This window comes from Myxococcus hansupus, assembly GCF_000280925.3.
Taxonomy (GTDB): Bacteria; Myxococcota; Myxococcia; order Myxococcales; family Myxococcaceae; genus Myxococcus; species Myxococcus hansupus.
Genome location: NZ_CP012109.1, coordinates 7,238,537 through 7,294,431 on the forward strand (window position 1 = coordinate 7,238,537; position 55,895 = coordinate 7,294,431).

52 protein-coding genes (2 of these 52 running past the window's edge) are annotated in these 55,895 nt (G+C 70.5%); 33 read left to right on the plus strand and 19 right to left on the minus strand.

Features of this window, described 5'->3' with window-relative positions:
* Positions 1-456 carry the 3' portion of an Mpo1 family 2-hydroxy fatty acid dioxygenase gene (locus A176_RS28255; protein WP_002635191.1) on the plus strand. The gene continues 39 nt to the left of window position 1, outside the view, so 456 of the gene's 495 nt are visible here — the last part of the coding sequence; its start codon lies off the left edge, out of view; its stop codon occupies positions 454-456.
* An 8-nt stretch (positions 457-464) separates the two neighbouring features.
* The gene (locus tag A176_RS28260; RefSeq protein WP_002635189.1) at positions 465-980 is read left to right on the plus strand and encodes an Mpo1-like protein; all 516 of its coding nucleotides are present in this window, start codon (positions 465-467) and stop codon (positions 978-980) included.
* 31 nt (positions 981-1,011) lie between these two features.
* Here A176_RS28260 and A176_RS28265 read toward each other — a convergent pair whose 3' ends face one another.
* Positions 1,012-2,304 (minus strand): adenylate/guanylate cyclase domain-containing protein, encoded by a 1,293-nt coding sequence (locus A176_RS28265; protein WP_002635188.1) that lies wholly within the window; start codon positions 2,302-2,304, stop codon positions 1,012-1,014.
* A gap of 325 nt (positions 2,305-2,629) precedes the next feature.
* Between A176_RS28265 and A176_RS28270 the strand changes: the two genes are divergently transcribed.
* From A176_RS28270 to A176_RS28280, 3 genes are all read left to right on the plus strand, one after another.
* Complete coding sequence (locus tag A176_RS28270; protein WP_044889322.1) at positions 2,630-2,896, plus strand: hypothetical protein; 267 nt, start codon at positions 2,630-2,632, stop codon at positions 2,894-2,896.
* A gap of 76 nt (positions 2,897-2,972) precedes the next feature.
* Entirely contained in the window at positions 2,973-3,707 is a 735-nt protein-coding gene (locus tag A176_RS28275; RefSeq protein WP_002635185.1) for a 16S rRNA (uracil(1498)-N(3))-methyltransferase, read from the plus strand.
* A 110-nt stretch (positions 3,708-3,817) separates the two neighbouring features.
* Entirely contained in the window at positions 3,818-4,084 is a 267-nt protein-coding gene (locus A176_RS28280; RefSeq protein ID WP_002635184.1) for a GlsB/YeaQ/YmgE family stress response membrane protein, read from the plus strand.
* A gap of 240 nt (positions 4,085-4,324) precedes the next feature.
* On the opposite strand, the gene A176_RS38895 is transcribed toward A176_RS28280, so the two are convergent.
* Positions 4,325-4,846 (minus strand): hypothetical protein, encoded by a 522-nt coding sequence (locus tag A176_RS38895; RefSeq protein ID WP_144429632.1) that lies wholly within the window; start codon positions 4,844-4,846, stop codon positions 4,325-4,327.
* Between the two features lie 94 nt (positions 4,847-4,940).
* Between A176_RS38895 and A176_RS38900 the strand changes: the two genes are divergently transcribed.
* Genes A176_RS38900 through A176_RS28305 form a run of 5 tightly spaced genes read left to right on the plus strand, consistent with a single transcriptional unit; the run spans position 4,941 to position 11,953 of the window.
* Entirely contained in the window at positions 4,941-5,291 is a 351-nt protein-coding gene (locus A176_RS38900) for a hypothetical protein (protein ID WP_144429633.1), read from the plus strand.
* The gene (locus A176_RS28290) at positions 5,288-6,103 is read left to right on the plus strand and encodes an RDD family protein (protein WP_144429634.1); all 816 of its coding nucleotides are present in this window, start codon (positions 5,288-5,290) and stop codon (positions 6,101-6,103) included. The genes A176_RS38900 and A176_RS28290 overlap by 4 nt, the downstream gene beginning before the upstream one ends.
* Positions 6,104-6,155: 52 nt before the next feature.
* Positions 6,156-9,017: a GspE/PulE/PilB domain-containing protein gene (locus A176_RS28295; protein WP_002635181.1), complete on the plus strand. Its 2,862-nt coding sequence runs from the start codon at positions 6,156-6,158 to the stop codon at positions 9,015-9,017.
* 21 nt (positions 9,018-9,038) lie between these two features.
* Positions 9,039-10,571 carry a sensor histidine kinase gene (locus A176_RS28300; protein WP_002635180.1) on the plus strand — a complete coding sequence of 511 codons (1,533 nt, stop codon included), beginning with the start codon at positions 9,039-9,041 and terminating at the stop codon, positions 10,569-10,571.
* Positions 10,568-11,953: a sigma-54-dependent transcriptional regulator gene (locus tag A176_RS28305; protein ID WP_002635179.1), complete on the plus strand. Its 1,386-nt coding sequence runs from the start codon at positions 10,568-10,570 to the stop codon at positions 11,951-11,953. The genes A176_RS28300 and A176_RS28305 overlap by 4 nt, the downstream gene beginning before the upstream one ends.
* A 10-nt stretch (positions 11,954-11,963) precedes the next feature.
* Here A176_RS28305 and A176_RS28310 read toward each other — a convergent pair whose 3' ends face one another.
* A complete protein-coding gene (locus A176_RS28310) occupies positions 11,964-12,851 on the minus strand; it encodes a LysR family transcriptional regulator (protein WP_002635178.1) in 888 nt (295 codons plus the stop codon).
* Between the two features lie 83 nt (positions 12,852-12,934).
* Between A176_RS28310 and A176_RS28315 the strand changes: the two genes are divergently transcribed.
* Complete coding sequence (locus A176_RS28315; protein ID WP_002635177.1) at positions 12,935-13,804, plus strand: SDR family NAD(P)-dependent oxidoreductase; 870 nt, start codon at positions 12,935-12,937, stop codon at positions 13,802-13,804.
* A 17-nt stretch (positions 13,805-13,821) separates the two neighbouring features.
* Here the strand turns inward: A176_RS28315 and A176_RS28320 are convergent, their stop codons facing one another.
* The 5 genes from A176_RS28320 to A176_RS28340 form a co-directional block, all read right to left on the minus strand.
* Positions 13,822-15,195 (minus strand): WS/DGAT/MGAT family O-acyltransferase, encoded by a 1,374-nt coding sequence (locus A176_RS28320; protein ID WP_002635176.1) that lies wholly within the window; start codon positions 15,193-15,195, stop codon positions 13,822-13,824.
* 28 nt (positions 15,196-15,223) lie between these two features.
* Positions 15,224-16,033: a hypothetical protein gene (locus tag A176_RS28325; RefSeq protein ID WP_044889320.1), complete on the minus strand. Its 810-nt coding sequence runs from the start codon at positions 16,031-16,033 to the stop codon at positions 15,224-15,226.
* 95 nt (positions 16,034-16,128) lie between these two features.
* On the minus strand, positions 16,129-17,124 hold the full coding sequence (locus A176_RS28330; protein WP_002635174.1) for a class I SAM-dependent methyltransferase: 996 nt from the start codon (positions 17,122-17,124) through the stop codon (positions 16,129-16,131).
* Between the two features lie 148 nt (positions 17,125-17,272).
* Positions 17,273-18,067 carry an ABC transporter ATP-binding protein gene (locus tag A176_RS28335; protein WP_002635173.1) on the minus strand — a complete coding sequence of 265 codons (795 nt, stop codon included), beginning with the start codon at positions 18,065-18,067 and terminating at the stop codon, positions 17,273-17,275.
* A 147-nt stretch (positions 18,068-18,214) separates the two neighbouring features.
* Positions 18,215-21,307 carry an aminotransferase class I/II-fold pyridoxal phosphate-dependent enzyme gene (locus A176_RS28340; RefSeq protein WP_002635172.1) on the minus strand — a complete coding sequence of 1,031 codons (3,093 nt, stop codon included), beginning with the start codon at positions 21,305-21,307 and terminating at the stop codon, positions 18,215-18,217.
* Between the two features lie 242 nt (positions 21,308-21,549).
* Here A176_RS28340 and A176_RS28345 point away from each other — a divergent pair, with 242 nt between their 5' ends.
* From A176_RS28345 to A176_RS28355, 3 genes are all read left to right on the plus strand, one after another.
* Positions 21,550-21,963, plus strand: coding sequence for a hypothetical protein (locus A176_RS28345; RefSeq protein ID WP_002635171.1), 414 nt, complete (start codon positions 21,550-21,552; stop codon positions 21,961-21,963).
* Positions 21,964-22,074: 111 nt separating this feature from the next.
* Complete coding sequence (locus A176_RS28350) at positions 22,075-23,460, plus strand: hypothetical protein (RefSeq protein ID WP_021781006.1); 1,386 nt, start codon at positions 22,075-22,077, stop codon at positions 23,458-23,460.
* A gap of 99 nt (positions 23,461-23,559) precedes the next feature.
* Positions 23,560-25,530, plus strand: coding sequence for a rhomboid family intramembrane serine protease (locus A176_RS28355; protein WP_002635169.1), 1,971 nt, complete (start codon positions 23,560-23,562; stop codon positions 25,528-25,530).
* Between the two features lie 62 nt (positions 25,531-25,592).
* On the opposite strand, the gene A176_RS28360 is transcribed toward A176_RS28355, so the two are convergent.
* The 3 genes from A176_RS28360 to A176_RS28370 form a co-directional block, all read right to left on the minus strand.
* Positions 25,593-25,961 (minus strand): DUSAM domain-containing protein, encoded by a 369-nt coding sequence (locus A176_RS28360; RefSeq protein WP_002635168.1) that lies wholly within the window; start codon positions 25,959-25,961, stop codon positions 25,593-25,595.
* Positions 25,962-25,965: 4 nt separating this feature from the next.
* Positions 25,966-26,352, minus strand: a complete 387-nt coding sequence (locus A176_RS28365) for a hypothetical protein (RefSeq protein ID WP_226994011.1) — start codon at positions 26,350-26,352, stop codon at positions 25,966-25,968.
* A gap of 289 nt (positions 26,353-26,641) precedes the next feature.
* The gene (locus A176_RS28370) at positions 26,642-27,799 is read right to left on the minus strand and encodes a site-2 protease family protein (protein ID WP_002635166.1); all 1,158 of its coding nucleotides are present in this window, start codon (positions 27,797-27,799) and stop codon (positions 26,642-26,644) included.
* A 220-nt stretch (positions 27,800-28,019) separates the two neighbouring features.
* On the opposite strand from A176_RS28370, the gene A176_RS28375 reads away from it, so the two are divergent.
* The 6 genes from A176_RS28375 to A176_RS28400 all read left to right on the plus strand — a co-directional run bounded on the left by A176_RS28375 (position 28,020) and on the right by A176_RS28400 (position 33,653).
* Positions 28,020-28,745 carry a Coq4 family protein gene (locus A176_RS28375; RefSeq protein ID WP_002635165.1) on the plus strand — a complete coding sequence of 242 codons (726 nt, stop codon included), beginning with the start codon at positions 28,020-28,022 and terminating at the stop codon, positions 28,743-28,745.
* 10 nt (positions 28,746-28,755) lie between these two features.
* Positions 28,756-30,318, plus strand: coding sequence for an acyl-CoA carboxylase subunit beta (locus A176_RS28380; protein ID WP_002635164.1), 1,563 nt, complete (start codon positions 28,756-28,758; stop codon positions 30,316-30,318).
* Between the two features lie 118 nt (positions 30,319-30,436).
* On the plus strand, positions 30,437-31,051 hold the full coding sequence (locus A176_RS28385; RefSeq protein ID WP_002635163.1) for a hypothetical protein: 615 nt from the start codon (positions 30,437-30,439) through the stop codon (positions 31,049-31,051).
* Between the two features lie 38 nt (positions 31,052-31,089).
* Entirely contained in the window at positions 31,090-32,601 is a 1,512-nt protein-coding gene (locus A176_RS28390) for an acetyl-CoA carboxylase biotin carboxylase subunit (protein WP_044889318.1), read from the plus strand.
* Between the two features lie 22 nt (positions 32,602-32,623).
* Entirely contained in the window at positions 32,624-33,133 is a 510-nt protein-coding gene (locus tag A176_RS28395) for a biotin/lipoyl-containing protein (protein ID WP_002635161.1), read from the plus strand.
* A 4-nt stretch (positions 33,134-33,137) separates the two neighbouring features.
* Positions 33,138-33,653 carry a YfbM family protein gene (locus tag A176_RS28400; protein WP_002635160.1) on the plus strand — a complete coding sequence of 172 codons (516 nt, stop codon included), beginning with the start codon at positions 33,138-33,140 and terminating at the stop codon, positions 33,651-33,653.
* Positions 33,654-33,678: 25 nt separating this feature from the next.
* Here the strand turns inward: A176_RS28400 and A176_RS28405 are convergent, their stop codons facing one another.
* On the minus strand, positions 33,679-34,455 hold the full coding sequence (locus tag A176_RS28405) for a TSUP family transporter (RefSeq protein ID WP_002635159.1): 777 nt from the start codon (positions 34,453-34,455) through the stop codon (positions 33,679-33,681).
* 135 nt (positions 34,456-34,590) lie between these two features.
* Here A176_RS28405 and A176_RS28410 point away from each other — a divergent pair, with 135 nt between their 5' ends.
* From A176_RS28410 to yhbY, 3 genes are all read left to right on the plus strand, one after another.
* Complete coding sequence (locus A176_RS28410; RefSeq protein WP_002635158.1) at positions 34,591-35,403, plus strand: hypothetical protein; 813 nt, start codon at positions 34,591-34,593, stop codon at positions 35,401-35,403.
* A 99-nt stretch (positions 35,404-35,502) separates the two neighbouring features.
* Positions 35,503-38,559: a DnaJ domain-containing protein gene (locus A176_RS39430; protein WP_044889317.1), complete on the plus strand. Its 3,057-nt coding sequence runs from the start codon at positions 35,503-35,505 to the stop codon at positions 38,557-38,559.
* Positions 38,560-38,604: 45 nt separating this feature from the next.
* A complete protein-coding gene (yhbY, locus tag A176_RS28420; protein ID WP_226994012.1) occupies positions 38,605-38,913 on the plus strand; it encodes a ribosome assembly RNA-binding protein YhbY in 309 nt (102 codons plus the stop codon).
* Positions 38,914-38,969: 56 nt separating this feature from the next.
* Here yhbY and A176_RS28425 read toward each other — a convergent pair whose 3' ends face one another.
* Positions 38,970-40,280 carry a neutral/alkaline non-lysosomal ceramidase N-terminal domain-containing protein gene (locus tag A176_RS28425; RefSeq protein ID WP_002635155.1) on the minus strand — a complete coding sequence of 437 codons (1,311 nt, stop codon included), beginning with the start codon at positions 40,278-40,280 and terminating at the stop codon, positions 38,970-38,972.
* 144 nt (positions 40,281-40,424) lie between these two features.
* Between A176_RS28425 and purF the strand changes: the two genes are divergently transcribed.
* The gene (purF, locus tag A176_RS28430; protein WP_002635153.1) at positions 40,425-41,816 is read left to right on the plus strand and encodes an amidophosphoribosyltransferase; all 1,392 of its coding nucleotides are present in this window, start codon (positions 40,425-40,427) and stop codon (positions 41,814-41,816) included.
* 71 nt (positions 41,817-41,887) lie between these two features.
* Here the strand turns inward: purF and A176_RS28435 are convergent, their stop codons facing one another.
* Both A176_RS28435 and wecB read right to left on the minus strand, forming a co-directional pair.
* On the minus strand, positions 41,888-42,856 hold the full coding sequence (locus A176_RS28435) for an RluA family pseudouridine synthase (RefSeq protein ID WP_002635152.1): 969 nt from the start codon (positions 42,854-42,856) through the stop codon (positions 41,888-41,890).
* A gap of 80 nt (positions 42,857-42,936) precedes the next feature.
* Positions 42,937-44,067, minus strand: a complete 1,131-nt coding sequence (gene wecB, locus A176_RS28440; RefSeq protein WP_002635151.1) for a non-hydrolyzing UDP-N-acetylglucosamine 2-epimerase — start codon at positions 44,065-44,067, stop codon at positions 42,937-42,939.
* Between the two features lie 107 nt (positions 44,068-44,174).
* Here wecB and kdsB point away from each other — a divergent pair, with 107 nt between their 5' ends.
* Together kdsB and A176_RS28450 are read left to right on the plus strand one after the other, a co-directional pair.
* Positions 44,175-44,915 (plus strand): 3-deoxy-manno-octulosonate cytidylyltransferase, encoded by a 741-nt coding sequence (gene kdsB / locus A176_RS28445; RefSeq protein WP_044889316.1) that lies wholly within the window; start codon positions 44,175-44,177, stop codon positions 44,913-44,915.
* 2 nt (positions 44,916-44,917) lie between these two features.
* A complete protein-coding gene (locus A176_RS28450; protein WP_002635149.1) occupies positions 44,918-45,883 on the plus strand; it encodes a hypothetical protein in 966 nt (321 codons plus the stop codon).
* On the opposite strand, the gene A176_RS28455 is transcribed toward A176_RS28450, so the two are convergent.
* On the minus strand, positions 45,876-46,724 hold the full coding sequence (locus A176_RS28455; protein WP_002635148.1) for an aldo/keto reductase: 849 nt from the start codon (positions 46,722-46,724) through the stop codon (positions 45,876-45,878). The genes A176_RS28450 and A176_RS28455 overlap by 8 nt on opposite strands.
* 110 nt (positions 46,725-46,834) lie before the next feature.
* Here A176_RS28455 and A176_RS28460 point away from each other — a divergent pair, with 110 nt between their 5' ends.
* The 6 genes from A176_RS28460 (at position 46,835) to A176_RS28485 (ending at position 52,966) form a co-directional block, all read left to right on the plus strand.
* Complete coding sequence (locus A176_RS28460; RefSeq protein WP_044889315.1) at positions 46,835-48,601, plus strand: ABC transporter ATP-binding protein; 1,767 nt, start codon at positions 46,835-46,837, stop codon at positions 48,599-48,601.
* Positions 48,602-48,906: 305 nt separating this feature from the next.
* Positions 48,907-49,140: a hypothetical protein gene (locus A176_RS28465; RefSeq protein ID WP_002635146.1), complete on the plus strand. Its 234-nt coding sequence runs from the start codon at positions 48,907-48,909 to the stop codon at positions 49,138-49,140.
* Between the two features lie 84 nt (positions 49,141-49,224).
* A complete protein-coding gene (locus A176_RS28470; RefSeq protein WP_002635145.1) occupies positions 49,225-50,865 on the plus strand; it encodes a CTP synthase in 1,641 nt (546 codons plus the stop codon).
* Positions 50,862-51,698, plus strand: coding sequence for a 3-deoxy-8-phosphooctulonate synthase (gene kdsA / locus A176_RS28475; protein ID WP_002635144.1), 837 nt, complete (start codon positions 50,862-50,864; stop codon positions 51,696-51,698). Before A176_RS28470 ends, kdsA begins: the two co-directional genes overlap by 4 nt.
* 31 nt (positions 51,699-51,729) lie before the next feature.
* Positions 51,730-52,305, plus strand: coding sequence for a KdsC family phosphatase (locus A176_RS28480; RefSeq protein WP_002635143.1), 576 nt, complete (start codon positions 51,730-51,732; stop codon positions 52,303-52,305).
* A gap of 40 nt (positions 52,306-52,345) precedes the next feature.
* Entirely contained in the window at positions 52,346-52,966 is a 621-nt protein-coding gene (locus A176_RS28485; protein ID WP_002635142.1) for a response regulator, read from the plus strand.
* Between the two features lie 99 nt (positions 52,967-53,065).
* Here A176_RS28485 and A176_RS28490 read toward each other — a convergent pair whose 3' ends face one another.
* Both A176_RS28490 and A176_RS28495 read right to left on the minus strand, forming a co-directional pair.
* On the minus strand, positions 53,066-53,509 hold the full coding sequence (locus tag A176_RS28490; protein WP_002635141.1) for an Hsp20/alpha crystallin family protein: 444 nt from the start codon (positions 53,507-53,509) through the stop codon (positions 53,066-53,068).
* A gap of 211 nt (positions 53,510-53,720) precedes the next feature.
* A complete protein-coding gene (locus tag A176_RS28495) occupies positions 53,721-53,915 on the minus strand; it encodes a CPXCG motif-containing cysteine-rich protein (RefSeq protein ID WP_002635140.1) in 195 nt (64 codons plus the stop codon).
* Positions 53,916-53,974: 59 nt separating this feature from the next.
* On the opposite strand from A176_RS28495, the gene A176_RS28500 reads away from it, so the two are divergent.
* Positions 53,975-54,823, plus strand: a complete 849-nt coding sequence (locus A176_RS28500; protein WP_002635139.1) for a GspE/PulE/PilB domain-containing protein — start codon at positions 53,975-53,977, stop codon at positions 54,821-54,823.
* A gap of 9 nt (positions 54,824-54,832) precedes the next feature.
* Here A176_RS28500 and serB read toward each other — a convergent pair whose 3' ends face one another.
* Positions 54,833-55,895, minus strand: the 3' portion of a protein-coding gene (gene serB, locus A176_RS28505) for a phosphoserine phosphatase SerB (RefSeq protein ID WP_002635138.1). The gene runs 131 nt beyond the window's last position; only the last 1,063 of its 1,194 coding nucleotides appear in the window; its start codon lies off the right edge, out of view; the stop codon is at positions 54,833-54,835.

Sequence of the window (55,895 nt, forward strand, 5' to 3'; positions counted from 1 at the left end):
TACTCTTCGCATCAGCACCCGACGAATCGGCTGACGCACAAGGTCGCCATCCCGCTCATCGTGCTCCACATCGTCGCCATGCTGGACTGGGTGCATCTGCTGGCGGTGCCGGCGATTCCCGGCGGCTCGCTGACGTTGGGCATGGTGGTGTTGGCGCTGGCCGCCGTCTGGTACCTCCGCGCCGACGTGAAGCTGGGCCTCATCGTGGTGTTGTTCATGGCCGCGTGCTTCCCGGTGGGCCGGATGATGCCCACGTGGAGCGTGGTGGCGGTGGCGGCGTTCGCGTGGCTGGTGCAGCTCGCCGGACACAGCGTCTGGGAGAAGAAGTCGCCCTCCTTCCTCACCAACATGGTTCACGCGCTGGTGGGCCCGCTCTTCTTCGTGGGTGTGCTCCTGGGGGACTACGTCCTCAAGCCGCAGCAGCAGGCCACGTCGTCCACGCCGGTCCGCGCTTAATCCCCGTCATGACGAGCTTCGCCGACAAGCTGCGCGTCTGGCTCCCCCTGCACGAGAACGGCGTCAGCCGCGCCGTGCACTTCGTGGGGGCCTACCTCTTCATCTTCGCGCTGCTCGTGCCGCTCAGCCTGCTCCGGCTGCCCGTGGGTGACGTGACGCTCACCGGGGCCCACGCGCTGCTCCTGGCCGTGGTGCTCTACGCCGTCACCTTGGAGTGGACGGCGGGGCTGCTCATGGCGGTGCCGCTGGCCCCCACCCTGCTCGCCGCGGAGGCGGTCGTCGCCCGCTTCCCCGCGGGCACCGCCGTCGCGGTGGCGCTGGGCGTCATGGCCGTGCGCTTCGCGCTCGTCGTCGGCGCGCACGTCGTCTTCGAGAAGAAGACCCACGGCCTGTCCCTGGGCGGGCCGCTGCTCTTCTTCATCGAGCCGGTGTACCTGCTCACCGTCGCCCTCTTCTCGCTGGGCATGAAGCAGTCGCTCCACGCCGAGGTGAAGGCGGGGCACGGGGCCTCTCTCCCCGCGTGAGTCCGCGGGTTCAACGGGCCGTGACGGCGCCTCAGGTGCCCGTCGCGGCCCGGAACACGGGCTCCTCTGGTGCCTGGGCGGTGCGCGGCCCCAGCAGCGAATAGACGACCACCGACTCCCGTCGGCCCTTCACGTGCGCCTCACCCAGGCGCTCGCCCTGGAAGTGGCCGCCGCCCATCATCCACGTCCGCTCGCTCACCAGGATGTCCACGCCGTGGGACTTCGTGAGCCCCTCCACGCGGGAGGCCAGGTTCACCGCGTCGCCAATGACGGTGTACTCGTGCTGCTCGGCGCCTCCGAGCATGCCCGCCGCCACCACGCCGGTGTGCAGGCCAATGCCGATGCGCAACGGCGACAGCCCGCGCTGGATGCGCTGCGCGTTGATGTCCTCCAGCTTGGCCCGCATGTCGAGCGCCGCGCGCAGGGCGAGCTCGGCGTGGTCCTCGCGCGCGTCCGGCACGCCCCAACACGCGAGCATCCCGTCCCCCAGGAACTTGTTCACGATGCCGTCGTGCGCCATCACGATGTGGGCCATGTGCCCGAAGTAGTCGTCGAGGAACGCCAGCACCTCGCCCGGGTCCAACGTCTCGCTCAGCGCGGTGAAGTCGCGGATGTCGCTGAAGAGGATGGTGACGTCACGCTGCACCGGCTGGAGCGAGGCGTCCCCCAACTGCATCACCCGCTCCACCACCTGCTTCGGCAGGAAGCGGGAGAGCCCGTCACGGCGCCGCAGGTTGAGGAACATGCCCCCCACGTCTGAGTTCGTCAGCGCGATGAGCGCGCCCAGCGCCGCGTAGCAGATGAGCACGAAGCTGACGCGCGCCACCGAACCATGCCCCGTCATCCAGGCGAGCAGCGCATACGCGGCGCTGGACAGCACGGTGGACAGCAGCACGTGCCACCACGAATAGCGCACCACGGAGAACGCCAGCACCATGCCCAGGCTGGCGCACAGCATGCCCGCGTCGAACTCGCCGGACAGGCGCCACGTGTGCCACGCCATGAAGGAGAAGAAGAAGGTATCCGCCAGCGCCGTGGGCACCGGCAGCCACCGCGCCCGGTGGGGCTCAGGCCGTTGGAACATCAGCACGACGATGGCGACGACGGAGAAGAAGACGTAGGCGCCAATGGCTTGCAGACGCAGGCCGTCCAGCGGAGGTGAGTACGTCTCGCCGCCGCCCCACGCGATGAAGACCTGGCTGACCGACATCATCAACACCACGATGAGGCGGACAATCGCCACGCGGCGCTCCCCCTGAAGCGAGCTGGTCGCCAGCACCAACGCTTCATTGGAGTGAGGAGAGACCTTGTCGCGTCGACGCATGGTGACGTGCACTTCCAGCCCCGTGCAGGATGGGCGTTCGTGGAGCCGCCGCGCGCTCGTGGCGCGCGCTACGTTCCGGGTGTCACTCCGCGGGGGACTCACAGCACCGGGGCTCCATCGTGCCTCAAGTTCCCGAGTAGCCGTGAGCCGCGTTCCGTCCCCGACCCGCGCAACTTTTGCGTGTGCCGGCACATCACCTCTCCCAAGCCACCTCGAAAACGACTCGGCAGGTGGAGCACCCGGTGCCCAACCTGGACAACGGGCCGCCTCCGGCGCAGTCTTGAATTACACGTTATTCTAGCACTTCAAGGAGGTTGCCGTGCGGATGATTTGGAGCGGTGTGCTGGCCTTCGGACTCATGGCCTGCGGCGGTGTCGAGCCCGTCCAGGGTGAAGCGCCCGAGGCCACGGAGAGCGCCGCGCAGCTTCAGTCGGAGTCATCGGAGCTGAATGGCGCCTGTGAGTCCCTCATCGGCACGTTCTGCAATCCGAGGCACCCGGATCGCTTCTGCTACTGGAGCGACGGCGCCGAGGGGAACTGTTACTGCCAGTCTCCTCCGTTCAACAAGTGGGTCTGCGACTACAACGGTTGAGCGCGCGCCTTCCGCCGCTTGAAGTGGGCGGCCCCCGGGTCCAGAGTCCACGCGCCCCGCGCCGTTGGAGACTGCCTTGGTCCGCCTCTTCGCCCCTTTGCCCGAGCCCGCGCCCACGGAAGTGGAGCTGACGGGCGAGCGTCGTCACTACCTCCTGCACGTCCTCCGCTTGGAGGAAGGTGACGCGTTGGAGCTCTTCGACGGGCAGGGCCGGAGCTTCGAGGCCCGCGTCGCTCAGGTCACGCCGGAGTCGGTGCGCGTGACGCTGGGGACGGCGCGCGTGGCGCCGCCGCGCCGCGAAGTGAGCGTGCTTCAGGGACTCCCCAAGGGCGACAAGCTGGAGCTGGTGCTCCAGAAGGGCACCGAGCTGGGCGCCACCGCGTTCCATCCCGTGGCCACCGCGCGGAGTGTCGTGAAGCTCGAGCCCAAGCGCGCGGAGGAGCGCACCGCGCGGTGGTCGAAGATCGTCGAGGAAGCGGCCCGCCAATGCCGCAGGAACGACGTGCCACGCGTGGCCACGCCCGCTCCGCTGCTGGAGGCGGCACGCTCGCTCGCCGCGGGCACGGTGCTGCTGGTGCTCGATGAAGAAGAGTCCGCGGTACCGCTGGGCGAGGCGTTCCGGGCGGCGGGCGCTGGTACGGCCGTGGCGTTGGTGATTGGTCCCGAAGGGGGTCTTGCGCGCGAAGAAGTGGAGGGCTTGATGGCCCTGGGCGCGAGGCCTGTCACCCTGGGCAAGCGCATCCTTCGCACGGAGACGGCGGCGCTCGCGGCGCTGGCGGTGATGATGCACCTCGACGGTGAACTCGGATAGCAGGGGGCCAGCCAACCGCATGGAGAGCGCGGTTCACACTGTCCAAAGATGATTCCTACTTTTCTGCCGACGGGGACCTCGCGTGGTCCCTCAACACAGGAGAGACACTCATGGGGATCATCGCATTCATCGTCATCGGCCTCATCGCGGGTCTCATCGCCCGCGCCATCCTCCCCGGAAAGCAGAGCATGGGGCTCGTCGCCACCACGTTGCTCGGCATGGTCGGCTCGCTCGTCGGCGGCCTCGTCGGCTCGCTGTTCCAGCGCGATGGGCGGCTCTTCGAAATCCGGCCTTCGGGCATCATCATGTCGGTGATCGGCGCAATCGTCGTGCTCCTGCTGGTGGGCGCAGCGGGACGGCGACGGGTACATGCCTGAGAGTGAACGGCTCTCCACGCCACGTCCCTCATGGGACGAGCGCATGACACATGACGAGCCCCTGACGGTTCCTCGGGCGAGGGACCTCGGGGGCTCGCACTTTTCTTGCCCCCGGCTCATGCCTGTTTTTTCATGTAGCAGTCGTCCAGCCGGAGGAGTCCGTTGTCCAAGTGCCTCAAGTGCGGTGCCGTGCTTCCACCCGTGGGTGACTGCCCTACCTGCGACACCGTCACGGTCCGCTCACCGGGCGTGCCCAGCTTTCTCGATCGCGACATCCGCATCGACCGCCGCACCGAGCCGCGCCCGGAGGAAGTGTCCACGCTCCCCGGCATGCCGGCCTTCGCGGACCTGGCGCAGCACGCCCCGCCTCCGCCGCCGTCCGTCGCGCCGCTCTCCACGCCCCTGCCGGGCCCCGCGACGCCTCGCGCCGCCCAGCCCCGGCCGCTTCAGCAGCCCGGTGCCGCCGCCCTTCGCGCCGCACAGCCCGGTGCCGCCGCGCAGCAGCCTGGCGCGGTGCAGGGACCTCCGGGCGCCAGTGCGCCGCAGTCCGCGCAGCCGCACGCTGGGCATCCGGGTGTCGCCGCGCAGCCTCGGGCCGCGGCTCCCGCGCAGCCTCGCGCCTCCGCGCAGGATGGCGGTGCGCCGCAGTCCGCGCAGCCTCGGGCAGCCGCTGCTGATGCCGGTGCGCAGGCCCGCGTCGCCGCTGCTGATGCCGGTGCGCAGCAGCCTCGCGCAGCCCATCCCGGAGCCGGTTTGCCGCAAGCTCGCGCCGCCGCGCCTGGAGCCAGTGTGTCTCCGTCCGCGCAGCAGCACGCGGCCGGCTTGCCGCAACCTCGCGCCGCCGCGCCTGGAGCCAGTGCGTCTCCGTCCGCGCAGCAGCACGCGGCCGGTTTGCCGCAACCTCGCGCCGCCGCTCCTGGAGCCGGTGCGTCTCCGTCCGCACAGCAGCACGCGGCCGGTGCGCCTCATGCCGCGCAACCGCACGCAGCCAGTGCGCAGCCCCGCGCGGCCCATCCTGGAGCCGGTGCGCCACAGCCCCGCGCAGCCGCTCACGCCCAGCAGCCTGGCGCGGCACAGCCGCACGCCGAGCATCCGGGTGTCGCCGCGCAGCCTCGCGCAGCCCAACCCGTCGCCGGTTTGCCGCAGCCTCGCGCCGCGGCCCCCGCGCAGCCGCGCGCGGCGGCTCCCTCGACCGGCTCGCCCATGACGCCCGCCTACGGGACGCCGCCGGTGTCTCCGGCGCCGCGCCCCCAGGCTCCCGCGCAGATGGCGGCCCCGTCCATTGCCCCCGTCGCCCCGGCGCACGTCGCGCAGGCAACACCTCCGGCGGCCTCGTCCGGCCTGCCTCGCATGGAGCAGCCAGCCGCACCGGCCGTGGCCCCCCTGGAAGCCTCCACGGGCCTGCACCGGATGGAGCAGCCCGCGGCGCCCGCCCCCTCGGGTCTGCCCCAGATGGAACCCCTCCTCCCAGGTGTGTCCCTGGGCGTCGCCCGCTCCGAGGCGATCCGGGTGGCCCCCGCCCAGACGAAGCCCGCCGCGGGAGGTTCGGAGGTCCGCGCCCGTCCGGCGGCGCTGTGGCGGCGCCTGCTCTCCTTCTCCGTCGACACGGCAGCCATCGCGGGTGTGGCGGCGCTCTACATCACCCTCGCCTCGTCCGTGACGGGGATGAAGGCGCCTGCCGCGGGGCTCAACGGCTTTGACGCGTTCGTGGCGTGGCTGCGGGCCCTCCACACCATCCTCATCCCCGGGTTTTTCCTCGTCCTGGTCCTCGCGCTCGTATACTGCGCGGTCGCAGCCTTCCTCTGGAACGGCAGGACGCTTGGCCGCCTGCTCCTGGGACTTCGGCTGGTCGACACACAGGGCATGGCTCCGGCGCCGGGGAGGGCCATCGTGCGCGCCCTGCTGTCCAGTGTGTCCTTCGTCTTCTTCCTCGGTGGCTTCTGGATGGCGCTTTTCGACCGGCGCGGGCAGACGCTTCATGACAAGCTGACGTCCACCTTCGTCGTCCAACCGAGCTGAACCCCCGACTCATTGTGCCTTGCGGCCGCGGCCGTAAGATGCCGCGCCCTACATGCCCGCCCGTCTCGCCCAGTTCCTCGTCTCGCGCATGCTTCTCACCCAGGAGAAGGCGGGGGAGGTGCTGCGCCAGCACCAGTCCCTGGGCGGGCAAGTCGACTCCGTGCTGTTGGAGCAGGGAGTCGCCTCCGAGCAGGACGTGCTCGCGATGCTCGGAGAGGTCTCCGGCTTCATGCCGGTGAACCTGATGGACTTCGAGCCCAATCCCGAAGTCGCCTCCTTCATCCCGCCCAAAATCGCCGAGCGCCTGTGCGTGGTGCCGTTGTCGCTCGACGGCAACACGCTGCACGTCGCCAGCGGTTACCCGGTGCCGAAGAAGGAGCTCGATGAGGTCGGCTTCCTGCTGGGGAAGCCGCTCGAGCTGTGGGTGGCCACCGAGGTCCGCGTCCGCGAGTGGGTCTCCACCATCTACCGCCAGCCGCTGGCCCCGCGCTTCGCCAGGCTCGCCGCGTCGTTGGATCCGGAGACCCAGGCCGCCCAGCCGCCGCCCCCGCCGCCCTCCTCCGAGGAAGAATCCCTCAGCGTGGACATGGTGGAGCGGCTGGCCCGCTCCGTCGCGGAGGAGCCGCTTCCCGCGGAGGTGAGCCCCCCGCCGAGCGCGCCGCCCCCCACCGCCAGGCCGCCAGCCAGCGCTTCAACGAGCGCGGTGCGTCCGCCGCCCCCGCCGCCCGAGGCCCTCACCGCCACGCCCGAGCCGCCTCCGGGTCCTCCCGCTTTCGTCCGGGCACCGCTGCGCCTGAACATGCCGCAGGCCGAGGCCCCCGCCCGCCCCGCGCAGCGCGCCAACCCGCAGACCGCGCAGATTCCGGTGCTGCCGTTCGCGGGCTCGGCCCCGAATGGCGCCCCTTCGCGTCCCGCGCAGCCGCCCTCGCCCCCCGCGACGGCCAGTGGACCGCCCGTGCTCACGCCGTCCGGCCCCCGCGCTCCGGCACCGTCCGCGAGCCCCAGCCCCAGCCCCTCCGCGCCGAGCGGAACCGCGGCCTCCTCGCCGCAGGGCGCACGGGGCCCCGCTTCGGTGGCGCCTCCCGCGGGCCCGCCGCAAGTCTGGCCCCCCGCGCAGTCCGGCGGTTCAGCGCCGCCGCAGGTGTGGCCGCCCGCCGCCGCCCAGTCGGCCGCGCCGCCCACGTTGCAGTTCTCGACGCCGGTGGTGCCCCCGAAGCCCGCGGCGCCTCCGCGCAGCGAGCCCGCGTTCCTCGTCTTCCCCAACCCCGGCGCCACACAGGCTCCGCCCCCGGCGCGTCCCAAGCCGGCCGCGTCCGCCCCACCGCCGGAGAGCCGCCCTTCCGTCCCCCCCGCCGGGCAGGACGCCACGCCGGACTGGACGCTGGCCCAGGCGCGCGCCGCGCTGAAGGAGGCCACCAAGGACCGCGACCGCCTCATCGACGTCGCGCTGCGCTTCGGGCGGCGGACCTTCGACTACGTCGCCGCGTTCGCCGTGCTGCGAGGCGGCGCCACGGGCCTGGAGGCTCGCGGCGAGGGCATGCTGGGTGAAGCGCTCACGCAGGTGTCCATTCCGCTCGACGCCAGCAGCGTGTTCCGCACGGTGGCCGTCACCCGTGGCAGCTACGCGGGCCCGCTGCCGCCGGACGCGCTCACGCGGCACTACCTGGAGCTGTTCGGCCGCCAGACGCCGCGCACCGTCTTCCTGTACCCGGTGGAGGTGAAGGGCCGGCTCGTGGCCATCCTCTACGGTGACTGCGGCCAGCGGCCCATCAGCCAGCGCCGCCTGTCCGACTACATCCTGTTCTGCCAGGACCTGCCGGCGGCCTTCCAGGAGCTCATCCTCTTCCGCAAGCAGCGCGCGGAGCTGCGCTCGCCGGACGAGGAGGAGCTCACCATCGACGTGGACCTGCCCGTGGCCACCACGCCCGCTCCCGCGCCCGCGGTGGTCGCCGGCCTGGGCTGGAGCCCCTTCTTCGGCCGAGGCGCCACCGGCAACATGGGCCGCGCCGCCGCGCTGCCGCCCCGCGCCCAGTCGCAGGAGGAGCGCCCGCCCCCGGACTTCGCGCCGCTGCTGCGCCGCCTCACCGGCCCGGACGCCGCGCAGCGCGCCAACGCCATGGCGGAGCTGGCGCGCTCGCCCGAGGCCAGCGCCCGCGTGCTCGCGCAGCACTTCCCCGGCCCCACGGCCTGGAGCCGGCTGCCCGTGGTGGAGCTGCCCGAAGCGGACGAGCTGGGGCCCATCCCCGGCGCGCTGTCCCGCCTGGGCCGGCCCGCCGCCCAGGCCGTGTCACCGCTGCTGGACGCCCAGGACGCGGACACGCGCTACTTCGCGCTGCTCACCGCCGGCAACCTGCCCTACGTGGAGCTGGTGGACGGTGTGCTGCGCGGCCTGTTCGACCTGGAGCCGGACATCTCCAGCGCCGCGCGCGTCGCCGCCGCCGCGCTCAAGCAACTGCCCCGGCTGGACGCCGCCCTGCGCGACCTCCGCCACGAACTCAACAGCCGAGACCCGCTGCGCCGCTCGCTGGCCGCGCGCGCCCTGGGCACGCTGCACGACCGCGACGCGATTGAGGGCCTCATCCGCCTCACGGGGGGCGACGACGAGATGTGCGCCCAGGCCGCCTCGGAGGCGCTGCGCGAGGTGACGCGCGCCACGCTGGGGCTCGACCCGCGCCTGTGGTCGACGTGGTGGATGGAGAACCGCAGCCGCCGCCGCGCGGACTGGCTCATCTCCGCGCTGCGCCACCGGGAGCTCGACGTGCGGCTGGCGGCCATCGAGGAGCTCAGCCGCGCGCTGCACGACACGCTGGGCTACTACGCGGACGCCCCGGAGACCGAGCGCGAGCACGCGGTGCGCCGCTGGGAAGCCGCGGCCGTGGAGCCGTCCAACGCGCGCCGGCTCGGCATGCTGTAGTCGCCTCCTCGGGAGCGCCCCATGACGGGTGGGATGTGGATCAGCCTGGTGGCCTGCGCGGGCCAGCTCGCCTTGGCGGGCCTGTCGCTGGCGCGCGTGGGCAAGAACCCGCTGGCCTTGCCGCTGTCCGTGCTGTGCATCGCCCTGTCGACGTGGAACTTCTGCGGCTTCGCGGGGGTCCGCGCGGACGAGGGCGGCTGGCGACTGGTGGGCTTCACAGCGGGCCTGATGACGGTGCCCTTCACGCTGCACTTCATCCTGACCTTCGTGGGGCGGCGGCGCGGGCTCGCCTGGGCCATGTACGGCACCTACGCCGTCTTCGGCGTGCTGGCCCTGGCCATGCTGGTCGCGCTGTTCGCCCCGTCCCTGGAAGCGCACCTGCTCACGCTGCGCTTCGGGCTGACCGTCACCGTGCTGACCGTCCTCGTGATGGGCTGGGCCTTCGCGCTGCTGGGATTGCACGTGCTGCGCTCGCGCCATCCGGATGAGCGGGCGCGCGCGGGCCTGGTGCTGCTGGGGCTGACGTTGGTGGTGGCGCTGCTGATGACGGAGCTGGCGGCGGAGCTCGGCCTGGAGATGGTGCGGCTGGGCCACGTGGGCACGCTGCTGGGCCTGCCGGTGATGGCGACCGCGGCGCTGCGCTTCGGACTCTTCGGCGACGACCTGGGCGCGCCCCGGCTCGCGCTGCACGCGGCGGGCATCGCGGGGCTGGGCGTGATGGCCTATCTGGCCGTCGTGCGGCTCTTCGTCGCGCAGGCGGGCACGCTCATCGTCTGCACCACGGCGGTGACGTTCGCCCTGGTCGCCGCGACGCGCCGGGGTGTCACCGCCTACGTCAGCCGGAACGAACGGCTGGAGCGGCTGGCCACGCTGGGCCGCTTCTCCGCGCAGATGGCGCATGACCTGAAGAACCCCATCGCCGCGATGAAGGGCGCCGCGCAGTACCTCAAGGTCGAGCACGCGCAGGGGCGGCCCTGGGACGGGCACGGCGAGTTCTTGGACCTGCTGCTGGAGCAGGTGGAGCGGCTGGACCGGGTGGTGGACACGTATCAACGGCTGGCGCGCGTGGAGCCCCTGCCGCGGCCCGTGAATCTGCACCGCCTGGTGGAGGGCGTGCTGTCGCTCCAGGCCTTCGCCAGTCCTGGCAAGGTCACCATCCTGCGCGAGCTGGCCCCCAACCTGCCGCCCTGCGCGGGGGACCTGGACCTGCTGGCCAACGCGCTGGAGAACCTGGTGCGCAACGCCTGCGAGGCCATGCCGGAGGGCGGCACCCTCACCGTGCGCGCGCTGCGTGACGGCGCGGACGTGGCGCTGGAAGTGGAGGACACCGGAGAGGGCATGGACGCCCGCACCCGCGAGCGCGCCTTCGACGACTTCTTCACCACCAAGGCCACTGGCAGCGGACTGGGGCTCGCCTTCGTCCGGCGCGTGGTGGAGGCGCACGGCGGCGAGGTGCTCCTGACAAGCCGGGAGGGGCGCGGTACGGTGGTTCGCATGCGCCTGCCGGCCATTGACGGAAGCAGGGCCTGCGCAGAGGCGGGGGAAGCCGCGTGAACGAGTCATTGAAGGGCACCGTGCTGCTGGTCGACGACGACCCGGCCGTGGCCAAGGTGCTGGGCGCCCTGCTGACGCAGGCGGGCCTGACGACGTACTCCGCGCGGGATGGACGGGAAGCCCTGTCCCTGCTGGCGAACAAGCCGGTGGACGTGGTGGTGAGCGACGTGCGCATGCCCGGCATGGATGGGCTCCAGGTGCTCGCGGAGGTGTCGCGCGGCTGGCCGGACGTCCCTGTCATCCTGCTCACCGCGCATGGCACGGTGCCGCTCGCGGTGGAGGCGATGAAGGCGGGCGCCGCGGACTTCGTGCTCAAGCCCTTCGACCGGGAGGAGATTCTCTTCACCGTGAGCAAGGCCCTGCTGCGCGCGCACCGCGACGACGGACGCCAGCAGACGCGGGCCACGGGCGGGTTCATCGGCTCGAGCCGGGCCATGTCGGACGTGCAGGCCGTCCTCGCGAAGGCCGCCGCCGGCACCGCCACGGTGCTGCTGCGGGGCGAGTCCGGCACGGGCAAGGAGCTGGCCGCCAAGGCCGTGCATGACGCCAGCCCCCGGCGCGACGGCCCCTTCGTGAAGCTGCACTGCGCGGCCCTGCCGGACACGCTGCTGGAGAGCGAGCTGTTCGGCTACGAGAAGGGCGCCTTCACCGGCGCGGCCACGCGCAAGCCCGGACGCGTGGAGCTGGCCCACGGCGGCACGCTGTTCCTCGACGAGGTGGGGGACATCTCCCCCGCCGTCCAGGTGAAGCTCCTGCGCGTCATCCAGGAGCGCGAGCTGGAGCGGCTGGGCGGCACGCAGACGGTGAAGGTGGACGTCCGCTTCGTCGCGGCCACGCACCAGCCGCTGGAGGAGCGCGTGAAGGAAGGTCGCTTCCGCGAGGACCTCTTCTACCGGCTCAACGTGGTGCCGGTGTGGCTGCCTCCACTGCGCGAGCGCCCGGACGACATCGAGCCCCTGGCCCTGCACTTCCTCGAGGCCCACGCGAAGACGAACGGGCGGCCGCCCTTCACCCTCACCGCGGACGGGCTCGCGGCGCTGCGGGCCCAGCCGTGGCCGGGGAACGTGCGCCAGCTCCAGAACTTCCTGGAGCGGCTGGTGGTGCTCTCGGACACGCAGGTGCTGGGGGGACAGGAGGTCCTCCAGGAGCTGGCGCGGCAGCCGGGGCTGTCCCCCGCCCCCAGCGCGGTGAGCGTCGCCGAGGTGCCCGTGCCCGCGGCGGACTCCGCCCGGACGTTGGAGACCCAGCGCAAGGAGATGGAGCGGCAGGCCATGGCGGACGCGCTCAAGCGCGCGGGTGACAACCGGACGTTGGCGGCGCGGCTGCTCGGCATCAGCCGGCGCACGCTCTACAACAAGCTGGAGGAGTACGGCCTGCTGTAAGGCGCCGCGCTCAACGCACGCGCAGGAAGTCGACCAACGCCCGCAGCTTGGGGGCGAGGTTCTTCCGGTTGGGATAGTAGAGGTAGAGCCCGGGGAAGCTCGGGCAGTAGCGCGTGAGCACCCGGACGAGCCGCTTCGCCGCGAGGTGCTCGGTCACGGTGTGCTCCATGACGTAGGAGAGCCCCAGCCCGTCGAGCGCCGCGAGCACCATCACCTCGTTGTCGTTGGTGACGACGCGGCCATCGACCGCGACGGTGAGTTCGCGGCCCTCCACCTCGAACTCCCAGCGGGCGATGTCGCGACCCGTGACGTGCCGATAGTTGATGCAGTCGTGTGCGGAGAGCTCGCGCGGGTGCCTCGGCTTCGGATGCACGTCGAAGTAGGCGGGCGCGCCGACCACCGCCATGCGAAAGCCGCCCGTGATGGGCACCGCGACCATGTCCCGTTCGAGCCGCTCGCCCAGGCGGATGCCGGCGTCGCAGCCCTCCGCGACGATGTCGCTCAAGCCATCATCGAGCGTGACGTCGATGCGCACCTCGGGATGCGCGGTGAGGAAACGCCCGAGCATGGGTTTGAGGACGGGTCCAACCGCCAGCCGGGGAACGTTGAGGCGCAGCGTCCCCGAAGGCCGGCCCCGTGCGTCTTCGAGCACCGCGAAGGCCCCCTGGAGGCTCGCCATGGCCGGGCGGAGTTCGGCGACGAAGCGCGCCCCCGCCTCGGTCAGGCTGACGCTGCGCGTGGTTCGCTGAACCAGCCGGATGCGCAAGCGCTCCTCCAACGCGCCAATGGCCTGACTCACCGCCGACGGAGTGACTCGCAACGCCGCGGCCGCGGCCGTGAAGCTGCGCTTCTCCGCGACCAGGAGGAGCTCTCGTAACCCGGCGAAGTCCTCGCTCATGGCGGGATTTGTTAGCACGTCTAACAACTGCATGTCGGGGGCGGGCGCTAATCCGCGCGGCACCCGGCGGTTACGTTGCAGACATGAACACGAACACGAACGCCCCTTCCCTCCCTGCTTCCGCCAAGGTCTGGTTCATCACGGGCGCCGCGTCTGGCTTCGGCCGCGCGCTCGTCCGCGAAGCCGTGGACCGTGGCGATGCCGTCGTGGCGACGGCACGCAAGCCCGAGTCACTCGCGGACCTGGTCGCCCTGGCCCCCAGCCGCGTGCTCGCGCTTCGCCTCGACGTCACCCAGCCCGCGCAGTCTCACGCCGCCGTGACGGAGGCGCTCTCGCACTTCGGCCGCATCGACGTGCTCGTCAACAACGCGGGCTTCAGCATCATTGGCGCCGTCGAGGAGACGAGCGACGAGGCCCTGCGCGACACCCTGGAGCTGATGTTCTTCGGCGCCGCGCGGCTCACGCGGGACGTGGTGCCCCACCTGCGCGAACGTGGCGCGGGCACCATCGTGCAGATGTCGAGCATGGCGGGGCTCAACACCTCGCCCGGCTTCAGCGCCTACTGCGCGGCGAAGCACGCGCTCGAAGGATTCTCCGAGTGCCTTGCCCATGAGCTTCGTCCCCATGGCGTGCGCGTCCTGATTGTCGAGCCCGGTACCTTCCGCACCTCGCTGTTTGGCGATGCGTTCCGGCGCATGCCCGAGCACCCCGCCTATGCCTCGACGTCTGGCACCCTCCGGGCCTGGGTGTCCCAGGCCGATGGTCAGCAACCGGGCGACCCCGCCAAGGCCGCGCGTGTCATCGTCGACGAAGTCGCGCGGCCCCTGAGGCCCGACGCGCCCTTGCGCCTGCCACTCGGCGGGGACGCCGTGGATGGGATTCGCCAGAAGCTGGCGTTCATCGCGGCGGACATCGACCACGGCGAGCGCGCCGCACGCGCCACGGCGTTCTAGACGCGAAGCGCCGTGAATCAATCCGGGTCGGTCGCGAGCGCGTCCAACTCCTCATGGAAGGCCTGGATGAGCGCATGCGGGTCATGCACCCGGCCCGCGTCCGCCGCGATGCCCACCGTCACCTGCCCCGCGTAGCTGAAGAGGCTGATGCCCAGGCTCAGGTGCCCCGTCTGCGGCACCCAGAACGTCAGGCCCTCCAGTCGGGTCCCCGCCAGGGACACCGGCTCGCGCGGGCCGGGCACGTTGGTGGCGATCAACGACGCCTTGGAGCCGAAGGTGTCCACCACCCACCGCTCCATCGCCGCGGGCGTGTGGCCCAGCAGTTCCAGCGCGCCGAAGGTCAGCACGGCCTCGGGTGAGCGCTTCAGCTTCTCCATTCGCCGGGTGAGTTCCTGCAACCGGCGAAGCGGCGTGCCCAGGCTCACGGGCAGGCGCAGGAACACCACGCCGAAGTGATTGCCCAGCTCGCGCGGCACGGGGGCATCCAGGGGCCGCAGGTTGACGGGCACCAGCGCGTGCAGGTCCGCCGGTGGCTCGCCCAGCGCGTGCAGGTAGCGCCGCAGCGCGCCCGCCACCGCCGTCAGCAACACGTCGTTCACGGTGCCGCCCAGCGCGCGGCCCACCGCCTTCACGCGCTCCAGCGGCACCGGGTCCGACCAGGCGGCGCGCTTCTGCGTCCCCAGCGGACCGCGCAGCGACGTGCGCGGGTCCGGCGGAATCACCAACAACTTCCCCATCGCCGCCGCGCCCCGAGCGCCCTGCACCAGCAAGTCGCCCGCGAGAATCGGCTCGGCGGCCAGCTCCGCGCCCTTGCGCCACACCGCCCGCGCCGTCCCCACCACCGCCCGCGCGCCCCGAACCCAGCTTTCGAGCCCGCCACGCTCCGGCCTCGGCTCCGGTTCGGGCGCGTCGAAGTCCGAGGACGCCTCCGACCCATCCGTGAGCGTCAGCAGCACCCGCGCCAGGGCCATCCCATCCGCGAGGCAGTGGTGCAGCCGCGCCAGCAGCACGTCGCCGCCCTCCGCGCCCGTCACCACGTGGAACTGCCACAGCGGCCGGGAGCGCTCCAGGGGCGTGCTCATCCACTGCCCCACCAGCGCCTCCAACGCCGCGCGGTCTCCGGGGGGCGGTACCTCCAGCCAGGACAGGTGCGCGTCCAAATCGAGCGCCGGCACCTCCTCCCACTGCGGCAGGCCCAGCAGGCCCGGCACCACGCGCTGCCGGAAGCGGGGGTAGCGCTCCACCAGCCGCTCCCGCACCACCGTCTTCAGCCGCTCGAAGTCCAGCCGGCCCTCGAACCAGAGCACGGCGGTAATCATCATCAGGTTGGCGGGTTCCTCCATGTGGAACCACAGCGCATCCACGCTCGACATCCGCTCCTGCGCCGCCATGACTCACGACCTCCCGGTGTGGGCCGTTCTACTTCTTTCCGCCCTCCGGGTTGACCCGTTCGAACTGAAAGGTCTGCTTCGTCGTGTCCTCCACCATCAGGGTGAGGACCTCTTCCTCCAAATCCCAGTCGTAGGCGCCGCCCCGGAACTTCAGCTTCGGCCCCGACAGCGGGATGACGCGCTTGTCACCACACACCGGGCCCACCGCCTGGCCATCCCGGGTGCGCAGCCGGATGCGGCCCTTGCCGGCCACCTCCACCGTGCCCCAGGCGCGCACCACCAGCGAGTTGCCCTCCCCCAGCGTCGCGGCCTCCAGGGACGTGCGCAGCACGAAGCAGCCCGTGGGCGACACCTGCAACGAGCGCGCATAGTCCGAGCGGGGCTGGGCCTCGATGCGCTCCTCCCGCGCCGTCACCTCGTCGGGAAGGCTGGCGGCCACCAGCGACCACGTCCCCACCAGGTTTTTCGGTGGCGGAGCTCCCGGCGCACGCACTCCCTCACAGGGCGCCTGGACATCCTTCTCCGGGCTGGGCGGAGCGGGCTCGAAGGAGCGCTGGCAGATGGGCTGACAGGCACGGGCCGAGCACTGCGCGTCGGACGGGGAGCACCCCGCGTTCCGGGTACACGCCTTGAGCCGCGCCAGGGCCTGCTCACAATCCTTGCGCATGCACGTGTCGATGCACTCCGCGTCGATGCACTCGGCCACGCAGGCCCAGTTGGTGGCGCCGCACACGCCGGCCACGGTGCGCGGGCGCTGCGAGGACGTCTGGGCGGCGGCGAGCGGCACACCGCCCAGCACCAGGAACAGCAGAACGGGGACGAGTCGGGAAGAGGACATGCCTCGGCGCAAGCTAGGCACGCCCTCCAGGTCCGTGGACCCTCCCCGCCGTCAACGCTGTCCACCCGCCAGCACTGCGGGCGGGGACACTGCTCTCAGGTGAACTGCCATCGCCAGGTGCGCACGTCCGCCGGCTCCACCATCTCGAGCTCGAAGGACAGCGTGTCGAAGCGCTCGAACTCCCGCGAGTCCACGCGCAAGAGCATCATCCCCGCGTGGTTCTGCCCCCGCAGCGGCGAGACGTTGAAGGACAGCTCCGCGTCGAAGGCCACCTTGTAGAAGAGGCAGAAGCCATCCACGCGGCCCTCCTCCACCACCGGCCTGGCGTAACGCACGCGGTGCGGCAGGCCGTCCGCGACCATCGTCTCCAGGTCGAAGGCGAAGGCGGGCTCCGGATCGCACAGGAGGTGGTCCACCTCATACGAGCGGATGACGCGCGTGAAGTAGGACGGGTTCATCGCCTCGCGCAGCGTCTGCAGGCAACTGTAGTCCACGCTGGGGAAGCGCTGGCTCCAGATGAAGGGGATGCACGCCTCGTCCCGGAGCTGCACCGGCTCCACGAAGACCTCGAAGCGGTTGGGGAGGATGCGCCCCCCGGGCTTCAACGCGCGGTTGCGCAAGTCCAGGATGCGGGGCACCAGGCCCGCGTCGAAGAGCGCGTCGCCCAGCAGCTCGTGCAGCAGCACGTCCACCTTCTCCGGCACCTGGAACTGCCAGGGATGCGAGCGCACGAAGTCGATGTGCTCCAGCCCGTTGCGCCGCGCCACCCACTGCGCCGTGTCGAGCAGCCGCGAGCCATCCACCGCGTACAGCTTCTTCGGACGCCGGCTGGCGGCCAGGAAGGTGCGCAGGCCCGTGCCGGTACACGCATCCATGACGACCTGCCCGGGCCGCACATAGCGCTCACAGGCCCTGCGCCAGGCCTCCACCCGCTCGGGGTCCGCGAGCGCGAAGTCCTGGGGCGCGGGGCTGGAGAGCGAAAGACTGTCCGGCACGACGTTGCGCGGCAACTGGGACACCAACGACGAGTGGCTCAGCCGCGAACGCAGGTCCATCAATGCCTGGCGAGGCATGTCGAGCAGATTGGGCATGTGGCATCCCCCCGGATGCGTGGGTCCTTCGTTCGGCCTTCCCCATGCGACCACAGCACAGGGATTTCTGATGATGCTGGACTTACTGGTTCACGCCCATCCAGCGACAGGACAGGGTGAATGTTCCTGGATGAACAGCCTTCGCCGCTCAGGTGTGGAGCGGTGTGGGGTGTCCGGAGGCGCGGGCGCGGCGTGACAGCCAGTCATGGAGAAAGGCCTGCACCGCGGGGTGCTGGGACTGCCGGAAGGCCTCGGGCGGGGCATGCTCGACGATGCGGCCTTCGTGCAGCAGCGCGAGGCTGTCCCCCACCTGGAAGGCGGAGGCCACGTCCGGCGTGATGACGAGCCCCGACGCCTGGAGCCGGTGCTTTCCGGTGAGGATGACGTCCACCACGGACTGCGTCCGCAGCGGATCCAACCCCGCGGTGGGGTCGTCATAGAGGAGGATTTTCGGCTCCAGCACCACCGCGCGAGCGAAGGCGGCGCGCTTGAGCATGCCGCCGGACAGCTCGCCCGGGCGCAGCTTCGCCGCGTCCTCCAGGCCCACCATGGACAACACGCGCTGCACGCGCTCGCGGACCTCGCTCTCCACCAGGTGGAGCCGCTCGCGCAGCGGGAAGGAGACGTTGTCCTCCACGGTGAGCGAGTCGAACAGCGCGCCCCCTTGAAAGAGGATGCCCAGCTTGCGGCGCACGCGCTCCAGGCCCGCGGCGTCCAGCCAGGCCAGCTCCTCGCCGTCCACGCGCACCGTGCCGCGGTCCGGGCGCAGCAGCCCGTCGATGTGCTTCATCAGCACCGTCTTGCCCGAGCCCGACACGCCCAGCAGCACGCAGGTGGTCCCCGTGGGCACCACCAGATTGACTCCCCGCAGCACCTGCTGCGCGCCGAACGACTTGAAGACGTTCACCAACTCGATGGCATTGCGCTGCGCCGGCTCGACCATCCCACGCCCCCAGGTGCTGGCACCGCGCCGCAGTGACGGTGACAGGGGGTGGGATTGTGACGGGCCTCGCCCGCCGCTCGCGACCCGCCTTCCGGTCCGGTGTGAGCGCACGGGCCTGGACACTGCCCGTGCGGGGCACCGCTTGCGTCAGGCCTCTCCCGACCCTCCGCGCAGCTTCACGCCGAAGCGCAGGAGCTGCTCGCGAGCCCGGAGCAAGGCCTCGCGGGGGATGGAGAACACGGCGCGCACCCGCTCGGTGTCGCCACACCATGCGCCACCATTCAGCACCACGTGCGTGTGCTCGTACACCACGCGCGGCAGGTTCTCCGGCGTCAGCCGCACGCCGTCGACCTCACGCCCCAGCCACGCTGTCACACGCGGTGACAGGAAGAGGCCCCCTGCGTCTCCCGTGTCCGAGCGGCCATCTCCCGGCAACGCCGCCGCCAACAGCTCGCGCTTGTCCGCCAGTTCGCGCCGCATCTTCACCAGGAACGCGCGCAGCGCCTTGTGCCGTGCGGGGTACAGCAACTGCCCATCCGGGCTGCGCGCATAGGCCGCATAGAGGTACGCCGCCGCCCGAGCCGTCATCAGATGCAGCACGCCCGGTCCGCTGTCACGCACCGCCGCGGCCAGCGCCCGGTCCTTCGCCGCCAGCCACCCGACGCGGAGCCCACCGGCCGCGAACTCCTTGGACAAGCCCCCGAGCAGCACCGTGCGGGCGCCGATGCCCGGCACCGCGCCCTCCAGCGCCACCGGGCTGGGCACCGTCTCCGCCGTGGGGCTGGTGAGGTTCACCAGACCGAAGATTTCATCCGACACCAACAGGCAGCGCTGCTCCACCACATAGGTGGCCAGCGCCACCAACTCCTCACGCGACAGATAGACGCCAGAGGGATTCGACGGCTGCGAGACGACGATGGCGTCCGGCACGCCCCCACCCTGCCCTCGACGTGCGAGCAGCCCCGACAGCGGCCCCATCTCCACGTCACAGCCCGCGGAGACGAAGGTGGGCGGCAACACGCCGTAACACGGCGTCGCCATGTAGACGCGCGGCGCCCGTCCCAGCCGCTGACGCAGCGCCACACCCAGGTGGTGGATGAGCGGCCAGACGCCGGGCGCCACCGCCAGCTCATCCGTGGCGTAACGCGCCGCGCGCGACTCCAACAGGAAGGCGGCCACCGCCTCCGTCAGGCCCGTCTGCGGTGCGGGCTCGCGAGGAGCAACCCCCGCGGCGATGAGTCCCTCCACGAGCGGCTGCGGCAGCGGCCCCTCGTTCTCTCCGTAATCGAGCCGCACCAGCTCCGGGTCCCCCTCGTGGAACACCTTGGGCGCGAAGGCGGGGAAGGTCATCAACCGCGCCATCCGCTTCGACCGGGGCAGCGGCACCACCGGCGCGCGGCGTGGCGCGGGGGACTCCGGCTCCGTGAAGGAGATGCGGAACGACAGCAGGTCCGCGAAGGTGCGCTCATAGAACCACTGCGCCAGGGTGCTGATGCGCGAGTAGGTGACCTCCGCCGCGGCCTCCAGGTCGCCCCGCAGGGGCGCTGGCACCGGCATGAGCAGCGTCAGCTCCAGGTCCGGCCACACCGCGTTCTTGATGAGGCCGTAGAGCACCACCAGGTTGGGGGTGTAGGGCTCGCGCGCCAGGAACTCGAAGAGCGTGTGCGGCTCCACGCCGCCGGTGATGTTGAAGAACGCGCTTTCGTCCAACACCACCCAGATGCCCCGCCGCGCCGCCTCCGCGAGGATGTCGCGCAGCACGGACAGGTTGGTGCGCTCGCCCTTCTCCACCGTCAGCAGCACCATCTTCACGTCGAACGCCGACAGGAGCCGGCGAATCTCCGCCAGGGAGGTGTGCGTCACCGTGGCGCGCACGCCCGCCTTCTCCAACGCCCGTGCGTACAGCGGGTGGAGGTTGCGCGACACCAGCACCTCGTCACCCACGTCACACGTGGCCATCAGCAGCGAGTACACCGCCTGCTCACGCTCGGGCGCGACGAAGACCTCCTCCTCCGCCAGCCGCAGCCCGAAGTACCGGTCCAGGTAACGCACCAACTGCCGGCGGAAGGACCCATCTCCCGCTTCGTGCGCGTAGGGCATCAGCGGCCCCCGCGCCAGCCGCGCCGCCAACTCCGCGACGAAGCCCAACTGCTCGGCCGACGCCGCGCCCAGGTCCAGCTCCTCTTGCAGCGAGGAGGCGCCCAGCTCGCGCAACGCGGCCCGCAGCGCCAGCGTCTCGCGCGGCAGCGCCAGGTGCGCCTCCCACACCGCCACCTCGTGCCACACCGGGTGGCCAGCCTGGAGCCAGCCCAGCGCGGTGGAGGCCCTCAGCGGCTCGGGGCTGCGCGCCTCCATGAAGAACTCGAACTCGCGGCCGGTGCGCTGCTCCAGCGCCACCAGCGGGCGGATGTCCGTGTCCGCCGCCTGCATCACCCGCCGCGCCACCCGCACCCGCGTGTTGAAACCCCGACGGGTGAACATGCGCTCGATGATGACGCGGCCCGGTCGGCCCGCGAGGTTCAGCAGCAGCCGTCCGGTGAGCGACAGCCGCTCGGGCGCTTCGTCCAACAGCCGCGCGATGAGCCCGAGGCCGAAGTGGTCCTCATAGACGTTCTGCAGCGTGCAGTAGTTGGACAAGTCGTACAGCGCCTGTTCATCCGCCTGCGACAGCTCCGTCGGCAACTCCTCGCTTCTCAGCACTTGAGGGATGCAGCCCACCACGAAGTCCCACGGGGCATCCGACGGTATGCCGCGCAACAGGTCGCTCTCCCCGAAGGACAGGCGGGACACCAGTGACTCATCACCGTTGAGCCACGCATTGCAGCGCGCCACCACGGGCGAGTGCGGATTGAGGTCCGCGCCGTGCACGTGCGCCAGCCGGGTGAACTTCGCCAGCGCGATGCAAATCCAGCCAGAGCCCGCGCCCACCTCGACGAGCCGCTTGCCCGCGTACTCGTCCAACGGGACGCTGAGCAGCCCCTCCAGGAAGGTGTACGCCCAGGCCTCGGGCGCGAAGATGGACGGGAGGAGCAGCAGCTCCAGGCGCTCTTGCGAAGCGCCCACCGCCACCGTCACCGACACCAGCCGCAGCGGTGCGGTCTCGGGTTGATGGCGCGCCAGCTCCGCCAGCTCACGGAGCTCGGCCAGGGCGCGAGGACGTCGGTCCACGTGGGACAGGTCCTCGGACAGCGCGCGCAGCAGGTGGAACGCCTCTCGGGGTGTGGAGGGGTAGGTCGGCATGGCGCGCAGACTGTCCCGAGCGCTTCTCGCGCTGTCAACGTCAGCGATGGCGTGCGGATGAAACCCTTTGGCGCCTTGGGGTGAGTCAAGGAAATGCCGGTTCGCCGTATTAATGCGCGTGGGGACGAGGCCACCCGCCACCGCGCCAGGGAGGCCCCGGTTGAAGCACGCGCGGTACCGATGGAGCAGCGTCCATGTCGCTCATGCCTGTGGTCGGACCCCGTAGTGGAGAGGGGGCAGTGATGGAGCTGAACGTTTCGAGGCCGGTGTTCGCCAAGGGATTCTGGACGCGCACGCAGAAGAAGCCCGCGCAGGCCCGCAAGGATGCGTCCCTGACCCGCTGGGAGTCGCAGCCGTGGCGCCGTCAACTCCGCGACGCGGCGGAGTACGAGCACCCGGTGGCCCGCGCCGCGCTGGTGCAGGCGCTGATGGCGGAAGGGCTGATGATGGACGCGGACGCCGCGCGCTTCGCGGGTGCCAGCGAGGACCGCGACTGCATCAGCATCGCGCAGGTGCTCCGCTTCGCGGACTCGCTCGCGCTGCGCATGGCGATGGCGTGCACGGATGACCACGTGCTGCAGCTCGCGCACCTGCGCCGCGACGCCGAAGCCCTGGCGGAGCGCATGATTGAGTGGGCCAACGCCGGCCGCCTGTAGGCCGCGCGCCTGGCGGGCAAGCGCCCTCGACAGGGCCGGCGCCCCCGCCATGAACGCGCTCCCGCTGAGTCCTTCTTGACAGCGTGGGAGCACGGCTGTTCTCACGGAGACATGCTCTCCTCGCTCGTCCTGGCCGCCACCCTGGCAGCGGCCCCCGCACCCCGTACCGCCGCGTCCGCGAAGACGCTCGTCCATGTCCCGAAGGTGGACGCGCTGACGGGCCTGGCCGCGTTCATGGAGCGCGCGGGCCAGCACGCGGCGCTGCTGCGCCCCGCGGCGTGGCGCTCGGAGCTGCATCCCTTCCTCGTCATCGACCCCACGCGGCCCCAGTCCCTGTCCGAGCTCGGCCTGGACCCGTCCGGTCCGGCCACCGTGTCCATGCGGGAGGACGGCCGCGTGTCGTGCATGCGCGTCGCGGACGCCCAGGTGTTCCAGGAGAAGGCCGCCGAGGCCATCACCGCCGCGGGAGGCGCCGCCGCGAAGCCCGCCACGCGGCAAGGCGTCACCACGCTGCATGTCGAGCGCGACATGGGTGGCAGCATGGGCTACGCGCTGAAGGGCAAGGAGGTCTGCGCCTTCGGCGCCATCGAGCGCGGTGGCGCCGCGCTGCTCAAGGAGTCGGTCCGGCTGGTGGGCAAGACGCCCGCACCGGACGCGCGGCTGGGCAAGTTGCCGGGCGTGGCCTACGTCGTGTCGGGCACCACGGTGGTGGGCCTGGACGGCACCGCCAATGGGCTCCAGGCGGAGGGCCTCACGACGAAGCTGCGGCTGCCCGACTTCCAGTCGAAGGGCACCAGCCCCTACGCGGCGGCGAAGCTGGACGGGCTGCTCTTCTCGCGGGCCTCCGTCTCACCTGCGGGCGTGACGGACACGGTGGACACGATGCGCGCCACGCTCCAGGCCCTGTGCACCGCGTGCCCGAAGGACTCGCTGCATTCGATGGCGAAGGCCGTGGCGAAGCAGCTCACCGGCAACCTGTTGGTGAACATGGACCACGTGCAGGTGCGCGGCTCGCTGCGCTCGATGACCACCCGCTTCTTCGCGGTGCGGCAGGCCGTGGCCGCCGAGGTGAAGGACGCGGCGGCGGTGAAGTCCGCGCTGGCGCCGCTGGGCCAGTTGCCCGACGTGAAGGTGTTGCAGGACGGCTGGCTGCTCCCGCTCAAGGGCGGCAACGTGCTCGTGCGGCTCAAGGGGAAGCACCTGGTCGTCGGCAACGAGGAGACGGTGACGCAAGCCACCGTGGCGGCGCTCACTGACTCCAGCGCGAAGCAGGAGCGCGCGGTGGACTTCGCCGTGGACCCCAAGAAGGTGGCGCGGGGGCTGTCGCAGATCTCCCTGTCGGACATCCTGGCGGACGAGCTGATGGCCGCGCTCTTCGCCGCCAGCAGCGAACTGGGGCCGCTGCTGTCGCGCAGCGAGCGCATCACCGGGTGGATGGACAGCGCTCCGGGCGGCGCCCACCGCGTCTCGATGAACTGGGTGCTGCCCGCGCCGTAGTCGGAGTCCTCCCCACGGACTTCGGGCGTGACGTCCCCGTGATATGCCGGGGATGCACCACGTGAAGGCGTTGGCGCGCGGCACACGGGGGACCTGGTCATGATGATGTTCTTGCCCCTTGGGGTGGATGAAACCGAGCTGGACCGGCTGCCTCGGGTCTCCATCACCATCGCGGCCCTGTGCGCAGTCATCTTCTTCATCACCTGGGTGATTCCCTCCGAGCCGCTGGGGGTTGGCGAGAGCGACCTGCGGTCCCTGCTGGAGCAGTCGCTCGTGCACCCGGACCTGGAGTTCCCGCCCGCGTGTGCCGAGCGCCTCCTCTCCGAGGGAGGCCGGGGGCTGGTGACCACGCTGCGCGCGCGAATCGAAGCCCCCGCCGATTTCGTCAACGTGGCCCAACGCCAGCAGGCGCTGGATGAGCGGTGTCAGGAGCTCCTCGCGAGCCAGGAGTCGAGCCTGCTGTGGCGCCTCTCGCTCGTCCCCGCGAGAGGACTCGTGCAGCCCGGCTGGCTGACGTACATGTTCCTGCACTTCGGGTGGATGCACCTGCTGGGGAACCTGCTGTTCTTCTACGTCGCGAGCCTGCTGCTCGAGGACGCGTGGGGACGGCCGCTCTTCGCGGGCTTCTACCTCGCGGGCGGCCTGTTCGCGGGCGTGGCCCACTACGCGCTCGACACCTCCTCCGAGGCCCTGATGGTGGGCGCGTCCGGGGCCGTGGCCGCGTGCATGGGCGCGTTCTGTCTGCGCTTCGCCCAGCGGCGGGTGCGCATCGGCTACTTCATCTGGGTCTTGAAGATCTTTCGCGGCACCTTCCCCGTGCCGGGCTGGCTCTGGGCGGGCCTCTGGTTCGGCAACGAGGTGCTCAACTACTTCGTCTGGGGCAACAACACGGGCGTGGCGGTGATGGCGCACATCGGCGGGTTTGCCTTCGGCTTCGCGGGGGCCTCGCTGCTGCGCGTCACGCACCTGGAGGAGCGCGTCGTCGCCCCCGCGCTGGCGGCGAAGCAGGGAGGCTGGGTGGCCGACCCGCGGCTGGCGGAGGCGCAGGCCGCGCTCGACCGGGGGGACCTGACCGCCGCGCGAGAGGGCTTCACGCGCCTGCTCAAGAGCCAGCCGGACCAGGTCGACGCGATGCTGGCGCTGGGCCGCATGGAGTTGGAGAACGGCGAGACGCAGGCGGGCATGACGCGGGTGGAGCGCGGGCTCCAGACGCTCGCGGGCCGCGCGTCCGCGGACGCGGTGTGGTTCGCCATCGAGGCGCTGGGCCCGCTGTTCGCCATCGACAAGGTGCGGCCCGCCTCCGCGTGGCGGCTGGCGCAGGCGCTGGACACGGAGGATGCGCCTCCAACCGCGGTCGAGACGACGGAGGCGCTGTACGGGGTGGCGGGTTCGGGCTCGGGCGCCATCGCGGTGCGCGCGCTCATCCGCGCGGCGGAGCTGAGGCTGGCGCGCACGCAGGACCCCGAGCGGGCGGCGGAGTACTTGGCGCTGGCGAAGCCACGGCTGACGGGAGAAGCGGCCACGTTGGCGGGACGCGTCCAGGAGCTCGACGCGGAGGTCGAACGATGGGTGGAGGACGGCGCCTGGAGGCGGCGCGACGCCGCGCCCACGACCGCCGTGGAGACTCCACCCGCGCCGCCGCGCATCATCCCCTGCCGCATCGTGGGACTGACGGACATGGCGCTGAGTGTCGAGGCCGCCACGGGCCAGCGGCGGACGCTCGCCATGACCGAGGTGCTGGCAATCGCCGTGGGCCTGCTGCCCCTGGCCGGGCCGCCGGGAACTCCACCGAGACAAACGGTGCTCACCGACCTGGTCGTCTCATGGGGCGACGCCGGCGAAGGGCCCACGGTGCTGCGGGTCAACATCGTGGGGCTCGCGCTGAATCACTTCTACCCGGGCGTCCCACCGAAGGAAGCCTATGCGCGGTTCCTGGCGGACATGCTCGCACGAACCAACGCCAACGCGCTTCCGGATGTCTCGTCCCTCAAGCAGGGCCAATACCCGCGCTTCAACAGCGAGGCGGAGCTGAGCCAGCACTTCTACGGGATGAGCGCCGCGGCGGCTTGAAGGCCCTGTTACCCGCCTTCACGGCCACGTATGCCCACCGCGTCGGAATCGTAGCGCCTGGCTCACTCCAGGTCGTCCAAGGCCATCTCGGCCTGCTCCCGGTAGAGCGGCACCGGCTCCGCGGCGAGCACGCCCTCCAGCAGCGCGCGCGCGCCAGCGACGTCTCCCGCATCCCGGAGGCGCCGGGCGCCCGTCAGCGCGCGCATGAGGCGCTGTGAGCCGTCACGAATGCGGCGGCGCGTCTCGAGCAGCAGGTCCGTCGCCGTCGCGACACCGGACACGGCGGCCCGAGCCTCTTCATCGGAGATGCCCACCTCCCGTGCCGAGCGGTGCAGCAAGGCGCGCACCTCGGCCGTCAGGGACAGCGACTCCCCTTCATCCACGCGCCGCGCGAGTTCACGCACCGGGTCCCAATCAATCGACTCGGCCATCGCCCTACTCGCCCTTCCCGACACGGCGGCACTTGTCCACGGGCCACTCACGCTGCCCTTCGCAGTACCGGAAGCAGTCGTAACAAGAGCCGGACCACTTCTGCTCCTGACACAAGGCGTAGGCGTCGATGCACACCTGCTTCCATTCGGGGAGCGTGTCTTCGCTGGCATCGGCCGCGGACTCGGCGGCCTTCATCGGCGCCAGGTACTTGCGCATCTCCGAGGCCGTCAGCCCACAGCGCTCGGGCGTCGCCGGGTGCGTCTTCACGCAGCAGCTCACCGTTGAATCCGCGGGGCCGCACTGCGCCTGCGCCAGATACACGGGCGGCTGGGATGCGGCGGAATGCGCGCCCCCGCTACACCCCAGCGCCGACAGGGCGACCGCGGCCAAGGGGCCACGCAGCGGACGGGTTCGCGAGGATGGCTCGTTTTCCACGAATAACAGCCTACACGGGCTTCATTCGCGAGCCATCCTCCTTTTGCGCCGGCCCCCCGCGGGCGTACCGCGAAAGACAGGGCCCGAGGAGGCCGAGGGGTGAGCCCGGACACCGTCAGGGCGTGTGCCACGGCAGCGCCTGTCTCGGACGTCCCCATGCGCCGTGTATGTAACTCAAGAGGTAGGCGGCGCAAAGGGAGACTCAGCCTGCCAGGTGACGCGTCACCCAGGAGCCCCAGCGCGCCTACGCCGGACGCTCCTGACGCCACCTCGGCGCGCGCTGGCCCCGGCGCTCCTCCCGCGCCTGATACAGCGTCATGCCGCGCTGCACGTCATTCACATCCAGCGTGCCGGCGAGCGTCCCATCCGGCTCCACCACGATGAGCTGTGGCACCTCTTCCTCGGCCATGCGCCGCAGGGCCACCCAGCCATCCTCATCCAGCCGCACCACCACCGCGCGCTGCATCACCTCGCGCGCCGTACGCGTCATCCGCTCCGCGTCGGGCACGCTGCGCACAACCTCCAGCGCCACCTGCCCCACGGGCCTGTCGCCCTCCGTCACCGGCAGCAGCAACAGCCGCTCGCGGCGCAGCTCCCACAGCGTCTCTTCCAGCGACGCCGCCGCGCCCACGCCCACGCGGCGCGGCGTCATCAGGTCGGCCACGGGCACGCGCTCCAGCGTCGCCTTCATCCGCACCTGCTGCGCCTCGCCCTGTGCGCCCATGAAGATGAAGACCGCGATGATGGCCAGGAACGGGTTCAGCGACAGCACCGCCCAGACGCCGAAGAGCACCGCGAACGCACGCCCCATCACGGAGGCCACCTGCGTCGCGCGCACCGCGCCCAGCCGTCCCGTCAACGACGCGCGGACGATGCGCCCACCGTCCATGGGGAACGCGGGCAGCAGGTTGAACACGCCCAGGAACAGATTCAGGCTCGCCATGTAGAAGAGCGCGAACCGCAGGTTGAAGGAGCCCGCCTCCTGGAGCAACCACGTCGCGCCGCCCAGCAGGACCGCCAGCAGGATGCTCGTCAGCGGCCCCACCGCGGCCATCAACGCTTCGTCCCGGGGACGCGGCGGCGCCTCCGTCAGCTCGGACACGCCACCCACCATCATCAACGTAATCGAGCGCACCGTCCCGCCCCGGCGCAGCGCGTACACCGTGTGCGCCAGCTCATGGACGAACACGGACGCGAACAGCCCCACCGCCACCGCCAGGCCCCACAGCGCGGGTGAGCCACTCAGTCGCTCCGAGGGAACCTCGGCCACCTCCGCCGCGCGCCGGAAGGCACCGCCGAACAGGAAGGCCAGCACCGGCAACACAATCAGCAGCGAGAAATGGACGCGGATGGGAATGCCGCGGAACGAACCGATTTGAAAGGAACCTCGCGCGGCACGCATGACGCCCCTCCTTTGCAGGTTGTTTCAAACTCCATCCCGCCCACGCGTCGCGCACGGGCCCGGGGACGGCCCGGTCGCCTGCCCGCCCCCTGAGTGTCCGCTGTCCAGCCATGGAGATGTCCGCCCGCGAGCAGGGCGGCGCAGGCCCCACCCCGCCCACGCCAGGGCCCGCCTACACTGACGCGCGCGGCATCTGCGTCCCCCGCTGGAGGCCCCTCCCATGTGGAACCCTGTCACGTCCGCGCGGACTGTCTGGCGATTGACACGGGCCGTCAAAGACCCGGAGAAACTCCAGGACGTCCTGGGTCTGGCCTCGGCCCTGGCGCCCCCCATGGCGATGCGGCGGCTGGTGGAGCGGTTGATGCACCACGCCACGGCCGCGCAGGCCTTCATCGAACGCCCCCGCGTGGGCCTGCTCCACCTGCCCACGCTGCGCGCGCTGCCGCCACACACCCTGGGGCATGCCTTCGCGGACCACCTGGAGAAAAACCACCTGGATCCGCACGCCCTGCCCTACCTGGAGGCGCATACCGACGAGGAGTACGTCCGCGCGCACCTGCTCGAATCCCATGACGTCTGGCACGTCCTCACCGGCTTTCCGACGGACGTGCCGGGCGAGCTGGGCATCCAGGCCTTCAGCCTGGCCCAGGTGGGCAGCCCCTTCGCGCTGGGCGTGCTCGCTGGAGGGCTGACGAACACCCTCCTCTACGCGTTCTCCCAGCGGGAGGCGCGCATGCGCGCCATCGTCCGGGGATGGCTGCTGGGGCAGCGGGCCCAGCTCCTCTTCGGGGCGCCGTGGCGTCAGATGTGGGAGGCGCCGCTGGCGGAGGTCCGCGGGCACTACGGCTTGGATCTACCGGCGGTGGAGGCCGTGCTGGACGACTTCATGCGTCCCACCACGGCGGCATGGAATCCGGGGGGCGCGTCAGCGCCCCAATCATGCTAGACGCGGCCCCATGGACCAGACTCCCGAGAAGGACCCCCTCCGCGCGCGTCTCGAGAAGATGGAGAAGCAGGCCGAGCTGGGTGGCGGCGCCGACCGCATCGCCAAGCAGCACGAGGCCGGCAAGCTGACGGCCCGCGAGCGCATCGACCTGCTGCTCGACCCCGGCTCGTTCTGTGAGCTGGACAAGTTCGTCACCCATCGCTCGAGCGAGTTCGGCATGGGCGACAAGAAGATTCCGGGCGACGGCGTCGTCACCGGCTACGGCACGGTGGAGGGCCGGAAGATTTTCGTCTTCGCCCAGGACTTCACCGTCTTCGGCGGCTCGCTGTCGGGCGCCTACGCGCAGAAGATCTGCAAGATCATGGACCTGGCCACCCGCGTGGGCGCGCCCGTGATTGGCCTGAACGATTCGGGCGGCGCGCGCATCCAGGAAGGCGTGGAGAGCCTGGCCGGCTACGCGGACATCTTCGTGCGCAACACGCTGGCCTCCGGCGTGGTGCCGCAGATTTCGCTCATCATGGGTCCGTGCGCGGGCGGCGCGGTGTACTCGCCGGCCATCACCGACTTCATCATGATGGTGAAGGACACGTCGTACATGTTCATCACCGGCCCGGACGTCATCAAGACGGTGACGCACGAAGAGGTGTCGAAGGAAGCGCTGGGCGGCGCCGTCACGCACAACCAGAAGTCCGGTGTGGCCCACTTCGCCGCGGAGAACGAGCAGGCCGCCATCGTGATGACGCGCGAGCTGCTCTCCTTCCTGCCCTCCAACAATCAGGAGGAGGCGCCCGTCCAGCCGTGTGAGGACGACCCGTTCCGCGCCGAGGAGTCGCTCAAGACGATTGTCCCGAGCAACCCCAACAAGCCCTACGACATCAAGGAAGTCATCAAGGCCGTCGTCGACGACAAGCACTTCTTCGAGGTGCAGGAGCACTTCGCCAAGAACATCGTCATCGGCTTCGCGCGCATGAATGGCCGCAGCGTGGGCGTGGTCGCCAACCAGCCCGCGGTGCTCGCCGGCGTGCTGGACATCGACGCCAGCATCAAGGCCGCGCGCTTCGTGCGCTTCTGCGACTGCTTCAACATCCCGCTCGTGACGCTGGTGGACGTGCCCGGCTTCCTCCCCGGCACCGACCAGGAGTGGGGCGGCATCATCACCCACGGCGCCAAGCTGCTGTACGCCTACGCCGAGGCCACCGTCCCCAAGGTCACCGTCATCACCCGCAAGGCCTACGGCGGCGCGTATGACGTGATGGCGTCCAAGCACATCCGCGCGGACATGAACTTCGCCTGGCCCACCGCTGAAATCGCCGTCATGGGCCCCGAGGGCGCGGTCAACATCATCTTCCGCAACGAGCTGCTCAAGGCGAAGGACGCCGCCGCCGAGCGCACGCGCCTGACGGCCGAGTACCGCGAGAAGTTCGCCACCCCGTTCAAGGCCGCCGAGCTGGGCTACATCGACGAAATCATCCGTCCCGAGGAGACGCGCGCCAAGCTCATCCGCGCCCTGGAGCTGCTGAAGGACAAGCGCCAGGAGAACCTCCCCCGCAAGCACGGCAACATCCCCCTCTAAGGGATTCCGGGCCGCGCCTGCCCGCCCTCTGTTGTCCGGAGGGCAGGCAGGCACGCGCGATTCGGGAAATTTGGAGGTGACGAACGGGCTTACAGGGGCCAGGAAAGGAATCACCATTTTGTCCCACCGCCGCCTGCTCCTCTTTCTCTCCGACGTCGAAGGAAACCTCACCGCCCTGCGGCAGACGCTCAAGCGCGTTTGCGAGGCGGTGGACCTCGCCACGCCCGAGGTGAAGTGGGTGGAGCCTCCGCCCGAGGGGCTGGCCGACGCGGGCTGGCACGCCGTCGAGCTGGAACTTCCCCCCGCCCCCGGCCGCAAGGCGCGCAAGTCCGAACAGCCCTTCCTGGAAGAACAACTGGACGCCATGAGTCAGGCGCTGGCCCAGGACTTCAGGGACCGCGCGCTGGGCCTCTTCGTGGACCGCGAGCACAGCTACGCCCGCGCGTGTGTCAGCGGCCCGGGCCGCCCGTCCAAGGCCGTGGAAGGTGAAGTGTTGGACGTCCTGCGGCAGGCGGCGCGCTGGCTGGACGTGGAGACGGGCATGCTGGCCCGCCTCTTCGGCGGCGGTAACACGGCGCGCAACCTGCTGGCCGCCGCGGTCGACTTCGGGAACGAACCCAGCCAGTCGGGTCCGCCCACGCCCCCCGAGCCGGACGAGGACGACCGCTTCGTGGAGGCCAAGCTTTCGCAGGCCCGCGCTTACATGGAGCAGTACCTCAACACCCGGAAGTAGAGGCGGCAATCATGGGCGCCCCGTGCTAGACGGGCCCCATGCCCAAGATCCGCAAAGTGCTCGTCGCCAATCGCGGCGAGATCGCCATCCGGGTGATGCGCACCTGCAAGGAGCTCGGCATCGCCACGGTGGCGGTGTACTCGGAGGCGGACCGCTCCGCCCTTCACGTGCGCACGGCCGACCAGGCCATCTTCGTGGGGCCCCCGCCTTCGCGTGAGAGCTACCTGGTGCAGCAGCGCATCCTCGACGCCGCGAAGCAGGCCGGCGCGGATGCCATCCACCCCGGCTATGGCTTCCTCTCCGAGAACGCTTCCTTCGTCCGCGCCTGCGACGCCGCCGGGCTGACCTTCATCGGTCCGCCGGCCTCCGCCATGGACTCCATGGGCGAGAAGACCCGCGCCCGCGCGAACATGATCAAGGCCGGCGTGCCCGTGGTGCCCGGCACCACCGAGCCCGTCGCCTCCGTCGAGGAAGCGCGCGCCTACGTGGAGAAGATTGGCCTGCCCGTCATGCTCAAGGCCGCGGGCGGCGGCGGCGGCAAGGGCATGCGCAAGGTGGAGCGCATGGAGGACTTCGAGTCCTCGTGGCGCTCCGCAAAGAGCGCGGCCCTCAACGCCTTTGGCAACGACGCCGTCTACATCGAGAAGTACCTGGAGAAGCCACACCACGTGGAGATTCAGGTCTTCGCCGACCAGTACGGCAACACCATCCACCTGAACGAGCGCGAGTGCTCCGCGCAGCGCCGTCACCAGAAGGTGGTGGAGGAGACGCCCAGCCCCATCCTCTCGCCGGAGCTGCGCGCGAAGATGGGCGAGGTCGCGGTGAAGGCGGCCAAGGCCGTCAACTACGTGGGCGCCGGGACGGTGGAGTTCCTGGTCGACGTGCACCGCAACTTCTACTTCCTGGAGATGAACACCCGCCTCCAGGTGGAGCACCCGGTGACGGAGTGGGTGACGGGCCTGGACCTGGTCGCCATGCAGATTCGCGCCGCGGAGGGCGAGAAGCTCGGCCTCACCGAGGCCCCCCGGCCGAACGGGCACTCCATCGAAGTGCGCGTCTACGCCGAGGACCCGAGCCGCAACTTCATGCCCAGCCCGGGCAAGATCACGTACCTGCGCGTGCCGGGTGGACCGAACGTGCGCGACGACTCGGGCGTGTTCCCCGGGTACACCGTGCCCAACGTCTACGACCCGATGATCTCCAAGCTGTCCGTGTGGGCCCCCACGCGGCGCGAGGCGATCGCCCGGACGCAGCGCGCGCTGTCCGAGTACGTGGTGAAGGGCATCACCACCAACATCCGCTACCTGCGGGCCATCCTGGCGAACCCCGAGTTCATCGAGGGTGACTACGACACCAGCTTCCTCACCCGCCAGCACGACGCGCTGCTGGGCGCGGAGGACCCGAAGCTGAGTGAGATGGCGCTGCTGGCCAGCGTGGTGCACACGTACCAGAAGGACCAGAAGCGCTTGAAGACGCTGCCCGCCGCCACTGGTGGCCAGGGCAACGGCGGCGTCTCCCCGTGGAAGCTGGCGCTGCGCACGCGCCGCTAACCCCCAGCCCTTGAGGACTTCCATGCGTTACTTCGCGAAGCAGCAGGGTCAGAAGGAAGCGGCTCCGGTGGACCTGGAGCCCCTGGGGAACGACCAGTACAAAATCACCGTGAACGGCACCACGTACCAGGTGGACGCGCTGGAGCTGGAGCACGGCACGCTGTCCATGCTGGTGGACGGCGAGTCGTACAACGTCGAGTTCGAGGAGAACGGCGACGAGCTTGGCGTGCTCCTGCGCGGCCAGGTGAACCGCATCGACGTGGCGGACGAGCGCCGGCTGCGGCTGCGCGCGGCCAACGCGGCCTTCTCCGTGGAGGGCAAGCAGCTCGTCACCGCGCCCATGCCGGGCAAGGTGGTGAAGGTGCTGGTGAAGGTGGGCGACGAGGTGAAGGAAGGCCAGGGCCTCGTCGTGGTGGAAGCCATGAAGATGGAGAACGAGCTCAAGAGCCCGAAGGCCGGCAAGGTGACGGAGCTGTTCGCCAAGGAAGGCACCGCCGTGGAGAACAACGCCAAGCTGGTGGTGGTGGAGTAACGCGATGGAGATGCTCTGCTCGCTGCGCACCACCACCGAGGCCCAGCGCACCGCCCTGCTCCAGGCCCCCGAGGCGCTGGAGGCCTTCCTCGATGACGAGGAGGACTTCGGTGATGCGAAGGGCTCGGCGTTCCTGGAGCTGGACATCGGCGAGGCGTGGCACGGGCTCCAGTACCTGCTGACGGGGACGCCGTGGGAAGGCGCCGCGCCGCTGGACTTCCTGGTGCGCGGCGGCGAGGACGTGGGCGACATCGCCTCCGACGAGGGCACCGCGCGCATCTTCACCGCCGAGCAGGTGAAGTCGCTGTCCTCCGCGCTCCAGCAGGTGACGGAGAAGACGCTGCGCTCGCGCTACGACACGGCCGCCATGCAGGCCCAGGACATCTACCCTGGCACCTGGGACGAGCCCGAGACGGAAGTGGACCCGCTGGAGGAGCTCGTCTCCTACTTCGAGGAGCTCCAGAAGTTCGTGGCCACCGTCGCCAACCGCGGCGAGGCCCTGCTGGTGCACATCGGCTGAAGCGGTGACGTGACGTGGCGGGCGCTCAGCCCGTCACCACGTCGTGCCCCAGCTTGAGCACCAGGGCCAGCACCACGCCCAGCACCACCTTGCGCACCAGCCTGTCGCCGCCCTTCACCGCCAGGTGCGCGCCCAGGTACGCGCCGGCGAACTGCGCGCCGGCCATGGGCAGCGCGACCTTCCACAGCACCACGCCCTTGAGGGTGAACAGCGCCACGGACGCGAGGTTGGACGCGAAGTTCACCACCTTCGCATCCGCGGACGCGCGGGCCAGTCCGTGCCCCAGCAGGGACGAGAAGGCCACGATGAGGAAGGTGCCCGTCCCCGGTCCGAAGAAGCCGTCATAGGTGCCGATGCCGAGCGCGATGAGCGCGCCAATGGCCCGGGCTCGCGCGGGCGGGCGGGGCTCGGGCTTGTCGCCAGGGCGAGGCCCCCTGCGAAAGGCGAGGAACACCGCCACCGCGATGAGCAGCACCAGCACCAGCGGCTTGAGCACCTCTGGCTTCACCAGCAACACCAGCGCGGCCCCGGCGAAGGCGCCGCCCAGGCCGAAGGGGAACGTCGTTCGCGCCAGCGTCCCGTCCACCAGCCCCGCGCGCGAGAAGCGCACCAACGCTGCGAACGAGCCGAAGACGGACTGCCCCTTGTTGGTCCCCAGCGCCACGTGCGGAGGCAGCCCCGCGGCCAGCAGCGCGGGCAACGAGATGAGCCCGCCACCTCCCGCGATGGCATCCACCAGGCCCGCGACCAACGCGGCGAAGCACAGCAGGATGAGGTGCAGCGTGCTGACGTCCACGTCCACCGGGATGAACCTCCTCGCGGGCGGCGCCTGGGTATCACGGGCCCGGTCCGTCGCCCATCACCGCCCGCTTCTTGCGTCATCGCCTGCCTTGGGCGTCAATGCCGGGAAGACTCGCTCCCCCCGCCGAGGTCCCCCGTGCTCGCGACCCTCATCACCACGTTGGCGCTCACCCTGGGCTCGGTTCCGATTCCACAAGACCCTTCCGCCGCCACCTGCCGCTCCATCGACGGCAAGGTGTCCTGTGGCTACAAGTGTTTGTCGGACGGACAGCGCGTGCGGTGCGCCCAGACGCAGCAGGGCCACTGCCAGGTGATTGACGGACAGGCGGTCTGCTTCGACCCGCCGGCCCACGTGCGGAAGGCCTATGGCGACGCGCTGCCCAAGCCCGAGTGTCAGAGCGTCGATGGCGCGGTGGCGTGTGGCTACAACTGCGTGACGCAGCCCGGACGCGTGAAGTGCGCGCAGTCGCCGGCGGGCGTGTGCCGGAGCCGCGGCGGCGAGCTGGAGTGCTTCGACCCGTCCGCGGTCGTCTTCGCCGTGTACGGCAAGGACACGCCGCGCGCGGAGTGTCACAGCAACGCCGTGGAGACGACGTGTGGCTACGGCTGCACCAAGTCCTCGGAAGGCATGCGCTGCGCCCGGACGCCCGCGGGCGTCTGCAAGGTCGCGGGCAGCAAGGTCACCTGCTTCGACCCGCCGCCCGCCGCGCTGTGCGCCTGGAAGCGCGAGCTGCCCGCGCCGCAGTGCAAGACCAGCGAGATGGGCCCGGTGTGCGGGTATGCCTGCGCCACGGCGTTCACCAAGTCCGCGTGCGCGTCCACCCCGGACGGGGTGTGCAAGGTCTTCGACAGCGAGGTCCATTGCTTCGACCCGCCGGCTGAACAGAAGGCCGACCCGGCGTGTCTGGCAGCGCTCGGACTGGCGGCCTTGGATGGCGCGGCGCCGTGAGTCGAAGTAAGGGGCTGGCGCTCCGGCCGTCTGCTTGGATGTGCCGGAGGACAGCGGTAGGGTTCGCTTTTCTCGCAGGACGAAGGAGCAGGGCCGCGCATGGCGGAGGGTGAGGTCCGGCAGTACTGGGTTCGCAACGACAGGGGCACCATGTGGGGGCCCCTCACCCTGCCGACCATCGAACTGCTCATCGAGAGCGGCTCCATCCAGGGCCGGCTCCAGATGTCCGAGGACGGGCTCAACTTCGCCTTTCCCTGGCGCTTCCCCGAGGCTCGGGACGTCGTCCCGCGAGAGCTGTGGGGCCCTGGCGCGCCCGCCTCCGTGGAGCAGGCCGCTCCCTCGCAAGGTGCACAGGCGGCCGTCCCTGCCGGTGGCCGTGCCCCGATGCCAGGTGGCGCGGCGCCGATGGCGGGTCCGGGTACAGCGCCGATGGTCGGCCCGGGTGCAGCGCCGATGGCGGGCCCGGGTACAGCGCCAATGGCCGGCCCTGGTGCAGCGCCGATGGCAGGCCCGGGTGCAGCGCCGATGGTCGGCCCTGGTGCAGCGCCGATGGCAGGCCCGGGTGCAGCGCCGATGGCCGGCCCTGGCACGAGGCCCATGGCTGGCCCTGGTACGGCGCCCATGGCAGGTCCTGGCGCGCGAGCAGGAATGGACCCCGCGCGACGCCCCGCGGCTCCGGGGCAGCCCGCGCGGCCTCCCACTGCGCCTGCGGGTCAACGCCCCCCAGGGGCACCCACCGCGGCCCGCCCGCCCGCAGCGAGCCCTGCTCCGCCGCCCGCGCCGCTCCCCGTGGCCGTCCCCGCGGTGGAAGGCGATGACGCCGCACCGGAGATTCCAGCTCGCGGTCCGTTGGAGCAGTGCTCCCCCATCCGCCTCTACGGCCGCATCGCCGCGCGAGAGCAGACGGGCCTGCTCTCGCTGACGTTGGCGGACCGAGCCGTCCACATCCACTTCCGCAAGGGCAACCCCGAGTTCGTCGACTCGACGCATCCGGAAGAAGCGCTCGGGTCATCCCTGGTCGCGGCGAAGCTGCTCACGCCCGAGCAGCTCCAGCAGGCAGGGGGCTCCCTGGAGCGCTTCGGCGGAGACCTGCTCACCGCGCTCTTCGGCTTGGGACTGCTCCAGCCGGCCACGGCCTTCACGTTCCTCGCGCAGCGCGCGGCAGGCATCCTCGGCCGGGGCCTCAAGGCCGAGGTCGGCACCTTCACCTTCGAGCTGCGCGACCTGCCTGCCAACAAGGCGATGCCGCTGGGCAATCGGTGGGCGGTGTTGAGCGACACGGTGCGCCGCATTCCATCGGCGGACCTCAAGCGCAGGCTGACGCCGGTGCTCCAGCTCCCCATCATGAAGTCTGGCGGCGTCGTGGCCGCGAGCGAGCTGCGCCTCACGCCGCATGAAGTCCGTGCGCTCACGGTCATCGACGGCGTGCGCTCGGTCTCGCAGCTCCTGACGGACTTCGCGCAGGACACGGACCACCTGCTGCGGATCACCTTCCTGCTCCGGGAGCTGGATGCGGTGTCGTTCGCCGGGCAGGCCCGAACCGGCCCAGGGACACCGCCTCCCGCCGAGCAGGCCGCTGGCGCCGCGCCACGCCCCAACGTCGCCGCCGCGCAGCGCCCCGCTGGTGCGCCGCCCGCCTCCAATCCCAACATCGCCATGGAGCAACAGGCCGTGGCCACCGGTGCACAGCCCGCTGGGGCCCAGGGTCTGCACGGCGCAGGTGCGCAGCGCCCCGCGGGCGCAGTCGGTGCGCAACACCCCGCCGGCACCGCGCCCAACGTCGCGGGTGGACAGCCCCTCGCAGGCACCGTGCCCAACGTCGCGGGAGGCCAGCCCATCGCGGGAGCACCGCGCCCCGCTGGCGCAGCGCCCCACGTCGCGAGTGGACAACCCGTCGCAGGCACACCGCCCAGCGGCGCGGGAGGTCAGCCCATCGCCGGAGCACCTCGCCCCGCGGGAACACCGCCCCACGTCGCAGGGGGCCAGCCCATCACGGGAGCACCGCCCAACGTCGCGGGTGGACACGCCGCGCGCCCGGCAGCACCGAACGTCGCGGGAGGCCAGCCCATCGCCGGTCCCGGTGCGGTCGCCCAGCGCCCAGCAGCACCGAACGTCGCGGGAGGCCAGCCCATCGCCGGTCCCGGTGCGGTCGCCCAGCGCCCGGCGGGTGCGAACAGCACGAGCCCTGGCCCCGCGGGCGCCCCACGCCCAGCCGGCACCGCGCCCAACGTCGCGGGAGGCCAGCCCATCGCCGGTCCCGGCGCAGCGGGAGCGCAGCCACCCGTCCCCGGCGCGCCACGTCCCGCCCCTACCGCGGGTCCAGGAGCGCGTCCCGCCGGGCCCGTCCCCACCGCGGGCCCTGGCGCCACGCAGCGCCCCACCGTCCCCACCGCGGGCCCCGGCGCCCCACAGCGCCCCACCGCTCCCGTCGCGGGGCCCGGCGCCACCGCCGCCACGCACGCGAATGCCCCGGGCGCGGACGAGATTCCCGCCCTGCGCCAGCTCACCACCGCGATGAAGCAGCAGAACCACTTCCAGCGGCTCGGGCTGACGGAGCAGACAAACTCCAGCGCGGTGAAGATCGCCTACTTCCGCTTGGCCAAGCTGTACCACCCGGACACGCTGCCGCAGGGCGCGCCGCCGGAGTTGGAGAAGCTGAAGGCCGAGGTCTTCGCCTACGTCGGCGACGCCTACCGCACGCTCTCCGACGACAAGAGCCGCGCCAGCTACATCGAAGAGCTCAAGAGCGGCGGCAGCGGCGACGGCGTGGACATCAACGGCATCCTCATGGCGGAGGAGCTGTTCCAGAAGTCCTGCATCCTGGTGAAGGCGCGCAAGTTCCCGGACGCCGTGAAGATGCTCGACGAGGCCATCAAGCTGAACCCGGAGGAAGCGGAGTTCTACGCCTGGCGGGGCTACGCCCGCTTCTTCATGGCGGCGGACAAGAAGGCCGCCCAGCCCGAAGCCTTCCGGGAAATCCAGAACGCCATCCGCCGCAACGAGCGTTGCGCGCCCGCGCACTACTTCCTCGGGGTCATCGCCAAGCTGAGCGGTGATGCCCCCGGGTCGCTCAAGCACTTCAAGCGCACCGTGGAGCTCCAGCCGGACCACATCGACGCGCAGCGGGAGATCCGCATGGCGTCGCAGAAGAAGTAGGGTGCGCCCCCTCACCCCGGGGCCCTGGAGGCCCCATCCGAAACCATGAAGGAGAGAAGCAACGTGCCGCTCACTGGGAAGCAACGCCGCCATCTGCGCGCGCTAGGACACCACCTGGAACCGGTGGTCATCGTCGGCCAGGCCGGCGTCACCGAAGGTGTCATCGCCGCCGTCGAACAGGCGCTGCAGGACCACGAGCTCATCAAGGTGAAAATCAACGAGGGCCCGGAGACGCGCCAGGAGGGTGCTCAGCGCATCGCCGAGGGCGCCCAGGCGGAGCTCGCGCAGCTCCTGGGCCGCACCGCGCTCCTGTTCAAGAAGCGCAAGAAGGACTCCAAGTTCGAGAAGTTCTAGGCCAGCACCCGGTCCGGCCGCGCCGCGGAGCCCTCGAGCCCGCGGCGCCCGACCCCCTACCGCGTGAAGTCGGCCGCTCCCGCCACGAGCTCGGCCGCCACGCTCAGCCGCTCCAGCAGCGCGGGCCCGAAGTACTGACGCCGGGACTCTCCCAGGCCGCCCTCCACGTTCGCCGCCGTCTCCACGTAGCCCACGTAACCATCCGCCAGCCCGAGCACGCCCGTGGCGCCCGTGCGCCGCAGCAGCTCCGCGCCCGCCGCCACGCTGGGCTCGCCCGGCACCGCCACCAGCTTCAGCGGCCCCAGCACCAGCGCCGCCACCTCCGCCAGCCGGGGCGAGGAATCACACAGCAGGTTGTCTCCCGCCGCCCGCGTCAGTGACGGCACCAGCCGCGACGCGTCCGGCCGAGGCATCGCCGCATCCGCGCGCGCCAACGCCAGCCGCACCGAATCCCCCACGGGCGACAACGGCGCGTTGCCCGCCAGCTCCGCCAGGGCCCGCGCGAAGCCCGACACCCGCTCCAGCCCCAGCCCCTTCGAGTACGCCACCGACGCGTTGCCCACCGCGCCCTGCAGCAACAGCGTCACGCCGCTGCCCGCCTCCTCGCGCAGTGCGCTGAGCCGGCCCGGGTAGTCCGGATCCACGTAGGCCCGGTGACGCGGCACCATCGTCGGGTGTGCGGCGAAGAACAGCAGCTCCGCCACCGGCGACTCCGCGCCCCGCAGCACCGCGCGCGTCAGCGTCCCATCCGGAATCGCGCCGCCACTGCGCGAAGCCACGAAGTCCGGCTCACGGGCCTCGCCCACCTCCAGCGACACCGGAGCCAGCGCGGCGTCGGCACGCGACAGGGCCTCCCCCGCGGCGGCGGTGATGGCCTCCACCACGTCCTCGCGATACCGCCCGGTGCCCGAAAGCTGCGCCACCAGTCGAGGGTCATAGCCCCCCAACGAGGAGTGCGTGTGTGTGGCGAGCACGAGCACCTCGCTCAGCCCCGACGCCTTCACCCGCTCGCGCACGCGCGTGACGAGCACATCCGGCACCAGCAGCAGGTCCAACGACACCACCCCCACCCGCGTCCCACCGGCCTCCAGCACCACCGCGCGTGCGTGGAGCGGAACGTCAGCCTGTCCCGCCTCGGGCCGGGGCGGCGAGTAGCCCGCCACCACCACGGGGAACGGCGGCGCCAGCGCGACCTTCGCCGCGCCCGCGCGCAGGGGGCCTTCGCCTTGAACCCGTGACACCAGCACGGGCGCGCGTTCAGCCCAGGAGCCGCACCAATTCCAGGACGCCAGGGCATATGCGACGCCCGCGGTGAGTAACACCATGGGAAACAAGGAACGCCAGCGTGCCAGTCGCGAGGAAGCCATGCGCGGGCCAGACTACCCGCAGGGACTGGCCTTTGGGACGCCTGACTGCCCACATGAAACGACTCTGGCGTCGGGTGGAATACCCACCAGAGGGGCATGCGTTCCTGTTCCGCTCACCGCTCGAAAGGAGTAAGGCAGCGCGCCATGTGCGGCATCTTCGGAATCGTGGGGCACGCCGAGGCCTCCAACCTGACGTACCTGGGACTGCACGCCCTCCAGCACCGGGGGCAGGAGTCCGCGGGCATCGTTGCCTCTGACGGCATGGCGCTGCGTGCGCACCGGCAGATGGGACTCGTCGCCGATATCTTCGACGCACCGGTGATCGCCGGCCTGCCAGGGCAGGCGGCCATCGGTCATGTGCGCTACTCCACCGCGGGAGGCAGCGCGCTCAAGAACGCCCAGCCGCTGTTCGTGCAGTACGCGGGCGGCCAATGCGCCATCGCGCACAACGGCAACCTGGTGAACGCGGCCGAGCTGAAGCAACAGCTCGAGGCCGACGGCGCCATCTTCCAGTCGGACGCGGACACGGAAGTCATCCTGCACCTGCTGGCGCGCTCCAAGCAGCCGACCTTCGAGCAGAAAATCGTCGAGGCGCTGCGCAAGGTGACGGGCGCCTACAGCCTGCTGGTGCTCACGGAGAACAAGCTCGTCGCGGTGAGAGACCCGCACGGCATCCGTCCGCTGGTGCTGGGACGGATGAAGGAAGGCGCGTACGTGCTCGCCAGCGAGTCCACCGCGCTGGACCTCATCGAGGCGGAAATCGTCCGGGAGCTGGAGCCGGGCGAGCTGCTCGTCATCGAGAACGGGCTGATGCGCACCAGCAAGCCCTTCGCGGAGCCTCCGCGGCAGGCGCGCTGCATCTTCGAGCACGTGTACTTCGCCCGGCCGGACTCCACGCTGTTCGGCAGCAACGTGTACGAGGTGCGCAAGGAGCTGGGCCGCCAGCTCGCGAAGGAGCAGCCCGCGCCCAACGCGGACCTGGTCATCGCGGTGCCGGACTCGGGCGTGCCCGCGGCCATCGGCTTCGCCCAGGCCAGCGGCATCCCCTACGACGTGGGCCTCATCCGCAGCCACTATGTGGGCCGCACCTTCATCGAGCCGCAGCAGTCCATCCGCCACTTCGGCGTAAAGCTGAAGCTGTCCGCGGTGCGGCAGGTGCTCAAGGGCAAGCGCGTGGTGGTGGTGGATGACTCCATCGTCCGTGGCACCACGAGCCGCAAGATCGTGAAGATGATCAAGGCCGCGGGAGCGCTGGAGGTCCACCTGCGCATCTCCTCGCCGCCCACGAAGTGGCCTTGCTACTACGGCATCGACACGCCGAGCCGTCAGGAGCTCATCGCCGCCACGCACACGCTGGAGGAGATCGCCACGTACGTGACGGCGGACTCGCTGGGCTACATCTCCCAGGAGGGCCTGGGTCGCGCGGTGGGTGACCCGGAGCGCGGCAGCTTCTGCACCGCGTGCTTCTCCGGCAAGTACCTCATCGGCGAGTTCGGTGAGGAGCAGCGCTCCCAGCCGAGCAAGCTCACCGCCTGACCTGACGCCAGCATCACGCTCGAGGCCCTCTGTCCGCACCGCCGGACCGAGGGCCTTCGTGCATCCAGCGCCTAGCGCCCCATGAAGTCCACGAGGTCCGCCGGCAGGGGCGACTCGAAGACGACTTCTTCTCCCGAGCCCGGATGCGGGAAGGCGATGCGCGCGGCGTGCAGCGCGTGTCGCGGCAGGCGCAGGCGCTCCCACGCCTCCGGCTCCAGGCAGCGCTTGCTGAAGCGGTCGAAGTAGCCCGGGTCCGGCCCGTACATCTTGTCGCCCACGAGCGGGAACCCCGCGTGGTGCAGGTGGATGCGAATCTGGTGCTGACGCCCCGTCTCCGGGAAGCACCGCAGCAGCGCGAAAGGCGCGCCGTCGCGGGTGAAGCGGCGGAGCACCTGGAAGCGCGTGCGGCTCTCCTTCCCCGCCACCGGGTCGATGCGCACGGCGATGCGGATGAGCTCGGTGCCCTCCGCGATGGGCGCCTCGACGGTGAAGGTGTCCTCGGGCGGGTGGCCCTCGCACAGCGCGAGGTACTCCTTGTGGACGTCACGCGAGACGAACAGGCGCCCCAACACCCGGCAGGACTCGGTGGTGCGCCCGCAGACGACCAGGCCGCTGGTCTCCCGGTCCAGGCGGTGCGCGGGCTCGGCGAAGCGCTCACCAAAGCGCTCCCGCAGCAACGTCACCAGCGTGCCCTTCTGGTAGCGCGCGGACGGGTGGATGGGCAGGCCCGCGGGCTTGTCCAGCACCAGCAGCCAGTCATCCTGGAACACCACGGGCAGCTCCGTGGGCGTGGGCGGCTCCTCGCTGGCGCGGCGCCGGAGACGGAAGGACAGCCCCGGGTACACCGGCGTGGAGGGCTTCAGGCGGCGCTCGTCGCAGAGGACGCCCCGCAGGATGACGCCCTGGAGCCGCTCCAGCGACATGCGGCGAATCTTCTGCGCCAGGTATTCATCCAGCCGCCAGCCGGCGTAGTTCGGCTCGACGACGTAGCGGATGTCGACGTAGCCCTCGGGGGCTTCTTCTGGCTGCTCGCGGTGCATGGGCCTGCCAGCGCTCTAACACGGCGGGCCCGGGGCGGGCCCTGGAACCCCAGGGCCCGTCCAAACGGAGCGTCAGGCCGTCAGGCGGAGGCTGCCTGAATCGGCTGGTCCTCGACGCCGAGGAAGCTGGCGAAGAGGTCCGCGATGCGCTCGGCGGCGCGGCCATCCCAGAACTCCGGGACGCGCCCCTGCTTGCCATGCCCGTCCAGTACGCGGTCGGCGGCCATGCGGATGCGGACCGGGTCGGTGCCCACCACCTCGTTGGAGCCCTCCTCCACGGTGATGGGACGCTCGGTCTGCTCGCGCAGGGTGAGGCACGGGATGCCCATGGCGGTGGTCTCCTCCTGGAGGCCGCCCGAGTCGGTGAGCACCAGCCGCGCCTTCGACGTGAGCGCCAGGAAGTCCAGGTAGCCCATGGGGTCCACGGGCCGCAGGTTCGGGCTCTGTTCGAACCAGGAGTCCAACCCCTGCTCCGAAATCACCTTCCGCGTGCGCGGGTGCACCGGGAAGATGACGGGCAGGCGCGTGGAGACGTGGGCCACCGCGGACATCAGTCCGCCCAGCAGCTTCGGGTCATCCACGTTGGAGGGCCGGTGGAGCGTGCACACCGCGTAGCCGTGCGGGATGAGCCCCAGGTCCTTCAGCAAGGGCAGCTTGTCGGCCTTCTCTCGCGAGGCGAAGAGCGAGTCGATCATCACGTTGCCCACGAAGTGGATGCGAGCCGGGTCGGTGCCTTCCTTGAGCAGGTTGGCGTCCGCGTCGCGCGAGGGCGTCAGCAGCAGGTCCGACAGCCGGTCGGTGACGAGCCGGTTGATCTCCTCGGGCTGGTGCGGCGAGTAGCTCCGCAAGCCCGCCTCGACGTGCGCCAGGGGTATCCCCAGCTTGGACGCCACCAGCGCGGCGGCGATGGTGCTGTTGACATCCCCCACCACGGAGACGAGCGCGGGCGGATGGGCCAGGAAGACCTTCTCCAGTTCCACCATCATCCGCGCGGTCTGCTGCGCATGGCTGCCCGACCCGATGCCCAGATGAACGTCTGGGGCAGGCAAGCCGAGGTCTGAGAAGAAAACGTCGCTCATCTTTGCGTCGTAGTGCTGCCCCGTGTGGACAAGGATTTGCTCCAACGGGGTACGCTCGGCGATGGCGCGATAGATGGGCGCGACCTTCATGAAGTTCGGACGCGCCCCAACGATATGAATGACCTTCTTCATGTTGCGACCAAAGCTAGGCACTGGAGCCGCGCTGGCCAGTGTCCGATGATGCGAATGTCCAATCCCGGGGGCCGGCATACGTCGCGAACCTGATAGACGGAGGGGTCATGCAATCTTGCCGGACCGTTGCAGTCATTCCCGCCCGACATGCCAGCACCCGCTTCCCAGGCAAGCCGCTGGCAATCATCGCCGGCCGGACAATGATTGAGCACGTCTGGCGCCGCTGCCAGGAAGCCCAGGCCTTCGACGAGGTCTGGGTGGCCACCGACGACGAGCGCATCCGCGCCACGGTGGAGGGCTTCGGCGGCCGCGCGGTGATGACCAGCCCCGCATGCGCCACCGGAACGGACCGCGTCGCCGAGGTCGCGCTCGAACGTCCAGACGTCGACATCTGGGTGAACGTTCAGGGAGACGAGCCCCTGGTGGACCCCGCCGCGCTCCAGCGCCTCGCGGGCCTCTTCACCGACCCCGCCGTGCGGATGGGCACCCTCGTCCGGCCGCTCGAGGCCGATGAGGCCAGCAGCCCGCACGTGGTGAAGGCGGTGCTCGCGCTCAATGGCGACGCGCTCTACTTCAGCCGCAGCCTGGTGCCCCACGTGCGCGAGCCCGGCGCGTCCGCGCCGCGGTGGGGACACATTGGCCTGTACGGCTACCGGCGCGAGGTGCTGCTGTCGCTGGCGAAGCTGGCACCCACGCCGCTGGAAGAGGCGGAGAAGCTGGAGCAGCTCCGCGCGCTGGAACACGGCATCCCCATCCGCTGCGCGAAGGTCGCCTCGCATACGGTGGCCGTGGACGTGCCCGGTGACGTGGAGAAGGTCGAGGCCCTCCTCCGCGCGAGAGGGGGTTGACCGTGGGCTTCTTCAAGAACGTCTTCGGCGGGGGCAAGACGGAGGAGGCAACGCCTTCTCCCGACAGCGCGCCCACGCCAGGGGCTCCGCCCGGAGCCGGAGCCACCGCCCCGGCCGTCGACCCGGCGGGCGCGGCCCTTCCCGTGGAAGCCCGGGTGCCCGCGCCCGCGGAGCTTCCCGCCGCGCCCAAGCCACCCGCCCTCGCGGAGCTTCCCGCCGCGCCCAAGCCACCCGCGCCCGCGAAGACGGAGCGCCCCAAAGAGACCCGCAGGACGCAGCAGGAGGACGAGGACATGGAGGGCGTTCAACGGCTGGTGTCGCGCAAGGTGGAGCGGGTGCTGGAGCAGCTCGGGACGGTCGCCACGCGCGCTCGCACGGGCGAGGAGGTCCCCACCATCACCGCCACCCTGCACCTGTCCCACGGCCATTCGCTGACGGGCGAGGTCGTGGACTACATCCCGCGCGAATCGGTGCTGCTCGCCCTGGGCAAGGAAGGCCTGCGCCGCTCGGAGTCGGTGGCCTACGTGGACATCGCCACGGTGGTCGCGGTGTCAGTGAGCCACGCGGAGAAGCTGCTGGAGCTCACGCAGTTGGTGCGCCCCAACCCCACGCGGCAGGACATCGTCACGCTGCTGGAGAAGCTGCCCCACGCCCTCACCGAGCAGTTCTGGCCGGGGGAGATGTCGCTGGGCGGCAAGCCGCTGCGCTTCGACGTGGACTGGATGGGGCTGGACGACGAGCCGGGCCGCCGCGCGCTCGAGTCCGCCGTGAATGTCACCAGCCACGCGCTGCGCGCCCTGGCCCAGGAGCAGGGACGCGAGGTGCTGCGCCGCATCACCACCGTGCGCTTCCTCAAGGGCCGCGACACGCGCGCCGCCGTGGAGGGAGAGACGGGCACGGTGACGGTGGGCCCGGGCGAGCCCACCGTGTCCGCCTTCCGGAAGTCCTTCGCCGCCGGCATCAAATAACGGGCAGCGACGCGGGCTCGGCGTCCAGCGGGAAGGCGCCGTCGAGCATCGCCAGCTCCTCGGAGGTCAACACCAGCGACGCGGCGGCGGCGTTGTCCCGCGCGTGGGCTTCCCGGCTCGCCTTGGGAATGGCGAACAGCGAGGGCCGACGCACCAGGAACCGCAGCGCCACCTGGTACGGCGTGACGCCATGCGCGCGGGCGATGGCACCCAGCACCTTCCCACCCCGGCTGTCGGGCCGAGGGAAGCTGCCGTTGCCAAAGGGGCTGTAGCCCACCACCGCCACGCCGTTCGCTTCACACCAAGGCAGGACGGCGTGTTCGATGGCGCGCTCCTCCAGATGGTAGAGCACCTGGTTGCACGCGATCCGCCCCGGCCCCGCGAGCGAGAGCGCCTCCTCCAGGTCCTCCACGTCGAAGTTGCTCACGCCCCAGGCGCGAATCTTTCCGTCCGCTACCAGCTTCTCGAAGGCGCGCACCGTCTCCTCCAGCGGGTGCGAACCCGGCCAGTGCAGCAGGTAGCAGTCGAGCCAGTCGGTGCGCAGCCGCTTCAGGCTCCGCTCGCACGCGGCGAGCGTCCCCGCATAGGTGGCGTTGGACGGCATCACCTTCGACACGAGGAAGACCTCGTCCCGCCGGCCGGCGATGGCCTCGGAGACGATGGACTCCTCCACCTGGCCGTGGCCGTACAGCTCGGCGGTGTCCACGTGCGTCATCCCCAGGTCCAACCCGGCGCGAAGGGCACGGAGGGCGCTTGCCCGGTCGTCCGCTTCCATCTGCCAGGTCCCCTGCCCGAGGACGGGCACTGACACCCGCGTGCTCCCGAATCCGTGCTTCTCCATGGCGCTCCCCCTGACATGGCGGCTGACCCGCGTAGGAGAGGATTAATACCCCTTCAGCACACACGCAGGCGCCCAGTGCACCGCCCGCAGGCTCGCGTTAGTCTCCGCCGGTGTCTTCCCCCGAGAAAGATTCGACAGCCCGGCCGCCTCCTCGCGTGACGCTGCGCCGCCTCCTGATGCTGGCGCGCCCGGAGGTGGTGCCCCTCGCCGGGGCCACCCTCTTCCTGCTCATCAGCAGCGGCGCCACGCTCGTCTATCCCCGCGCCATTGGCGACCTGGTGGACCAGGCCCTCAACGCGAAGAACCGTCAGGTCGTGGACGGGCTCGCGCTGGTGATGCTCGCCGTGTTCGTGGTGCAGGGCCTCGCCATGGCCCTGCGCGCCTACCTCTTCAACACCGCCGGCGAGCGCGTGGTGGCGCGGCTGCGCAAGGACCTCTTCCGCGCCCTGCTGTCCCAGGAGGTGGGTTTCTTCGACGCGCGCCGCACCGGTGAGCTCACCAGCCGCCTGTCGTCGGACACCACGGTGCTCCAGAACACCGTCACCGCCAACGTGTCCATGTTCCTGCGCTACGCCGTCACCGCCGTGGGCGGCGTGGCCCTGCTGTTCTACACATCCTTCCAGCTCACGCTGGTGATGCTCACCGTCATCCCGCCGGTGGCCATTGGCGCCGTGCTGTACGGCCGCCGCGTGCGCGCCATCTCCCGCCAGGTGCAGGACGCGCTCGCCGCCAGCGGCGAGGTGGCCGAGGAGGACCTGTCCGGCATCCGCACGGTGCGCTCCTTCGCCGCGGAGCGCCACGAGGTGGAGCGCTACAGCGTCGCCGTGGAGCGCTCCTTCACGCTGGCACGCGACCGCACGTTCCAGTCCTCCGTGTTCCTGGGCGCGGCGTCCATCGCCGGGTACGGCTCCATCGCCGCGGTGCTGTGGTACGGCGGCCGGCTGGTGGTGGACGGCAGCCTGTCCGTGGGCGCGCTCACCTCGTTCCTCATCTACACCATGCTGGTGGCCTTCTCGTTCAGCGGCATCGCGGAGCTGTGGGCGGACTTCATGCGCGCCAGCGGCGCCGCCGAGCGCGTCTTCGAGCTGCTGGACCGCCAGCCCGCCATCCGCGCCGGCGGCGAGCAGCTCACGGACCTGCGCGGCCACGTGGAGTTCCGCGGCGTCCACTTCTCCTACCCCACCCGGCCCGACGTGCCGGTGCTCCAGGGCTTGGATTTGGAGCTGCGGCCGGGCGAGGTGGTGGCGGTGGTGGGCCCCTCCGGCGCGGGCAAGTCCACGCTGGCCTCCCTGCTGTCACGTTTCTATGACCCGCAGGGCGGCGAGGTGCTGCTGGACGGCCATCCGCTCACCGCCCTGGAGCCGGAGTGGCTGCGCCGCAACATCGGCATGGTGGCGCAGGAGCCCCAGCTCTTCTCCTGCTCCATCGCGGACAACATCCGCTACGGCCGGCCCGACGCCACCGACGCCCAGGTGGAAGAGGCCGCTCGCGCCGCCAACGCCCACGCCTACATCGAGCGCTTCCCGGAGGGCTACCGCACCCAGGTGGGCGAGCGCGGCGTGCAGCTCTCGGGTGGCCAGAAGCAGCGCGTCGCCATCGCCCGCGCGGTGCTGAAGGACCCTCGGCTGCTCATCCTCGACGAGGCCACCAGCGCCCTGGACGCGGAGAGCGAGCACCTGGTCAAGGACGCGCTGGAGCGCCTGATGCAGGGCAGAACCACGCTCATCATCGCCCACCGCCTGTCCACCGTGGCCAACGCCAACCGGGTGCTGGTGCTCGACGGCGGCGTCATCATCCAGAGCGGCACCCACGCCTCCTTGATGAACCAGGAGGGCCTGTACCGGCGGCTGGTGGAGCGGCAGTTTGTCGCAGCTTGAACGTCTGGTGCCCACACGGCTTGGGCCCTGCACCCAGCGACAGTGGCGGCCATTTCCCGGCCCGATTAAGTCAGGGGCTCCGAAAGGAGGTGATGCCTTGAACGACAGCAACTCCAAGGCGTCCACCTCCGCGTCGGTGGCCTGAAAAGGCGCTGAGGCGGTGGCAGACGCTGGCAGTTCGGGGCCCGTTTCCCGCGAGGGAGACGGGCCTTTTTACGGACGCTCGGGAATGCCGGACCGCCCCTCCTGTTCGGAGCGCGCCAGGGGGAGGCCGACCCAACACGTTTCTTCCGGGAGTCACAGCCGTGTCCATCACCCCATGCCCCAGCCCGCTGCCCACCGCCCTTCGTGACGAAGAGTCCGTCGACACGCAGCGCAACCTCTTCTGCCCCAACTACGACGCCTGCCTGCACCTGGTGGTGAAGCGCGGCTGGGAGGGGTGGAGCTGCCGGAACTGCGACCTGCGCAAGTTCCGCGTCGGCCAGCCGACCGCCCAGGAGTTCGCGGTCGCCCGCCCGGGTGGTTGGGACGGCAACTGACGCAGCCCCCCAGGACACAGCGGGCGGCCGTCCACCGAAAACAGAATAATTGACGCATCCCTGCCTCAGTTGGCAGAACGGGACATGCGCTCCAAGAAAACCAAGTTCATCTTCGTGACGGGCGGAGTGGTCAGCTCCCTCGGCAAGGGCCTCGCCTCGGCTTCCATCGGCGCCCTGCTGGAGAACCGTGGGCTGGCCGTCACCCTCATCAAGCTGGACCCCTACATCAACGTGGATCCGGGCACCATGAGCCCGTTCCAGCATGGCGAGGTGTTCGTCACCGAGGACGGCGGTGAGACGGACATGGACCTCGGCCACTACGAGCGGTTCACCAACGCGCGGATGAGCCGGCTCAACAACTTCACGTCCGGCCGCATCTACCACGCCGTCATCATGAAGGAGCGGCGGGGCGAATATCTGGGCAAGACGGTCCAGGTGATTCCGCACGTCACCGACGAAATCAAGTCCAGCATCCGCCAGGCGGCGCAGGACGCGGACGTGGTCATCGTCGAGGTGGGCGGCACCGTGGGCGACATCGAGTCGCTGCCCTTCCTCGAGGCCATCCGCCAGATGCGCTACGACGTGGGCAGCGAGAACGTCGTCTACGTGCACCTGACGCTGCTGCCGTACATCGGCGCGGCCGGCGAGGTGAAGACCAAGCCCACGCAGCACTCGGTGATGAAGCTGCGCGAGATTGGCATCCAGCCCGACTTCCTCGTGTGCCGCACGGACCGCGAGGTGTCCCGCGAGATGAAGGACAAGATCGCCATGTTCTGCAACGTGGACACGCGCAGCGTGTTCACCTCGCCGGACGTGCGCAGCATCTACGAGCTGCCGCTGGAGCTGCACCGCCAGGGCCTGGACGAGCGGCTCGCGGAGGTCCTCAACATCTGGAGCCGGGCGCCCCACCTGGAGCGCTGGGAGAACATCATCCGCAAGGTGTACGAGCCGGCGCGCGGACAGGTCCGCGTCGCGATTGTCGGCAAGTACGTCAACCTCACGGAGAGCTACAAGAGCCTCAACGAGGCGCTCCTGCACGGCGGCATCGCCAACGACGTGAAGGTGAACCTGCACTTCGTCGACAGCCAGGAGGTCGAGGAGCAGGGCGCGGAGAAGATGCTGGCCGGCGTGGACGCCATCCTCGTGCCCGGCGGCTTCGGCGTGCGCGGTACCGAGGGCAAGATTGCCGCCGTGCGCTACGCGCGTGAGAAGAAGGTCCCCTTCTTCGGCATCTGCCTGGGCCTGCAGATGGCCGTGGTGGAGTTCAGCCGCACCGTGCTGGGCCTGGCCAACGCCAACAGCCTGGAGTTCAACGAGCACACGCCGCACCCGGTGGTGACGCTCATGGAGAGCCAGGTGAAGGTGCAGGACAAGGGCGGCACCATGCGCCTGGGCAGCTACGCCTGCGCGCTCAAGCCCGGCACCCGCGCCCACCAGCTCTACGGGCAGGACACCATCCAGGAGCGCCACCGTCACCGCTACGAGGTGAACAACGCGTACCGGGGCAAGCTGCAGGAGGCGGGGCTCGTCATCTCCGGCGCCAACCCCGAGCTCAACCTGGTGGAGATGATTGAGCTGGCCGAGCACCCCTACTTCGTCGGCTGCCAGTTCCACCCCGAGTTCAAGAGCAAGCCCTTCGCACCCCACCCCCTCTTCTCCGGCTTCATCCGCGCGGCGCTCGCCCAGCGGGACGCGAACGCGGCGGCCGGGCAGGTGACCGCATGAGTGCCCCCACCCCCATCGAGCTGTGCGGCTTCAAGGTTGGCCAGGGACAGAAGCTGTTCGTCATCGCCGGCCCCGACAGCATCGAGTCCGAGGACATGGCCCTGCGCCACGCCCGGATGCTCAAGGACATCACCAGCCGGCTCGGCGTGCCGTATGCCTTCAAGTGCTCCTACGACAAGGCCAACCGCACCAGCGGCAAGTCCTTCAGAGGCCCGGGTCTCAAGGAAGGTCTGAGAATCCTGAAGCGGATCCGCGACGAAGTGGGCGTCCCCGTACTCACGGACGTCCATGAAACAAGTCACGTCGGGCCAGCCTCGGAAGTTGTGGATATCATCCAGATACCGGCGTTCCTCTGCCGGCAGACGGATCTGGTGGAAGCCGTGGCGCGTACTGGCAAGGGCGTGAACCTGAAGAAGGGGCAGTTCGTGGCGCCCAAGGACATCGTCCACTCGGCGCGCAAGGCCTTCGAGACGGGCAACCCCAACGTGCTCGTCACCGAGCGCGGTTCGACGTTCGGCTACAACAATCTCGTGGTGGACATGCGCGGCCTCGCGCAGATGCGCGACGCCGGCCTCGCCGTGTGCTTCGACGCCACCCACTCCGTGCAGCTCCCCAGCGCTGGCAACGGCGAGACGGCCGGTGAGCGCCGCTTCGTGTCATTGCTCGCGCGCTCCGCCGCGGCCGCCGGGATTGACGCGTTGTTCACGGAAGTCCACGAAGATCCGGATCGTGCCCTGTGTGACGGTCCGTGTTCGCTGAACCCACAGATGTTCGAGGACGTGGTACGAAACGTGCTGAGCATCCGCCGCGTCTTGGGACACGAGCCGGGTTGATGCGTCAGCGCACAGAGGAGTCGAGCAAGCCATGGTGACGGAAGCCCCTTCCAGACTGGGAAAGGAAGAGCTCACGTCCCGCGCTGCGCGCGTGCGCCTGCTCGTCTTCGACGTGGACGGGGTCCTCACGGACGGGGGCCTCTACTACGGCCAGGACGGCGAGCTGATGAAGCGCTTCGACGTCAAGGACGGCCACGCGCTCGTCATGGCCCGCCTGTCGGGCCTGCCCGCCGCCATCCTCACCGCCCGCACCTCCGGCATCGTGGAGAAGCGCGGCAAGGAGCTGGGGCTCGCGGCGGTGTTTCAGGGCCGACGTGACAAGTCGGCCGCGCTCAAAGAGCTGGTCGCCCAACTGGACGTGCCCCTGGACGCCTGCGCCTACATGGGTGACGACCACAACGACCTGGGCCCACTTTCAATGGTGGCTCTTTCCGCTTGTCCTGCGGATGCGGTCCCCGAAGTGCGCCACGAGGCCCACTTCGTTACCCAGAGTCCTGGCGGCCGAGGGGCCGCTCGTGAACTCGTGGAACTGTGTCTCAAGGCCAGTGGCCGCTGGGACGACGCAGTGGGTCTGATGAGAGGGTCTGATAGGCGCGGTACTCAGTAAGGTTGAAGAAAACCCGTGTTCAAGGTAGGTGAATAGTTCCATGGGCAGCGGAATGATGCAGCAAGAGGGGAGTACGGCGATGACGGACCAGCTCTACACCACGCACGACATCAGTCGTTTGCTTCAGGTGGACCCGTCCACCGTGAGCAAGTGGATTGACCGGGGCATCCTGATGGCTTTCAGGACGCCGGGCGGCCACCGCCGCGTGCGGTCGGCGGACCTGCGCACCTTCCTCATCACGCACCAGATGCCTGTGCCGGAAGAGCTCGGAAGCGGCACCGTGCGCCTGCTCGCGGTGGATGACGAGCGCCCGGTGCTGGACGCCATCAAGCGCGCGTTCAAGCCGTTCGCGGCCCAGGTGGAGCTGCAGACGACGACGAGCGGCGTGGAGGCCCTGCTGCTCGTGTCCGAGCAGAAGCCGCACGGCATGATCATCGACCTCAACATGCCGGACATCGACGGCCTCGAGGTCTGCCGCCGCATCCGCGCGCGCAAGCAGATGGAAGGCGTGCGGCTCATCACCATGACGTCCGCGCACACGCCGGAAGTCGTGGAGCAGTCCAAGCAGGCCGGCGCGCTGGCGTGCCTGGCCAAGCCGCTGGACGTCCAGCAGGTGCTGGAGCTGTTCCGCGTGCCAATGGCGCTCAGCGCCAAGCGGTAGCACAGGCAGGGCTTCCGCCTCTGTCCGCGGAAGCCCTGGCAGGGGTTGTGATGATGGGAGGCAGGTGACCTCCCTGGCCAGCGGTGTGCGCCCGGGGCCTCAGCCCTGGACCTTGACTTCGATGACGCGAGGCTTGCTCTCCTCGCGCCGAGGCAAGGTCAGCGTCAGCACGCCCTGCTCGTAGCGCGCTTCCACCTTGCTGGCGTCCACGCTGTCAGGCAGCGCGAAGGAACGGGCCAACGTTCCGAAGGCGCGCTCTTGCCGGCGCACGTTGACGCCCTCCGCGCGGGGCTCGGCCTTGCGCTCGGCCTGCACGGTGAGGATGTCCTTCTCCACCGTCACCTGGATGGACTTCGCCTCCAGCCCGGGCATGTCCAGTTGGAGCGTGAGCCCGCTCTCGGACTCGAGGATGTCCGCGGCCGGCGTGCGCTCCCGCGGCGCCTGACGCCACATGGGCTGCGTCAGCTCGCGGAAGAGCGCGTCCACGTCGCGCATCAACGGGTTCACCACCACGGCGGAGTTGAACGGATTGCGGGTCTGCATGGACGTCTCCTGTTCGTGTCGCCCTCGCGGACGCACGGCATGACTGTGCTTGTGTTGGTTCAGGTTCGCGGTCGCCGCGGTGCCCCCCACCGGGGCTCCAGCGCCGCCTCACAAGACTCAAGAGAACCATGCTTCGGAACGTGTCAAGCAACGCCCCGAGGCCCCGCGCGGGCCCTCACACCACGCTTGCCTGCCCGCCTTCCCGGCCGACTCAGTCGTCGTCGCGCCCGAGCTGCACCGCGTACCCTTCTTCGTCGCGGGACACCTGCACCGTCCACGGACGGCAGCACACCGGGCAGTCCTCGATGTACGACTCCGAGGCCACGCCGATGGGGTCCACGGCGACCTCGACCGCTTCACCGCAATAGGGACACTGCTGGGTGGCGGATTCCGCGAAGGGTTGCATGGCAGGCCTCCTCATCGCGGACGCAGCGTCCGCGCATCTAGACGGTAGAATGCGGAGCCATGGCATCTCCTTCCCGGAATCGCATTGGCGACATCCTCGTCAAGGCACGCGTCATCGACGACTTGCAACTGCGCAGCGCGCTGGCCACCCATGACCAATGGGGAGGCCGCCTGTCGCGCATCATCGCGGACCTGGGGCTGGCCACCGATGACGTCATCACCGAGGCCATCTGCCAGGGCCTGGGAATGCAGCGCATCCAGTTGGGCAACGTCACACGCGACGCGGGCGCGCTCGCGCGCGTGGACGTGAACCTCGCCGAGCAGAAGGCCGTCTTCCCCGTGTCGCTGAAGGACAACGGCAAGACGCTGGTGCTGGCCATGGCGGACCCCACGGACCTCGTCACGCTGGACCAGGTGGCGGCGAAGAGCCGCGCCCGCGTGGTCGTCATGGTGGCGGGCGAGCGTGAAATCGAACACGCCATCCTCCGCCACTACCGCGGGCAGGAACCGGTGGTCAGCACGCGCTTCGGTGGCAAGCAGCGCGAGTCGGACGAGGACACGTCCTCGGATGAAGACGAGTTCAAGGTCGTCGACATGAGCGGCAACACGGTGGTGAAGCGCATCGCGGACATCACCCCGCCCGCGCCCGCCGCCGCGCCCCCTCCGCCGCCGCGCGCCGCGGAGCGAGCCCCCGCGCCGGCCAGCAACGCGAGCGCCGCCGACATCCTCGACGAGATTCTCGCGGGCGGCGCGCCGTCCTCGGAGTGGAGCGACGAGGACCTGAAGCGTCTGCAGACGGTGCAGCAGAACCAGGAGAAGAGCTCCAAGATTCTGCGCGCGCTGCTGGAGCTGCTCCTGGAGAAGGGCGCGCTCCAACAGCGCGAGCTGGCCGCGAGGATGAGGCTGTAGTCCGCGTCCTCAGCCGAGCTCGAGCAGCTCGCGGCCGGTGAGCCCCAGCAGGAAGAGGATGGTGTCCAGGCCTCCCGCGGAGATGGACGTATCGGCCGCGGCGCGCAGCTTGGGCTTCGCCCGGAAGGCGATGCCCAGCCCGGCACGCTCCAGCATCAGCAAGTCATTGGCGCCGTCGCCCACGGCGACCACCTGGTCCAGTTGGATGCCCTCCGCCTGGGCCAGCGACGCCAACAGCTCCGCCTTGCGCCGCGCGTTGACGATGGGGCCCACGGTGCGACCGGTGAGCTTCCCGTCGCGCACCTCCAGCTCGTTGGAGTGCGCCACGTCGATGCCCAGCCGCGCCTTGAGGGCCTCGGCCGCCACGGAGAAGCCGCCGCTGATGACGGCGGTGCGGTACCCCAGCCGCTTGAGCACGCGCACCAACGTCTCCGCGCCCTCCGTCAACGGCAGGTTCGCCGCGAGCTGGTGCACCACGGACACGTCCAGGCCCGCGAGCAGCGACACGCGCTGACGCAGCGACTCGTCGTAGTCCATCTCGCCCTGCATCGCGCGCTCGGTGATGGCGGCCACCTGCTCGCCCACGCCGTGCGCGCGCGCCAGCTCGTCGATGACCTCGATGCGGATGAGCGTGGAGTCCATGTCCATGACGACCATCCGCTTGCCGCGCCGGAACAGACTCTCGCGCTGCAACGCCACGTCGAAGCCGCCCGATTGCATGGACAGCTCCAGCAGCGCCTGCTTGAGCGCGTCCGGAGGCTGCCCGGCGGCCAGGGCGAGGTGGATGTCCACCGAGCCCAGGTGCGGCTCACTGGTGCGGGTGATGCGCTCCACCTGGGCGCCGTGGGCGGTCAGCACCTGCGTCAGCGCGTGCAGCTCCCGGGCGCCCAAGGCGCGGCCCACGGCGGTGACGACGAAGCGCGGGCCCCTGCCGTCCTCGGACGCGGGCGCGTGGACGGGCTCGAAGTCCAGCGTCACGCCCAGCGACTTCGCGGCGGCCACCAGCGGCTCCAGCACGGCGCCCGCGTCCCCGGACAGCCGCGCGAGCAGGCAGAGGGTGAGCCGCCCCCGC

What these genes read in the sequence shown, in the direction of transcription:
- A176_RS28380 (WP_002635164.1), top strand. Translation starts at nt 28,756, where the DNA reads ATGGACCAGACTCCCGAGAAGGACCCCCTCCGCGCGCGTCTCGAGAAG.
- A176_RS28355 (WP_002635169.1), top strand. Translation starts at nt 23,560, where the DNA reads ATGATGATGTTCTTGCCCCTTGGGGTGGATGAAACCGAGCTGGACCGG.
- A176_RS28485 (WP_002635142.1), top strand. Translation starts at nt 52,346, where the DNA reads ATGGGCAGCGGAATGATGCAGCAAGAGGGGAGTACGGCGATGACGGAC.
- A176_RS28360 (WP_002635168.1), bottom strand. Translation starts at nt 25,961, where the DNA reads ATGGCCGAGTCGATTGATTGGGACCCGGTGCGTGAACTCGCGCGGCGC.
- A176_RS28280 (WP_002635184.1), top strand. Translation starts at nt 3,818, where the DNA reads ATGGGGATCATCGCATTCATCGTCATCGGCCTCATCGCGGGTCTCATC.
- A176_RS28270 (WP_044889322.1), top strand. Translation starts at nt 2,630, where the DNA reads ATGATTTGGAGCGGTGTGCTGGCCTTCGGACTCATGGCCTGCGGCGGT.
- kdsB (WP_044889316.1), top strand. Translation starts at nt 44,175, where the DNA reads ATGCAATCTTGCCGGACCGTTGCAGTCATTCCCGCCCGACATGCCAGC.
- A176_RS28500 (WP_002635139.1), top strand. Translation starts at nt 53,975, where the DNA reads ATGGCATCTCCTTCCCGGAATCGCATTGGCGACATCCTCGTCAAGGCA.
- A176_RS39430 (WP_044889317.1), top strand. Translation starts at nt 35,503, where the DNA reads ATGGCGGAGGGTGAGGTCCGGCAGTACTGGGTTCGCAACGACAGGGGC.
- A176_RS28340 (WP_002635172.1), bottom strand. Translation starts at nt 21,307, where the DNA reads ATGCCGACCTACCCCTCCACACCCCGAGAGGCGTTCCACCTGCTGCGC.
- A176_RS28290 (WP_144429634.1), top strand. Translation starts at nt 5,288, where the DNA reads ATGACGCCCGCCTACGGGACGCCGCCGGTGTCTCCGGCGCCGCGCCCC.
- A176_RS28390 (WP_044889318.1), top strand. Translation starts at nt 31,090, where the DNA reads ATGCCCAAGATCCGCAAAGTGCTCGTCGCCAATCGCGGCGAGATCGCC.
- A176_RS28425 (WP_002635155.1), bottom strand. Translation starts at nt 40,280, where the DNA reads ATGGCTTCCTCGCGACTGGCACGCTGGCGTTCCTTGTTTCCCATGGTG.
- yhbY (WP_226994012.1), top strand. Translation starts at nt 38,605, where the DNA reads ATGAAGGAGAGAAGCAACGTGCCGCTCACTGGGAAGCAACGCCGCCAT.
- A176_RS28495 (WP_002635140.1), bottom strand. Translation starts at nt 53,915, where the DNA reads ATGCAACCCTTCGCGGAATCCGCCACCCAGCAGTGTCCCTATTGCGGT.
- A176_RS28315 (WP_002635177.1), top strand. Translation starts at nt 12,935, where the DNA reads ATGAACACGAACACGAACGCCCCTTCCCTCCCTGCTTCCGCCAAGGTC.
- A176_RS28470 (WP_002635145.1), top strand. Translation starts at nt 49,225, where the DNA reads ATGCGCTCCAAGAAAACCAAGTTCATCTTCGTGACGGGCGGAGTGGTC.
- A176_RS28350 (WP_021781006.1), top strand. Translation starts at nt 22,075, where the DNA reads ATGCTCTCCTCGCTCGTCCTGGCCGCCACCCTGGCAGCGGCCCCCGCA.
- A176_RS28320 (WP_002635176.1), bottom strand. Translation starts at nt 15,195, where the DNA reads ATGGCGGCGCAGGAGCGGATGTCGAGCGTGGATGCGCTGTGGTTCCAC.
- A176_RS28345 (WP_002635171.1), top strand. Translation starts at nt 21,550, where the DNA reads ATGGAGCTGAACGTTTCGAGGCCGGTGTTCGCCAAGGGATTCTGGACG.
- A176_RS28300 (WP_002635180.1), top strand. Translation starts at nt 9,039, where the DNA reads ATGACGGGTGGGATGTGGATCAGCCTGGTGGCCTGCGCGGGCCAGCTC.
- kdsA (WP_002635144.1), top strand. Translation starts at nt 50,862, where the DNA reads ATGAGTGCCCCCACCCCCATCGAGCTGTGCGGCTTCAAGGTTGGCCAG.
- A176_RS28375 (WP_002635165.1), top strand. Translation starts at nt 28,020, where the DNA reads ATGTGGAACCCTGTCACGTCCGCGCGGACTGTCTGGCGATTGACACGG.
- A176_RS28310 (WP_002635178.1), bottom strand. Translation starts at nt 12,851, where the DNA reads ATGAGCGAGGACTTCGCCGGGTTACGAGAGCTCCTCCTGGTCGCGGAG.
- A176_RS28395 (WP_002635161.1), top strand. Translation starts at nt 32,624, where the DNA reads ATGCGTTACTTCGCGAAGCAGCAGGGTCAGAAGGAAGCGGCTCCGGTG.
- A176_RS28370 (WP_002635166.1), bottom strand. Translation starts at nt 27,799, where the DNA reads ATGCGTGCCGCGCGAGGTTCCTTTCAAATCGGTTCGTTCCGCGGCATT.
- A176_RS28295 (WP_002635181.1), top strand. Translation starts at nt 6,156, where the DNA reads ATGCCCGCCCGTCTCGCCCAGTTCCTCGTCTCGCGCATGCTTCTCACC.
- wecB (WP_002635151.1), bottom strand. Translation starts at nt 44,067, where the DNA reads ATGAAGAAGGTCATTCATATCGTTGGGGCGCGTCCGAACTTCATGAAG.
- A176_RS28490 (WP_002635141.1), bottom strand. Translation starts at nt 53,509, where the DNA reads ATGCAGACCCGCAATCCGTTCAACTCCGCCGTGGTGGTGAACCCGTTG.
- A176_RS28330 (WP_002635174.1), bottom strand. Translation starts at nt 17,124, where the DNA reads ATGCCCAATCTGCTCGACATGCCTCGCCAGGCATTGATGGACCTGCGT.
- A176_RS28400 (WP_002635160.1), top strand. Translation starts at nt 33,138, where the DNA reads ATGGAGATGCTCTGCTCGCTGCGCACCACCACCGAGGCCCAGCGCACC.
- A176_RS28335 (WP_002635173.1), bottom strand. Translation starts at nt 18,067, where the DNA reads ATGGTCGAGCCGGCGCAGCGCAATGCCATCGAGTTGGTGAACGTCTTC.
- A176_RS28480 (WP_002635143.1), top strand. Translation starts at nt 51,730, where the DNA reads ATGGTGACGGAAGCCCCTTCCAGACTGGGAAAGGAAGAGCTCACGTCC.
- purF (WP_002635153.1), top strand. Translation starts at nt 40,425, where the DNA reads ATGTGCGGCATCTTCGGAATCGTGGGGCACGCCGAGGCCTCCAACCTG.
- A176_RS28260 (WP_002635189.1), top strand. Translation starts at nt 465, where the DNA reads ATGACGAGCTTCGCCGACAAGCTGCGCGTCTGGCTCCCCCTGCACGAG.
- A176_RS28435 (WP_002635152.1), bottom strand. Translation starts at nt 42,856, where the DNA reads ATGCACCGCGAGCAGCCAGAAGAAGCCCCCGAGGGCTACGTCGACATC.
- A176_RS28325 (WP_044889320.1), bottom strand. Translation starts at nt 16,033, where the DNA reads ATGTCCTCTTCCCGACTCGTCCCCGTTCTGCTGTTCCTGGTGCTGGGC.
- A176_RS28265 (WP_002635188.1), bottom strand. Translation starts at nt 2,304, where the DNA reads ATGCGTCGACGCGACAAGGTCTCTCCTCACTCCAATGAAGCGTTGGTG.
- A176_RS28455 (WP_002635148.1), bottom strand. Translation starts at nt 46,724, where the DNA reads ATGGAGAAGCACGGATTCGGGAGCACGCGGGTGTCAGTGCCCGTCCTC.